Source organism: Priestia sp. JNUCC 25, from assembly GCF_053667915.1.
In genome coordinates this window covers 4,086,196-4,143,866 of sequence record NZ_CM132211.1, presented here as the reverse complement: position 1 = coordinate 4,143,866, position 57,671 = coordinate 4,086,196, and the positions used below count along the sequence as shown (strand labels likewise).

The following is a 57,671-nucleotide window of genomic DNA, read 5'->3' as shown; positions in this document are numbered from 1 at the left end:
TGAATTTTCATTCGTCTTTTTTATTGTGTTTATACATAGGTCCTAAGCTATTGATTGCGAATATCTCTCTACATAAACATTTTCACAATGTATTCCGATATATTAGTAAGAAGATAAGCGTATATAAAGGTTTTATTTCTTTATACGTCTAACATCAACGTATAGAAATGAGAAAGGAGAGTCAAAAATGATAGATGAATACGACGCGTTTGTGGAGAAAATAAAAATAAAAACAGGCATTGATTTATCACTATATAAGCAGTCTCAAATGAAACGCCGCCTTACCTCCCTATATGAAAAAAAAGGTTTTTCTAGTTTTTTTGAATATTATCGAGCAATGAACAGTAACAACGAACTGCTTGAGGAGTTTTTAGATCGGATGACGATTAACGTGTCAGAGTTTTATCGCAACTATCAGCGGTGGGATATATTGGAGCAAAAAATTTTACCGACTCTTGTAAAAGGAAAAACAGACCTGAAAGTGTGGAGCGCTGCCTGTTCAACAGGGGAAGAGCCATATACACTAGCGATGGTTTTATCGACATTTTTTCCTCTTTCGCGTATTTCTATATTGGCGACCGATTTGGATGAAAAAGTGATAGAAAAAGCAAAAATAGGCTTTTATGATGAACGTTCACTTCAGAAAATGCCTGTTTCGATGAAAAATAAGTACTTTCAACAAAGAGGAACCGGGTACTTATTAGATGAAAAAATCAAAAAAACAGTTGTTTTTCAAAAACATAACTTACTGTCACACTCTTTTCCAAAAAACGTTGACTTGATTGTTTGTCGCAATGTGCTTATTTATTTTACAGATGAAGCTAAGCATGCTTTATATGAAAAATTCAGCAGAGCTTTAGCACCTGGCGGCATCTTATTTGTAGGTAGCACAGAACAGGTTTTTACTCCGCAAAAGTATGGATTTGAAACGGCTGATACGTTTTTTTACAGAAAAGTAAAGATCATTTAATCGAGATAACCTGAAGCGGTTTCTTAAAAGCTAGGGTGAAACTTTTTGTACATTCTTATGTTATAGTATGGTATAGTCATATTTAAAAATGGAAAAATTCTGACGAATAATACATATTAAGCGGAGGTACGATTATGCGATATTTAACAGCAGGAGAATCACATGGTCCACAGTTGACTACTATTTTAGAGGGTGTTCCGGCAGGGCTTCCTTTAACAGCCGAAGACATCAATACAGATTTAGCGCGAAGACAAAAAGGTCATGGTCGCGGAAGACGTATGCAAATTGAAAAAGATCAAGCGGAAATTTTAAGTGGTGTCCGCCACGGCTATACGCTAGGATCTCCTATTACGTTAGCGGTAGAAAATAACGACTGGAAACACTGGACAAAAATTATGGGCATCGAGCCAATTTCTGAAGAAGAATCAGAAGAAGTAAAGCGTAAAATCTCAAGACCAAGACCAGGGCATGCCGATTTAAACGGCGCTATTAAATATGGTCATCGCGATATGAGAAATGTATTAGAACGTTCTTCAGCTCGCGAAACAACTGTAAGGGTAGCAGCAGGTGCTGTCGCTCGTCAAATCCTTGCTCAGTTCGGGATTTCTGTAGCTGGACATGTATTAGAAATTGGCGGCGTACAGGCAAATCCGCCTCAATACAAAAGCTTAGAGGAACTTCAAGAAGTCACTGAAGCTTCTCCAGTAAGATGTTTTGACTCAGCTGTTGAGAAAGACATGATGCAAGCAATCGATGATGCTAAGAAAAATGGCGATTCTATCGGAGGCGTAGTAGAAGTTATTATTGAAGGCGTGCCAGCAGGAGTAGGCAGCTATGTTCATTACGATCGTAAATTAGATGCGAAGATTGCTGCAGCTGTTATGAGCATTAATGCATTTAAAGGCGTTGAGTTTGGGATTGGATTTGAAGCGGCTCGCAGACCAGGAAGCGAAGTTCATGACGAAATTCTATGGGATGAAAAGAATGGGTATACCCGTAAAACAAACAACTTAGGCGGCTTTGAAGGCGGCATGACAACAGGTATGCCAATTGTAGTACGCGGTGTAATGAAGCCTATTCCAACGCTTTACAAGCCGTTAAAAAGTGTTGATATTGAAACAAAAGAAGCCTTCGAGGCAAGCATTGAACGTTCAGACAGCTGCGCTGTGCCGGCTGCAAGCGTTGTAGCAGAAGCTGTTGTAGCTTGGGAATTGGCTGATGCGCTAATCGAACAGTTTGGACAAGACCGAATTGATTTAATTGCTGAAAATATTGAGAAAATGCGTGCACATGCGAGGGAGTTTTAATGTTGCAAATTGATATTCAAACTTTATCTAAAACATATCCTCTTTATTTAGGCAATGGATTAATTGAAAAGCTGCCTTCTATTATCGAGAGTGTAAAATCTAATCTGTCGTCCGTGTTAATCATCACCGATTCAGCTGTAGATTCATATTATGGAGAAGCGGTTGTAAAAGCGATTGAGACAAAGTTTAAAGTGGCTAAATACGTAGTGCCAAGCGGTGAACATGCAAAGTCATTTCAACATTACTACGATTGTCAGACATTTGCGCTCGAACAGCAGCTTGACCGCAATGCACTCGTTATTGCTTTTGGCGGAGGGGTAGTAGGCGATTTAGCTGGATTTGTAGCCGCTACTTATATGAGAGGAATTTCTTTTATTCAAGTGCCAACGACGCTTCTTGCTCACGATAGTGCTGTAGGCGGTAAAGTAGCCATTAATCATGAGCTTGGAAAAAATATGATTGGTGCTTTTTATCAGCCTGAAGCGGTTGTTTATGATATTGATCTTCTTAAAACGCTTCCCGAAAGAGAATGGCGTTCCGGTTTTGCAGAAGTGATTAAACACGCTTTTATTCACGATGAAGCATTTTATGAATGGCTTCAGCAAAATATACAATCGCTGACTGATTTACAAGATGAAAAATTAATTTATGCTATTCAAAACGGTATTTTAGTCAAAGCATCTGTTGTAAAAGAAGATGAGACAGAAGCTGGCGTTCGCGCTCATCTGAACTTTGGACATACGCTAGGACATGCGATCGAAGCAGAGTGCGGCTATGGACAAATCAGCCACGGAGAAGGCGTAGCGATTGGTATGCTGTTTGCTATGAAAGTCAGCAATGTTCTTGGGAAAAGTCGGTTCTCTGTGGACGACATTGCGAAATGGTTTGAAAAATTTGGCTACAAGACGTCTGTCCCAAACCATCTTTCAGCTGAAAAACTGCTCGTAAGAATGAAAGCGGACAAGAAGTCTAAATCAAGCAATGTTCACATGGTATTGCTTGAAGGCATAGGCAAACCTTTTGTTCAACAAGTAGAAGATGAAGTGATTCTTAAACTGCTGAATGAAGAGCTTAAAGCTTAGTTTCGTCTAAAGCCAAGTAGATAGTAGTTGACAAATGAATTTGAAACGTACTACAATTGGTAACAAGTTAGTTTAGAGATTTTAGTTATGAGAAAACAATAGACAGTTTAGTTGAGATTAGGGTAGACGAGAATGAGACAGTTGAGCAGAGTTTAGTTGAGTGAATTTTACCATTCGTATACCCAAAGACCCATTTTTGATGTGTCTTTGGGTTTATTTATTATATCCTCTTTTATATAACCTCATCTATTCTCATTCTCCATGAAATGGAGGATTGAAAGATATGACGAACACGTATACTTCTTTTTTAGAAGACTCTACAGAGTATTTAACCATTCCAATTATCAAAAAAATATTTATCGATAGCATGACACCTGTTGATCTTTTTCAACAAGTAAAAGATGAAGCCGTATATTTGCTTGAAAGTAATGATGAATCATCACCATGGTCCAATTATTCTTTTATTGGCTTAAATCCATTTTTGTATGTTGAGGAAGAAAACGGAACCTATCTAGCAAAAAACAAGCAGCTTCAGCCTATGCTGCAAGGAGACAGCTTTAAAGAGGTGTTTTGTAAAATTCAGCAAGAGCTGAAAGTGAAAGTACCAGACCTTGCACTTCCTTTTAAAGGAGGAGCAGTAGGGTTTATCAGCTACGACGCAGTATCGCAAATTGAAAAAGTAAACGTACATGCCCAAAATGATTTGAACATGCCTACTTTTCACTTTATCTATTGTCAAACGATGCTTGCTTACAATCATCAAACAAAAGAGCTTATGGTGATTCACTACATTCAGCTTAATGAGCAAGACAAAGAGCAGCAGAAAAAAGAAAAATACGGTGAAGCTTTAGCAGAGATCAATAGATATGTTGAAAGAATAGCGCAGACGGTGAAAGAAAAGCCAATGATGTTTGAAAGCGAGCAGCGCGAAGTTAGCTTTGAAGGCGTGACATCGTCATACCAAAAAGATAAATTTGTGCAAGATGTGGAAAAAATTAAGGAATACATTAAAAGCGGAGATGTTTTTCAAGCCGTATTGTCGCAGAGATTTCAAATTGATACGACCGTAGCTGGATTTGATATTTACAGAGTATTGCGATTAGTTAATCCGTCTCCTTATTTATTTTACGTGAAAGTAAAAGGCGTGGAGTTAATTGGAAGTTCTCCTGAGCGGTTGATTCAAATTGAAAACGGCCATTTAGAAATTCATCCGATTGCAGGAACGAGAAGACGTGGCAGGGATTCAGAAGAAGATGCGCGATTATACGAAAACTTAATTAACGATGAAAAAGAGCGGGCAGAACACTATATGCTCGTGGACTTAGCAAGAAATGACATCGGCCGAGTTGCACAGTATGGAAGTGTCCAAACACCAGTATTGATGCAGCAGGTTAACTTTTCGCACGTCATGCACTTGATTTCTAAAGTGACAGGGCGCCTTGACGAAAAAGTACATCCCATTGATGCGCTGCTTTCTGCATTTCCAGCGGGTACCGTATCTGGCGCTCCAAAAGTGCGAGCGATGCAAATCTTAAATGAAATTGAACCAGTTGCGCGAAATGTATATGCAGGAACCGTAGCATATCTCGGATTTGATGGAAACATTGATTCGTGCATTGCGATTCGGACCATTCTTTTGAAAGACCAGACCGCTTATATCCAGGCCGGAGCAGGAGTGGTTGCTGACTCAAAACCGGAGCTTGAGTGGAAAGAAACCCGCAATAAAGCTAGCGCTTTAATCAAAACAATTCAATTAGCCCAAGACATCTACGATAAAAAGGAGGATGTATATGTTTAAAGAATTGTTAAAAAAGTGTTTGCGCGGTGAGTCACTTTCAGCGGAAGAAGCAGAAAAAATTATGAATGATATTATGAACGGCAAAGTCCCGGCAGCTCAAATTGCTAGCGTGCTAACCATCTTAACGTACCGAGGAGAAACCGTCGATGAAATTGTTGGTTTTGTCCGAGGTATGAAAAATAATATGAATGCTATTTCTCTAGAGGAATTAAACGTAGTAGATACATGCGGTACGGGAGGAGACGGGGCCTCTACGTTTAATATCTCGACGGCTAGTGCGATTGTGGCATCTGCTGCGGGAGTAAAGGTTGCGAAACACGGAAATCGCGCCGTATCTTCTAAAAGCGGAAGTGCAGACGTGTTAGAACATCTGGATATATGGATTCAAGGAAATGAAAAAGAAGTGAAAAATGCGGTGGCTGACCTCAACATGTCCTTTTTATTTGCGCCGCTTTATCACCCTGCTATGAAACACGTTGCTGCTACTCGAAAGGAATTAGGGTTTAGAACCGTTTTTAATGCATTAGGTCCATTAGCAAACCCTACTAACTGCACAAAGCAAGTAATTGGCGTTTATTCCATTGAGCTTGCACGAAAATTAGCAGAAGCGCTTGTTGTACTGGGAGCTAACCACGTCCTTCTGGTTGCAGGCAGGGACGGTTTAGATGAAATTAGTGCCACGGATGTAACGGATGTTGTAGAAGTACAGGGCAATGTCATTACAGAATATACGCTTGCACCAGAGGATGTACACTTACAGAGAGGGAAGCTTGAAGACTTAGTGGTAGAAGATGCGAAATCGAGTGCCGAGCTTATTGAATCGCTATTTTTAAATAAAAGTAATGTAACTGCTAAAAACGCAGTCGTATTAAACTCTGCTGCAGCTATTTACGTTAGCGGAAACGTTTCTACTTTTGAAGAAGGAGTAGCTGTAGCTTTAGAAACAATTGAATCAGGTGCTGCATACACGCAATTACAACGATTGAAATCGAAAAAGGTGGTTGAACATGCTCAATAAAATTATTGAAACAAAAAAAGAAGAAATTCAAAACCTACAGTTACCCGAACAGCAAAATGTTGCAAAACGATCGTTTTTAGACGCTTTATCAAATCCGAATCGAGAGCTGGCTCTTATTGCAGAAGTGAAAAAAGCCTCGCCTTCTAAAGGATTAATAAAAGAGAATTTTCAGCCTGTGGAAATTGCTAAAGCCTACGAGAAAGGGAAAGCAGATGCTTTGTCTGTGTTAACAGATCAGCACTATTTTCAAGGACATCGAACGTTTTTAAGTGACATTAAACAGCATGTCTCTGTCCCTGTGCTTCGCAAGGATTTCATCATTGATTCCATTCAAGTGGAAGAAAGTGCAAGAATCGGTGCTGATGCTATTTTACTCATTGGAGAAGCACTTGAACCATTAAAATTGCAAGAGCTTTATCTTCAAGCTGCTGAAAAAGAGTTAGATTGTTTAGTAGAAGTACATTCTCTAGAAACGCTTGAAAAGCTGCTAGCTGTATTTACCCCGAAGATTATTGGAATTAATAATCGAAATCTTCACACGTTTGAAACCAGCTTGCAGCAGACAAAAGAAATCGCCAAGCATGTTCCGAAAGATCAGCTGTTAGTGAGTGAAAGCGGAATTTACTTATACGATGATGTTTCCTACGTAAAAGAAGCGGGAGCAAAAGCTATTTTAGTAGGGGAGTCGCTTATGAGGCAGGATAATCAAACCAAAGCGATTGAAAAGCTGTTTGGGGAAAGTGAATATGCTCATTAAGTACTGTGGTATTCGATCAAAACAAGATATAGCTTTAATCGAAAAATCGGCTGCTACTCACATTGGCTTTATTTTCTATCCTAGAAGTAAACGATATGTAAAGCCTGAACGAGTAAATGAGTTTGTAACGGATGAAATAAAAAAACAAGTCTCGCTAGTAGGGGTATTTGTTAATACACCGGTAGATCAAATACTTGAAATTGCCTCCGTAACAAATTTAGATGTAATTCAGTGCCACGGGCAAGAAACAGCTGCGGACGTACGTCAGTTAAAGCAGCGTGGATATGAAGTGTGGAAAGCGCTCCCTCACAATAAAGAAACGCTGCAGCAAATGCATGTATATGAAGAGGCTGACGGGTATGTAATTGATAGCAAGGTTAAAGAACAATTTGGAGGAACAGGCGTCGCTTTTGATTGGAGCTTCGTTCCTCAGTATGAATCAGCTGCCCAAAGGTTAGGTAAAAAATGCTTTATTGCTGGAGGAATCAATGCTTGTAACATTGAGAACTTGTTACCCTACCAGCCTGGGGCGATTGATATTTCTGGCGGTATTGAAACAAATGGAACGAAGGACTATACAAAAATTATAGAGATTGAAAGGAAGATCATACTATGACATACAATCATCCTGATGAATTTGGCCGCTTTGGTGAATTTGGCGGAAAATACGTACCTGAAACATTAATGAAACCACTTGAAGAAGTAGAAGCAGCTTTGAATCAAGCAATGAAAGATCCGGCATTTAAAGATGAGTATCTATCCTTACTTGTTAACTACTCTGGGCGACCAACAGCTTTAACATATGCTGATAATATTACCGAAACGCTCGGCGGGGCAAAAATTTATTTAAAGCGTGAAGACTTAAATCATACGGGTGCTCACAAAATCAATAATGCCATTGGACAGATTTTACTTGCTAAACGGATGGGAAAAACAAAAATTATTGCTGAAACAGGAGCGGGTCAGCACGGGGTAGCCACAGCTACAGTAGCTGCAAAGTTCGGAATGGAATGTAAAGTATTCATGGGAGAAGAAGATATTGAACGTCAGGCGTTGAACGTTTTTCGCATGAAGCTTCTAGGAGCGGAAGTCATTCCCGCAACTTCTGGAACAAAAACGCTAAAAGATGCAACAAATGAAGCAATTCGCTACTGGGTTCAACATTGTGAAGATCATTTTTACTTAATTGGTTCGGCTATTGGACCGCACCCTTATCCTAAAATGGTTCGAGATTTCCAAAAAATTATTGGAGAAGAAGCAAAAGAACAGTTTACAGCGGTAGAAGGCAAACTTCCGAATGCTGTCGTGGCATGCGTCGGAGGGGGCAGTAATGCAATCGGAATGTTTTATGATTTTATTAAAGAAGAAAATGTACGCTTGATCGGCGTAGAAGCAGGAGGGAAAGGACTAAATACAGCCCTTCATGCTGCTAAAATGGCTAAAGGCACAAAAGGTGTTATTCACGGAACGCTCACGTATTTACTTCAAGATGAAAATGGTCAGATTACAGAGCCGTATTCTATTTCAGCAGGTTTGGATTATCCAGGTATCGGTCCAGAGCATTCTCACCTTTCATCTATTGGAAGAGTGGAATACGAAAGTGTAACGGATGATGAGTCAATCGAAGCTCTTCAGCTGCTGGCGAAAACAGAGGGAATCATCCCGGCTATTGAGTCCGCCCATGCGCTGGCAAAAGCATTTGAACTGGCTAAAAGCATGACGAAAGAAGAAACAATTTTAATTTGCTTGTCAGGTCGAGGAGATAAGGACGTTCATACATTAGTAAACTTGCTAGAAGGGAAGGAAGAAGAACATGAATACGTTTGAAGCGAGACTACCTAAACATGAAACATTGTTTATTCCATTTATTACAGCAGGAGATCCTCATGAAGATGCAACGGTGGATATTGCTTTGTCTTTGCAAAAGCAAGGTGCTTCTATTTTAGAGCTGGGCGTACCATATTCCGACCCTTTAGCAGATGGTCCAATTATTCAAGAGGCGTCCAAAAGAGCTTTATCTGGCGGTATGTCTATTTCAAAAGCCATTAAGCTTGTATCGGTGATGAGAAAAAAAGGTGTGAAAATACCGGTAATTCTCTTTACCTATTTTAATCCTGTGTTACAATTAGGTTTAGAATCCTTTTTCGCGTTAATGCGAGAAAATGAAATAGATGGAGTGCTAATTCCGGATTTACCGTACGAAGAGAGTGGCCGTATCCGGGAGCTTGCCGCTGAAAATGAAGTTGCGTACATTTCGATGGTTGCTCCTACATCTAAAGAGCGTATTCAAAAAATCGCTGCAGATGCAACGGGCTTCTTATACTGCGTGTCGTCTTTAGGCGTTACTGGGGTTCGCTCTACGTTGCCAGCTGATATTGGCACCTTTTTAGAAGATGTGAAAGCAGCAGCTTCTATACCGGTTGCCGTCGGTTTTGGGATTTCAACAAGTGAACAAGTAGAGGTGTTAAAAGAACATAGCGACGGCATTGTAATTGGAAGTGCAATTGTTAATAAAATTGGCCAGCTTGAACAAGTTCTTTTAAATAAGGATACACGCCGAGACGGATTAAATCAAATTGAGGAGTATGTTGCATCCATCGTTTCGCCTATACAAAAATGCGAGGTGTAACACGTTGAAGGTAAAAGAACAATTACTAACTTTATCTCCATATAAACCAGGTAAGCCAATTGAAGAAGTAAAGCGTGAATTTAATTTAGATCGCGTTGTAAAATTAGCGTCTAATGAAAATCCTTACGGCAGTTCTGCTTTAGTAAAAGAGGCGATTGCTGCAGAAATCGAAAATATGGCGCTTTATCCAGACGGCTATGCAGCTGAACTGCGTGCAGCAGTAGCAAAGCACGTAGGCGTAGAGCAAGATCAGCTGATTTTTGGAAATGGCTCTGATGAAGTCATTCAAATTATTTGCCGAGCTTTGCTATCGGCTGATACAAATACTGTCATGCCGACGCCGTCATTTCCTCAATATAAGCACAATGCCGTAATTGAAGGTGCAGAAATTCGTGAAGTACCGCTGCGCGGCGGAGATCATGATTTAGATGCTATGCTCCGTGCAATTGATGAAAATACGACAATTGTGTGGGTATGCAGTCCTAATAACCCAACGGGAACGTATGTGAAGGGCGATGAGTTAATTTCTTTTATGAAACAAGTTCCTAAGCATACATTAATCGTTATGGATGAAGCCTATTTTGAGTATGCAGCAGATCAAGCCGACTATCCGAATACGGTAGAGTTTTTGAATGAATACGAAAACTTAATTGTACTTCGCACATTTTCAAAAGCATACGGCTTAGCTTCTTTGCGCATTGGTTACGGTATTGCAAACGAATCATTGCTACAAAAAATTGAGCCGGCTCGTGAACCTTTTAATACAAGCCGCATGGCTCAAAAAGCAGCAATCGTTGCTCTTGAAGACCAAGCGTTCATTGAAGAGTGTAAAAAGAAAAATGAAGAAGGTTTGCAGCAATACTATGCTTTCTGTGATAAGAATGGCTTAAACTATTATCCGTCTTTCACTAATTTTGTTCTAATTGATTTTGGTCGTCAAGGCGATGAAGTGTTTCAATTTTTATTGCAACGCGGATTTATTGTTCGTTCAGGGAATGCATTAGGCTTCCCAACTTCCGTTCGTATTACAGTGGGAACAAAAGAACAAAATGAACAAATCATTGAATTGCTTCAGCAGTTTGTTAACCAAGCAGCAGCGAAAGCTTAATACCTAATATAGTAAAAGATGAGAGTGTGATTTCACACTCTCATCTTCATATGTACAATGAGGTGAAGGAAAGTGAAAGAAAATGTTTTTGTTATAGGTTTGGGGTTAATTGGAGGATCGCTGGCACTTAATATAAAAAAGACGCACCATCATCATCTTGATGTAATAGGTTTTGATATTAATCAAGAGCAGCTGGAGCTTGCCAAAACCCTAGGTGTAATTGACCAAGCGGCTTCTTCTTTACAACAAGGCGCGGAGCAAGCGGATTATATTGTTATTGCCATTCCGGTCACTCAAGCAGCTGAAGTGCTAAAACAGTTAGAACATTTTACGCTCAAACAGTCTGTTATCGTCACAGACGTAGGGAGTACAAAAGAAGAGGTAGTGAAGACAGCGGAAGCTCTTATCGCTAAAGGCATTGAGTTTATCGGCGGTCACCCAATGGCTGGGTCTCATAAAAGCGGAATAGCTGCTTCTAAAGCTCATTTATTTGAAAATGCAATGTATGTATTGACACCTTCATCTTCTACTTCTTCGGAGGCTTTAGACAGTTTAAAGGAATTGCTAAGTGGTACAAAAGCTAAAATTATTGTGATGTCACCAAAAGAACATGATAAATTAGCGGGTGTCATCAGCCATTTTCCTCATATTATTGCTGCAAGCCTTGTTCATCAAGCAGAATATTACCAACAAGACAACCAGCTAGTTTCGCAGCTTGCAGCTGGAGGTTTTCGTGATATTACACGTATTGCTTCAAGCAGTCCAGCGATGTGGAGAGATATTTTGCTGCATAACCAGGATGCGCTTCTTTCAATGTTTGACCACTGGCTTGAAGAAATGAATGACGTGCGAAATATGATCGAACGAAAAGACGCGAACGATATCTATACATATTTTTCACAAGCAAAACAATTTAGAGATCAGCTTCCTGTACGAACCAAAGGCGCGATTCCATCCTTTTATGATCTCTATGTGGATGTTCCTGACTATCCGGGGATTATTTCAGAAGTAACGGGTTATTTAGCAGAAGATGAAATCAGTATTACAAACATTCGAATTTTAGAAACACGAGAAGACATATACGGAGTATTACGTTTGAGCTTTCAAACAGAGGAAGATAGAAAGCGGGCAAGAGCGTGTCTCCATCAGCATCAATATCAGACGTTTATTTCTTAATGTACGAAAGGTGTGAATGAAATGAGTGGAAAACAATTAAAAACTAATCTTTCATCTCTCCAAGGAGAAATTTCTATTCCTGGAGATAAATCGATTTCTCACAGAGCTGTGATGTTCGGAGCGATGGCAGAAGGGAAAACAACGATTAATCATTTTTTAGCAGGGGAAGATTGCTTAAGTACGATTTCGTGTTTTGAAAAGATGGGCGTATCGATTAAAAAAGAAGGCGAGTATGTCGAAGTGGAAGGTAAAGGTATCGAAGGGTTAAGTGAACCTACTTCCATCCTAGATGTAGGAAATTCAGGAACGACTACTCGTTTAATGCTTGGGATTCTTGCAGGTGTGCCATTTCATACGTCTCTAATTGGAGATGAGTCGATTGCCAAGCGTCCTATGAGCCGCGTTACGGTGCCCCTGCGCTCTATGGGTGCAAAGATTGATGGGCGTGAGCACGGCCAATATACGCCTTTATCTACTCGAGGAGGAGCTTTAAAAGCAATTCATTACCATTCTCCTGTAGCAAGTGCACAAGTAAAATCAGCGATTTTACTAGCGGGACTTCATGCGGAAGGCACAACAAAAGTAACCGAGCCTTTTACATCACGGGACCATACAGAGCGTATGCTTCGCGCCTTTGGAGTAGACGTAGAGGTAGATGGAACGACTGTAAGCATTGAAGGAGGACAATCTCTGCGCGGAACGGATGTATACGTACCTGGTGACATTTCTTCAGCCGCGTTCTTTCTTGTTGCAGGAGCCATTGTTCCAAACAGCCGAATCGTTTTGAAAAACGTCGGACTCAATCCTACAAGAACAGGTATTATTGATGTGCTTCAGCAAATGGGTGCACGCCTTACAATTTCTAATGAACGTATTCAAAATGGAGAGCCTATTGGCGATTTGACGATTGAAACGTCTCAGTTGAAAGGGATTGAAATTGGGGGGGATTTAATTCCTCGTTTAATTGATGAAATTCCAGTGATCGCTCTTTTGGCGACTCAGGCGAATGGGAAAACAGTTATTAAAGATGCCGAAGAATTAAAAGTAAAAGAAACGAACCGTATCGATACGGTTGCAACGGAGTTAAGCAAGCTCGGTGCCTCTGTTACTCCAACAGCTGATGGCCTCATCATTGAAGGCAAGACAGCCCTACAAAGCGGTGAAGTAGACAGCTATGGAGATCATCGAATTGGAATGATGCTTGCGGTCGCAGCAGCCATTGCAACGGGAGAGGTAACACTAATGAGAAGTGAAGCTATTCACGTATCCTATCCTACTTTCTTTGAAGATCTTGATAAACTAAGCGAATAAGAAAGAGGCTGAAACAAACGCATTTTGGTTGAAGGAAAATCCGAACGATGAATTGATATTCTTGATAGAGAATCAAACTCGTTCGGATTTTTATTGTTAAGGTGAACGTAGGTCTCATGTATGTAGGTGCTTCTAGCTGTTGATTAATGTAGTCATGCCTCAATCTCGTTTTTATTCGAAAAATGTAAGCGTATTCAAATTGATTTGTTGAACAAACGCTCAAACTATTTTATCATGGTGTATAGAAGCATGAGTTCTTGCTTCGGTTTGGAAAAAATAGAAAATTAATTCGTTTTATTTGTATATAAAAAGTGAATGTAATAATAAAGGAGAATTGTGTGTGAAAGAATTAGACCGCGCGATAGGTTACGTAGAATCCAATGAAATTGAAAAAGGTCTTGCCCTTATTCATGAATTGAAAGATAAAGCTACAGACGAAGAAAAATTTTTAATGGCTGAACAGCTTCAGGAGTGGGGACTAGTAAATGATGCGCTGCCTTTAATAGACGAGCTCATCGCTAAATACCCAGAAGAAGGCGAGCTGTATTTATTAAAAGCTGAAATGCTTATCGATTTAGAAGAAGAAGAAGAAGCAATTCATATTTTAAATCAAATTAGTAGCGAAGATGATAACTACGTGCCAGCTCTGCTTCTTGTAGCTGACTTATATCAAATGCAAGGCCTTAGTGAAGTAAGTGAGAAAAAGTTAATGGAAGCGAAAAAAATGCTTCCAAATGAGCCGGTTATAGATTTTGGGCTCGGTGAATTTTACAGCAGTCAAGGAATTTATCAAAAGGCGATTCCTTTTTATCAAACGCTGCTAAAAACAGAAAAAGAATTTAACGGCACGGATCTTCGTCAGCGATTAGCTGAAAGTTTAGCGGGTATCGGCCAGTTCGAAGAAGCGCTTCCTTACTTTGATCAAGCGCTAAAAGATAAGCTTGAGATTAACACACTATTTGAATATGCGATTTCAGCGTATCAAGCAGGTCATTATCAGACCGCTATTGAAAAGTTCACAGAACTAAAAGAGCTAGACCGTGAGTACCATTCTCTTTATTTATATTTAGCAAAATCATATGAACATGAAGAGATGCTAGAAGAGGCTGCGGTGGCTGTCAACGAAGGTATTGCCCAGGATGAATTTCAAAAAGAACTTTACTTTTTTAAAGGGAAGATAGCATTAAAGCGCGGTCTAGAAGAAGAGGCTGAATCGGCATTTCAACAAGCGATTGCACTAGATCCAGGGTACATTGAAGCCATTTTAACTCTCTCTAAACTTTATATGAGTCAAGAGAGATATGAAGATGTAGTAGAGAATATCGAGCACGCCAAAGAATATAATGAGCATGACCCTCATTTTGAATGGGATTTAGCAAAAGCTCACCAGGAATTAGAAAATTATGAAGAAGCGCTAAAATACTACGAATCTGCATACACTGTTTTTAAAGAAGAGTATGCGTTTTTAGAAGAGTATGGCTACTTCTTATTAGAAGAAGGACAGCGCTCGAAAGCGAAGGGGATTTTCCAAGCCTTATTAGCAATGGATCCAACAGTAGATGAAATTCAAGACATATTATTTCAATTAGAAGAATAAATAATAGTTCAGAGGATTTTATTGCTGCCGTGTGGAATAAATAACTGTAAAAGGTGTTTTAACTGAGAGTTTAAACACAGAGGAGGGAAGTGAGAATATGACGACCCCTGTTACTGTCAACGAGAAAAAAGAATTTGTTCGCTGGTTTTTAACGAATTATCAGCTGAAGCGAAGAGAATGTGTATGGATTTTAAATTATTTGATGAGCCATGATCAATTGATGAAACGAGTTCACTTCGTTGAGCAAGCACAGTTTTGTCCTCGCGGGATGGTGATGTCTACGCACTGTGTGGAAGACCCTCCATTTCGTTTTTATAAAGAAAATATCATGACAACCGATGCAGAAAAATCATTTCATGATATTCGTTTGAATCGAGAAGAAGACATTTATATTCAATTAAACTTCCGATCGTTGTATTCATCGCCTCAATATGTGGCTGTACTGGAAGACAATCCGTATATGCCAAAAGCTAATCAAACAAATGAAAAAGACAGAGTATTAGCTGAGCAAATATTGGAAGAATCTATTCAGAAGTTTCAGCGATCAAAAATCATGGAACTAATTGATAAAGCATTAGATGAAAACGATAAAGAGGAATTTCAGCGCTTAAGCGAATATTTAAATAACCATTATGTACAGTAGATAAACGAGGGATTGGCTAGCTTCTTAGAAAAAGGTCAATCTCTTTTTTTATCTCCTTATTCATTTTGGAAAATAAATAAGACAAGCTTTAGCAGGCTTGCTGAGAGGAGAAGGAAGTTGAAGCTTCAGGCCAAGGAAATGGATGTGTATCTACAATCCAAAAGTTATGTTGATACCGTATTGGTTCCACTCATTCCGATTGATTTCGGAGAAGATTTAAAGCTTACTGCATCTATGAGTGAATATACGACTGCTCTTACTGAAGAGTTAGAGAGGCAATTTAAAGGAAGAGTGATTTTAACACCTAGTTTTACATACTTAAAAAAAGATGGAGTAGCTGCTGTTTATGAAACATTACTTCGTTGGAATGAGCATATAAATGACAATGAAGTCAAACATCTTTTTGTGCTTACTAGCGACCGAGACTGGCTGCAGTTTGAAAAAGAAATAGGGGCGTACTGCATTTGGATACCTGCTTTACCGCTTGAGCATATAGATGAGTCGCATAAGTATACGCTCATACATGAACAAGTTCAACAGCTCTTACCGATTTTTATAGAGAAATGGAGTGTTTAAAAAGACTGTAGAATAAGTAATGGAAGCGCAAACAAAATAATGACAAAAAATTTAGAAAAATAAAGATTATTTCCATGTTTTAGGTTTTTATTGTATTGACCTTCCAGAAATATTAATATATCATGATTATGTCCTAGTTTAATAGAATGGTCCATCATGTGTCCAAAATTCTCTGGACTGAACTTTTTTAAAGGGGGGAAAAGCATGGGTGATCGGGTATCAAGACGACAGTTTTTAAACTATACGCTCACTGGTGTAGGGGGATTCATGGCTGCTGGAATGTTAATGCCAATGGTGCGCTTTGCAGTAGATCCAATTTTGGAAAAAGAAGCGGGTCAGGATTTAGTAGCTGTAGCGCAGGTTAAAGACATTACAAAAGAGCCGAAACGTGTCGATTTTAAAATCAAGCAAGTGGATGCGTGGCATAAATCAGAAGAACCAAGATCAGCTTGGGTGTACAAAACTGATAAAGGTGAAATTGTCGCGCTGTCACCAATTTGTAAGCATTTAGGCTGTACGGTTAACTGGGCTGGTGACAAAAACTATCCACATCGTTTCTACTGCCCTTGTCATGGGGGAATGTATGAAAAAAGCGGTAAAAATGTACCGGGGACACCACCGATGGGACCGTTAGATGTATACGTTCAAAAAGTAAAAGGCGGTACGTTATATCTAGGAAAAGCCAAACCACAAGGAGGGGCATAGAAAATGTTGAATAAAATCTATGACTGGGTGGATGAACGGCTAGATATTACTCCTTTATGGCGAGATGTGGCCGATCATGAAGTGCCAGAGCATGTAAATCCTGCACATCACTTTTCAGCATTTGTGTATTGTTTTGGTGGATTGACGTTTTTTGTTACCGTTATTCAGATTTTATCAGGCATGTTTTTAACCATGTATTATGTACCAGATATAAAAAATGCATGGGAATCCGTTTATTATCTGCAAAATGAAGTCGCTTTCGGACAAATTGTTCGAGGTATGCATCACTGGGGAGCAAGTTTGGTTATCGTCATGATGTTTTTACATACACTTCGTGTTTTCTTCCAAGGAGCATACAAAAAACCCCGCGAGTTAAACTGGATTGTGGGTGTGTTAATTTTCTTTGTTATGTTAGGTTTAGGTTTTACAGGTTATTTGTTGCCGTGGGATATGAAAGCTCTATTTGCAACGAAAGTAGGTTTGCAAATTGCTGAATCCACACCAATTATAGGCCAGCAAGTGAAGACATTACTCTCAGGACATCCAGACATCGTTGGTGCTCAAACACTAACTCGCTTTTTTGCCATTCACGTATTCTTTTTACCCGGAGCCCTACTTGGCTTAATGGGTGCCCACTTCTTAATGATTCGTAAACAAGGAATTTCAGGACCACTATAAAAGTTTATACGCTTTATTCAATTAGTCAATCACATTAGTCATTATATGCATCAAGCACATACTCCGTTGTTAGTACTTTCACTAGAACAGTGAGAAAAAGGAGGGAGAACATGCATCGTGGTAAAGGGATGAAGTTTGTTGGAGATTCACGTGTTCCTGCAGAACGAAAACCCAATATTCCAAAAGATTACTCTGAATTTCCAGGGAAAACAGAAGCATTCTGGCCAAACTTTTTACTAAAAGAATGGATGGTAGGAGCAGTTTTTTTAATCGGTTATTTATGTTTAACTATCGCTCATCCATCTCCTCTTGAACGTATTGCCGATCCGACTGATACGGGGTACTTGCCTCTTCCCGACTGGTATTTTTTGTTCCTATATCAATTGCTTAAGTATTCATTTGCTTCTGGTCCATATAATATTATAGGTGCATTTATTATTCCTGGGATTGCATTTGGCGCATTAATGCTTGCTCCGTTCATTGATCGAGGACCAGAAAGAAGACCGGCTAAGAGGCCGTTTGCAACAGGATTCATGCTTTTGGCTATAGCAGCAGTTTATTTCCTAACGTGGCAATCAGCGACACAGGTGGATTGGAAAGCGCGTGAAGAGCAAGGGAAAATTAGAGAAGAAGTAGCGATTGACAAAAATTCAGAAGGCTACAAAATCATGCAAGAGCAAACGTGCTTAACCTGTCATGGTGATAACTTACAGGGAGGCCCTGCGGCTCCGGCTTTAACAGGAATTGATTTATCTCCTGAGGAAATCGCCAAGATCGCAAAAAATGGTAGAGGCAATATGCCAAAAGGTGTTTTCAAAGGTTCAGATAAAGAATTGAAAACGCTCTCGGAATTTGTCGGCAACTTAGGGAAAGAATAGTGGAAATCAGCCAAAGGGCTGGTTTTTTTTTTTGAATTTATTTAATGCTGTGTTTTACATCAATAAGATAGGTGCTTGCTATTGTTCAAAAACTGTACATAATAAAGAAGAGATTAAATGTAAAGGAGACTTTCTAAATGGCTTGGTTATGGTATACCTTAAAAGATAAGCGTTTTTTAGCGCTTTTGCTGATTGTGAATATACTAGGAACAATCTATGGATATATTTGGTATGGAAGTCAATTAGCGGAAACACCTAAGAAGTTTTTATTATTTGTGCCTGATAGTCCAACGGCAAGCTTGTTTTTTGTTATTGTACTTATCGGTCTTTTACTTGGAAAGCATTTTTCATTGTTTGAAGCTTTAGCAATGATCACGCTGTTTAAATACGGGATTTGGGCCGTCGTAATGAACGTATTGGTCTATGTGTTAACAGGATACATTGATTGGATGATGCTTATGTTAATGGCTTCTCATGCAGCAATGGCTTTTCAAGGGCTTTTATACGTGCCGTTTTACCGGATTAAATTATGGCATATAGCTGTTGCTGCTGTATGGGCCCTACATAATGATATCATTGATTACGTTTTTTCTATGATGCCAAGATACAGCATGCTCAATGCGTATATGTCTGAAATTGGCTATTTTACATTTTGGCTAAGCATTTTATCTATTTTCATTACATACTGGTTCACAGTTCGTGCTTCTTCAAAAAAACAGCTATAAAAAATTTTTGAAATAGGCGCACGAAACGAGCTCTCTTTTTCTAAGATATAGTAGGCTATATTTAAGTATGAGGTGAGTGACTGTGAAGGAAACCAAACGAGAGCTTCATCCGTCCGTTGTGGAATTTAAACAATTTGTAAAATCACATCCCAAATTAGTAGAACAGGTTCGAAAGCAGCAAAAAACGTGGAAAGAGCTTTATGAAGATTGGTATTTATTCGGTGCAGAAGATCCAATGTGGGAGGCATATCGTTCAGAAGAAAGTGCAAAGGCTGAACCAGCTGCTGCAACAGAGGAGAAAAAAGATATTATGGGTACAATTGTATCCTCGCTGAAAAACATGGACTTGAATCAAATGCAAAATCATATCACAAATGTAAATTCAGCTATTTCGAATATTCAACAAGTACTGCAGCAATTTCAGCCATCTAAGCCATCCGGTGGAGGAGCAGCTTCCGGGCCAGGGAATCCATTTGGCTTTAGGAAAGATTAAACGCAATGAGAAAAGATATATACGAGTATATGCAGTCTCGTCCTAAACTCAACGACTTTGTTCGTGAACAGCCAATGTGGTACCGGCGTTTATCTAGAAATCCTGAAGAACTGGAGAAATTTGAATTAGAATCCAAGCACTACTACAAACAAACGATTCCTCATAAAGTCGAGAAGTTTTCGAATTCGATTCAAATGGCAAACATGATGTTTCATATGTTTCAGTCCATGAAAAATCAATGATCTCTGCATACATAGCGATGCAGAGATTTTTGCACGTCATGAGTAAAAACAAAGAGTTTGTAAACACTATGGAGAAACGAATGATAAAGGAATGGTATTATGCGCTTACTATTAACGACGGCCTTATGTGTAGTTTCTCTGCTAGGATGCAACCATGATAAACCAAAACCTGAAACTAAAATTTCCTCTCAACTGGGGGCAGCTGAAACGTTTGGTGCAATGAATACAAAACCTTCACTGATGGTACACCAGCATGTGAAAGGACAAAACGTATACGTCGAATGTATTCTAAGCGGGTTTTCATTTTCAACAGAGAGTGGATTCCTTCAAATCAAAGTAGATGGAAAACCATTTAAAGAAATGAAGCAAGCAGCCTTTGTTTTAAGTGATCTTCCAAAAGGATCTCATACTGTTACGATTGAACTGATGAAATCTAAAGAAGAAAGTTATCAAGTGAGGAATACCTTTACGGTTGAAATTATATAGTTAAAAAGTAGAACTTGTAGTAAATCAGTGTAAGCTGTTTTAGCAAGTTCTTTTTCTTTAGATCCAAAACGTGATAAGATAAAAACGGAGGTGCACAGCCATGCTAACAACAATGAGAACTGTTGAATTACTCGATGAGTCTGATCACGTAGCGAACATGGTGTTACAATCAGACGTAGCCGAGAACTATCGTCAATGTTTATATAGATTAAATAAAGATTCACATGCACAGGCATTAATTGCTGAATTTGTGAAAATAAAGGAACAGTATGAGGATGTTCAGCGATTTGGAAAATATCATCCTGATTATAAAACCATTACGAGACAAGTACGTGATGTAAAGCGTGAAGTTGATTTACACGCGACAATCGCTGCGTTCAAAAAAGCAGAAAATGAATTACAAAAGCTGCTTGATGAAATTAGCGTTATCCTTGGTCAAGCTGTTTCAGAGCACGTGAAAGTACCGACGGGAAATCCGTTTTTTGATACGGGAAGCAGCTGCGGCGGTGGCTGCGGATCTGGTGGAAGCTGTGGGTGCAGCGCATAAGCCGTTCACTGTATAAATCGAACGCAATCAGCACAGGAATTTCCGCAGCAGGCCATTTTACGCTGTGGAACGTAAAACCTGTGCTGATAGACATAAGTAAGATGCTGACTTCTGACAAAAGTCGAGCGCCACGTAGCATTTGTATTGGATGTAGCAAAAATAGATGAAGCTTCTAGAAGCTCATCTATTTTTCTACGCTTAATTGATGTGTTTATATACAAAAAGGGTATATTTGTGATTTTTTTGAAAATGACTTGTTCAATAGCTCTCTGCTCGTTAAAATGAGTAAGAAAGAGCATCCAGATATCATCTAAATTCATACATAAAGCACCTACTTCATATAAAAGAATTTATGATAAAGAAAACCAATATAACGTATGCAAAAGGGGAACTAAATATGTTTGTTGAACGTCAAGGAATTGTGGCGTATGTGCATTCTGTTAAGCAAGCAAAAGCATTGCGAAAGTACGGAAATGTACATTACGTATCTAAAGAATTAAAGTATGTTGTCTTATATTGCAACCAAGATGGCATTGAAAAAACAATCCATAAACTTCAGTCTCTACCTTTTGTGAAGAAAGTAGATCCTTCTTATCGGCCGTTTTTAAAAACAGAATTCGAAAATTCAAAGCCGGATAAGGCGAAGGAATATGACTATAAGATAGGAATTTAAACAAAAAAGGAATGTTATTTACATTCCTTTTTTTATTTTACTTGCTCTTCGTAAACGAATAGGCAGGGATGAGATGAGATTATTGCATTGGCGGAATAAAGCGGTTCATTCGCAAAATGCCAATAAGGTGCTGATAGTAGAGTGCTGTTTCTGGAAATGTAGTAGATGGTTTGACATCGAGTACCACAATTTCTTTTCCCGCTTCCTCAGCAGCTCGTTTAAATAACTCAACGCGCTTGCTGTCGTTTTGTTTTAAAACAATTCCTTCTCGGCAAACGTAAAGCGGTTGGAAATTCCCTTCAGCTGTTGGATGCAAGACAGCGACAAAAGAAGCTACTTGTCGATCTTCTTTTACTGTTCGCAGCATAATAAGATGAGCAAGACGGTGTTTGTTGCTTTTGACAATCTCTAACAGCTCATAAATATCTGAATACCCTTCTCCGAGCTCAATAAAACGCTGAATCATATGTATTTCCCCCTTTATGTATTAAAAAAGCAAACTCACGTAGTTTAATGTATCACTGAATATTTTAAGAGTAAATAAAAAAATCCCTACAACTACTCATTGTAGGGCCCTTCAATAAAGGGGTGTAATCACCTCTGCGATTACAAGCACCTTGATGAAGGCAAAGGGAGAGGAGAAACCGGAGGAAGAACTTATGGGGAAACGTAAGTCTTCTCCGCGGTTGGCAACAACATCGGTTAGATGATGTTGTTACTAGTCAGTATGTCCGTTTTAAACGTTCATATACCTGTCTTGTGAAATTCACTTTTTAATACATAAAAGACTGATAACCTGACAGAGAAAAAGGGTAAATTTACGTTTGTTATGACATATTAAAGTAAAGGAATTCTTCTATGAACGAAATGCCGGATGATCTTCATAGGTGTATCTTTTAGAAAAGAATCAGTGTATCTAAGGACACGGCCGTAAAACTCCAGCATAAAAGCAAGCTGCTGGGTTATTGCACAGAATGTATACAGCATTGAATAAATTGAGGATTTTTGCTAGTCTTTGTAATTCAAAATATGTTAGGATAATGAAGAATAAGGAAGTAAAAGTAAGGTAGTGATAAGGATGAGAGTAGTAGCAGGTTTATATAAAGGCCATGCGTTAAAGGCGGTTCCAGGATACTCAACCCGCCCTACAACAGATAAGGTGAAAGAAGCTATTTTTAATATGATTGGACCGTTTTTTGAAGGTGGAACAGCTCTTGATTTGTTCGGTGGAAGCGGTGGCTTGGGAATTGAAGCTCTAAGCCGAGGAATAGATAAAGTCATTTTTGTGGATCGGGATGGCAAAGCGATTCAGACGATTAAAGCAAACTTAGCATCTTGCCGGTTAGAAGACCGCGCTGAAGTGTATCGAAATGATGCAGAACGTGCACTGAAAGCGATAAAGAAAAGGGAACTGACTGTCGATTTACTTTTGCTTGATCCACCGTATAAAGCACAAAAGTTGAAAGCGCTTATCGAAACGGTAAGTGAAGAAAACCTTCTAGCAAAAACAGGGATTATTGTAGCAGAGCATTCTCATGATGTACATTTGGATAATGAGATTGGTTTATTTGAAAAAATAAAAAGCGAAACGTACGGTATCATTGGTGTTTCTATTTATACATACAAAAAAGAAGAATCAGTTGAATAAATCAATGAGCTGTTAGATGTAGAAAGGGGATACGTATGGGCAGTATAGCTGTTTGTCCAGGAAGCTTTGATCCAGTTACAAATGGACATTTTGATATTATTAAACGAGGCGCAAATGTATTTGATACGATTTATGTGGTTGTTTTAAATAACTCTTCAAAAAGTCCTCTATTTACAGGGGAAGAGCGAGTAGCTTTGCTGAAAGAAGTAACAAAATCACTTCCTAATGTGGTAATAGAGTCGTACAGCGGATTATTAATGGAATATGCAAAAGAAAAGCAGGCAAAGACCATTTTGAGAGGTTTACGTGCAGTATCGGATTTTGAGTACGAAATGCAAATCACATCTGTAAATCGCGTATTAGATAAAGAAATCGAAACGTTATTTATGATGACAAATAATCAATACTCGTTTTTAAGTTCTAGTATTGTAAAAGAAGTAGCTAAATATGGCGGGAATATTTCTGAATTAGTTCCTCCCCCTGTTAGAGAAGCGCTTGCAGAAAAATTTGAACAGCTGTCTCAAAAATAAGATAAAAAAGAACGTGACGTTTTCTTTGCTGATAAGAAAACGTCGCGTTCTTTTTTTACTGGGAACGATGAAGAAACGTTCGTTTTGAATATATATAAATATAGCAGCACAGCGTAAAAATCGTTAAGAGCGGACCGTACACGTTTAGCCACTGCGATAGAATCGTAACGGACTCCAATTGAGAAAAAACCGGCAGTGCTCCTTGAGATGCTTGAAAAGTAGTAATGGATTCCCGAAGAGGACCCCATAGAAAAATAGTGAATACTACCGCAAAACAGCCGTGAAAAATGCGTGCAATAAAAAACGGAAAAAATCGAATATCTGTTTCGGCGAGTATACTAGCCACTTGTGCTTGAACGGAGAAACCGCTGAAGCCTAATACAAAGCTAACGATGATAATTTGATGAAACAGCAGCGTGTCTGGCGCTTCACTTGCTAGACGGCTTCCTAGCGTGATTTCAAAAAGCCCTGAAATAAAAGGAAGGCTCAGTTCAGTCCCTATATGACAAAGGGAAAATAAATAGGCTAGACCGCTGCTTAAAACGGCCGTGATATGAGTAACATATAAAAGTTTGTTTAATACAGAAAATAAAATGATAAAACCGCCAATCATTAAGAGAGATTGAACAGCAGAAGTAACCGCATCTCCTAGAAGCTTCCCGATAGGACGCTTATCTTTTAAACGCGTTTTATGCATTTCATGAAAAGCTAACGATAAAGAAGGTTTTTGAGTTACTTGTCCTTTCGGTTTTGCTGATCCATAAAAACGCATTACCAGCCCTACACAAATATTCCCTATGTAATGAGAGAGAGCTAATATGATACCGACAGCTGGATTGTGAAAAAAGCCAACTGCCACAGCTCCAAAAATAAAAATAGGGTTAGATGAGTTAGTAAATGATACGAGTCTTTCAGCTTCGATAGCTGTTAGCTGCTTTTCTTGACGCAGCCGGGAAGTGATTTTTGCCCCTGAAGGAAACCCAGAAGCCATGCCCATTGCTAAAGCAAAACCCCCTACTCCAGGTACTCGGAATAAAGGCCTCATAAACGGCTCTAATAAGATCCCAATGAACTTCACTACGCCAAACCCAATAAGCATTTCTGAAACAATAAAAAAAGGCAGCAGAGAAGGAAAGACGACCTTCCACCATGTGTTGAGACCTCTTACTGAACCTTCTAGCGCTTCTTTTGGATATACAATAAGCGCAATAGCGAGAAGCGTTACGCTCGTCCCGAGCAGAAGTGTTTTCACCATTGATTTATTCAACGAACGATTCATCTCCTTTTCTAAGCTCACGTCATCTTGATATGAATGAAATGAGGAGTTTTAGGCAAATGTACAAGTTCTTCTATATATCAATATACGAAGCTATGCATCGACTTTATGCCTATGAGTAAGGAGAAAATAAATTCATATTGAATAAAAAGGCGTCTTGTCACATTTGGAAATACAATTCATATACATAAATCAATGCACTTCTAGGATAGTCAAGGAGTAAAAAAACGTATACGCAGCAAGCGAAGAGTAAGAATTTCTTAAAACAACCTTCAGTATAGTATAATGCTTAATAACCACCGTGTATTGAGCAAAACATATCTTTAGCTTCATACTAAATGAACAAATAGAAAATGAAGAATAGTCCTACCGAATACAGGGCAACAATGATAGAGAAGCTCATCAAATGTTTTTACATTTTTAGAAGTCTATAAGGTAAAACGAGGGGGCAGGTAAAGTGGAAAGCCCAAAAATAGGAGTTGCGTTAGGCTCAGGTGGAGCTAGAGGTTTTGCACATTTAGGAGTAATCAAAACGCTAACAGAAAATAACATTCCTATTGATTTTCTAGCTGGCAGCAGCATGGGAGCTTTAGTTGGTGCACTATATGCGTCAGGTATTGAACTGGCAACTCTTTATAAAATGGCGCTAACGTTCAAACGAAAGTATTATTTGGATTTTACCGTGCCTAAAATGGGATTTATTACGGGCAACAGAGTAAAATCGCTGGTTCGCACCTTTACGCAAAATAGAACTATTGAACAGCTATCTATACCGTTTGCCATTGTAGCGACAGATTTAAAAACAGGAGAGAAAGTGGTGTTTAAAAAAGGACCTATCGCTGAAGCGGTCAGAGCAAGCATTTCAATTCCAGGAATCTTTGCTCCCGAAGTAATTGATGGACGATTGCTTGTAGACGGGGGGGTAGTGGACCGTATTCCTGTGTCAGTTGTAAAAGAAATGGGATCTGATATTGTCATTGGAGTCGATGTATCAAAAGCGAAAGTGAATGCAGAAATCAGCTCCATTTTTGATGTCATTATGCAAAGTTTAGATATTTTGCAAGATGAGCTAGTAGCTCATCGGACCATTGCTTCAGACATTATGATTCGTCCTAATCTCGATACTTTTAGTTCCAGAGCGTTTACAAACATTCAAGAAATGATTTCAATTGGTGAACAAGCAGCACATGAGCAGTTGCCTTCTATTCTACAAGCAATTGATCATTGGAAGGAGAACAAAAAAAGTGAAATCTAGAATTAGAATTTTGGTATATTTGGCTGTTATTGCAGTGGTGGCAATGCTTTGTTTTTATCCTTTGCCGTACTACATTACAAAGCCTGGAATGGCAGAAGAACTTGCGCCTATTATTAAGGTAGAAGATGGATACCATGAAAAAGGGACGTTTATGCTGACAACTGTAAGAATGGGCAGAGCAACTCCTCTTTCATATGGTCTTGCGAAAATACAGGACTTTCATGAAATTTTCCCTACAAAGCAAATTTTGCAGCAAGGTGAAAGCGATGAAGATTACTCGACAAGGCAATTACATATGATGGATACGTCAAAAAATGCCGCTATTTCAGTAGCATACGAAGCAGCTGGAAAGAGCGTTTCCTATCTCAATAAAGGCGTATATGTTACATATGTCGTAGAAAATATGCCTGCACATGGAAAACTTCATGTTGGAGATGTAGTGACGAAAGTAGACGAGAAAAGAATTCAAACTGCTGAGGACTTAATCAACTACGTATCGACTAAAAAAGCAGGAGATTCAGTATCAATTTATGTAAAAAGAGATGGCAAAGAAAGCAAACATACTCTAAAAGTTAAAGCATTCCCTGACGAGCCGAAACGAGTAGGCCTAGGAATTGCCTTAGAAACGAACCAAGAACTAAAAGTTAAGCCCGATATACATATTGATACTGAAAAAATAGGAGGGCCTTCAGCGGGACTGATGTTCTCGCTTGAAATTTATAATCAGCTTGTTAAAGAGGACATGACAAAAGGCCATCGCGTTGCAGGTACAGGGACTATCAATGATAAAGGAGAGGTAGGGCCAATCGGAGGTATTTCGCAAAAAATTGTAGCCGCAGATAAAGAAGGAGCAGAGATTTTCTTTGCACCAAATGAAAAAGGGGCTGCGGGCTCTAACTACCGAGAAGCAGTGAAGACAGCTAAAAAAATAGACAGTGATATGAAAATTGTACCCGTAGATTCATTTTCGGATGCCGTAACGTATTTAGAAAAGCTGAAACCATAAAAAAATCGTCTCTTGCAGACGATTTTTTTATGGCCAAATGATAGGAGGCTGCGTGTATTCTTGTTTCATAAATTGAGAGCGCAGAGGCTCTTGAAACGGCATACTATAAACATGTGTCGCTTTAATATCGGTATCAATTTCTTTTAGTTTACATTGCGATACAGTGGATACAATAGGAAGGGACAGCTTTTTCTTAATTGTTTTTAAATAGCCTTGTCCTGTCTTTGACATTCCCAATAAGCGAATGTAAGGATCAGCTTGTTGCATCTCACTTTTTGTTGTATTGGTTAAAAGGTGAACGCACATGCGCTGTAAACGGGTTCTCGTATATCGCTTCGTTTTAACATTTGTTAAAAAATCTTCAAATGAAGTAGCTGAAGAAATATAAGATAGGAGCCGATGTTCAATACCTTCTTCTATTTCATAAATACGCTGTAAGTCATAAAGCGGAGTAGTTAATAATTTGTATTTCAAAAATGGGAAATAATGCTCCCAATGATGAAACTGTCCGTGTGCTTGCTTGTAAGCTGTTAATTCATTTGCCGTACTAACTGGCATGTGCTTGCTCAGGTCCCCATGGCTGCTGCTGTCAAAAATAGCTTTACGTATGCTTGTAGCACTTGAAATAAAAGAGGAAGACAGGGAATCATCGTGATAATGTGATTGAATTCGAGTGATTGTATATGGTTTAATAGATGCATGCTGTTTTTTAATGGCAGCTACATAGCTCATTCCAAGCACATTATTTGGCTGAGATAGATCAATAGGAGCCTCCGTGAAAAGCTGTAAGAAAGCATTGGAAGCTGCTTTTGGATAACTGTTCCCTTTTTTCATCTCTTGTTGAATTAAAGCGGATAGTTCTGATTCATGAGCTTCGAGCAAATCAGCGGTGCGGGTAAATGAGTCAATATTGCCATTTTCGCTGCCAAAGCATACAAAGTCAGTGTGAAGGGATTCTAAAATAGAAATAGCGCCGCTTGCGAATGTTTCAGCTTTTTGAGTAGAAAAAGCATAGGGTAATTCAACGACTAAGTCTGCACCAGCGGCTAAAGCCATTCTTGTGCGGGACCATTTTGATACAAGAGCAGGCTCTCCGCGCTGCAAAAAGTGCCCGCTCATCACAGCAATCACACAATCTGCTCCGGTTTGTTGTTTCGCTTGCTGCAAATGATAAGCGTGTCCGTTATGAAAAGGATTATATTCGACAATTATTCCAACTGCTTGCATAATGTCTCCTTTTAATTTATTATTTTTAGTCTAGCTCTTTGTTTTAAAAACATTTTTTTATGAAAGTAAGAAATTTTTACAAAAAAGCATATTTAAGTACATTATAGTGTAAAGAAAAAATATTGACAAATAATCTTGTGAAAGCTATAATAACCTTTGTTGCCTTGAGGTGATTAACAATGAAATGGACAATACATCAATTGTATCAGTTGCAAAATAAAGGTCTAACATTTGATGAAGTGATTGACGGCAAAGAGTTTATGAATGCTGATCCTCAAATTCGTAGAATGTCAGATGTAAACGTGAAAGGAAGAGCCGACATTAGCTCTTCGAAAGTAACGTTTCACCTTAAAATTTCAGGAGAAATGACGTTGCCTTGTGCTCGTACATTAGTTGACGTTCCGTATCCGTTTGAAATTAACGCAACTGAAACGTTTTTATTGAATGTGAATGCTGATTATGAAGAAGATGCTGAAGTACGCATTGTAGAGGGAGAAACGGTTGATTTACAACCTTTGATTCAAGAGTTAATTATTGTTGAAATTCCTCTGCAGGTATTTAGTGAAAATCAGCAAGCGGCAGGAGCAGCTCCACAGTCAGGAAAAGACTGGGAAGTTGTTACCGAAGAAGAAAAGCAGGAAAAAGTAGATCCCCGCTTAGCCGTACTCGAAAATTTCTTTAAAGACAAAAAGAAATAAAAATGCGAAGATCCGGCTTTCGGGCCTTCATATGATTTTAAAATTCTTTTAAGGAGGTGGGAATAATGGCTGTACCTTTTAGAAGAACATCTAAAATGAAGAAAAGAACGCGTCGTACGCACTTTAAATTACAAGTTCCTGGTATGGTAGAGTGCCCAAATTGTGGTGAAATGAAACTATCACACCGCGTATGTAAAGCTTGTGGTACTTACAAAGGAAATGACGTAGTAAGCAAATAATTGCTTATTTAAATAAAAGACCCTCTTAAGGGTCTTTTATTTTTTTTTGCCTTTTTTCCTTCTCTGCCCTTTGGAAGAGAAGGATTTTTCTTATAGAACAAGAACTCTTTTTAAATAAACAATTACTGTTGTAAAAGGATTCATACCTTGTCTATAGGGAGGAAAAAGCATGAAAAAAAGCGAGCTGTTTACTACAAGCCAAGGCATTGCTACGTTTGTGATTAATCGTCCTGAAAAGCGTAATGCCATTGATTATGATGTTATGAATGAACTGCAGCAAGCTGTAGATTATGTGAAACATGATCAGTTAGTAAAAGCTTTTGTAATTACAGGTGCTGGTTCAGATGCATTTTGCAGTGGAGGAGATTTAAGCGTATTTCATGAGCTAAAGACTTCGAAAGAGGCGTCTCAAATGTTAACGAAAATGGGGAAAATTCTTTATGAGATTTTAACACTCCCAAAACCAACAGTTGCTCTTTTGAATGGAACATCGGTTGGAGGAGGATGTGAGCTTGCGATTGCATGTGACTTCCGTATAAGTGCAACACATAGCGAAATGGGCTTTATTCAAGGGAATTTAGGAATTACAACAGGCTGGGGAGGAGGAACCATTCTTCTTGAAAAGCTGCGTTATCAAGAAGCGATGGAAATGATCTACAGTGCTCAGCTGTATGGAGTAGAACGAGCAAAGCAAATTGGATTTCTTTCCTATGTCACGTCGTTTAAAGAGCTAACTATGAGGTGTGAGGAGTGGTTAGCGCCTATCACTCATAAACCGACCCAGGTATTGCAAGCTTACAAAGAAATCGCTATTGAGAAATGGGAGCAAAGCCGGGTTTGGAATCGGATGGAACAAGAAATTCACCGCTGTTCGATATTGTGGGAGTCGCCTGAGCATGAAGAAGCGGTTCAAAAGGTCATCGTTAAAAAAACATAGTTATGAACTGCATTTCCATAGCAATATAGTTAATAAGCGAAAGATGAAAGAATCACGGGTTTCCCATTTTGCTTCAAAGTATATGAAAGATTTTCTTGATTGAGAAGAGGAACAATAGTCTATCTTATCTAGTAGGTGCATATTCATTTAATAAGTACGGATAAGGAGGGATAGAAAAATGACTTCTTCTCGTCAAGATGCATGGACTCATGATGAAGATTTATTACTCGCAGAAATTGTACTGCGTCATATACGTGAAGGTGGCACTCAGCTAGCTGCATTTGAAGAAGTGGGGAAGAAACTTACACGAACATCAGCAGCTTGTGGCTTCCGCTGGAATTCTTTTGTGCGCAAACAATACAAGACTGGTATTGATCTTGCGAAAAAACAGAGAAAAGAATTAAAAGCAAGAACTGTTTCAAAAGATGACGAGCAGCCTGCACGCTTATCATATATGGAAGCAGAGAAACATATTTCGCTTAATGAGGTAATTAAATATTTAGAAAATGTAGATCAAGGGCAAAGACACTCGTCAGAGCTTCTCGAAGCTAATGAAGAACTGCAGCAAAAGATTGAACGTCTACAAGAGAAAGTAACGATTTTGGAAAAAGAAAAAAAAGCTTTGCAAAACAACTTGTTAATTGTGGAGGATGACTATAAAGCTCTTATTGAAATTATGGAGAGGGCTCGTAAAATGGTTGTATTAAAAGAGGATGAAAAAAGTAGAAAAGTGAAATTTCAAGTGGATAAAAATTTAAATTTAGAAAAAGTTCAAAAGTAAAGCGATAGTTTGAATGCTCCCTACTTCATGTTGATCATATATACCACATAGATATAAAATAAACAGCTGGAAATCAGCTGTTTATTTTTGTTCGCTTACACCATTTGGTAGCCAAATAAGAGGGTTTTCTCCCAAATCGCGATCGATATCATACGTTACAGGTACGAACCCCATTTTTGACCAAAAATCACTCGATTTTACTCGTGGGCTTGTTTTGATAGGTAATTGAAAGGATTTGGCATATTCAACGAGCGTTTGACCTAATCCTTTGCGCTGAAAATCACTGAGCACTTCAAGTTTCCACACTTCAATATACGTTTGAGGCGGCTCGAAATATTGATCGTACTGTTTGTTTCGCTTATAGAGACTCATACGAGCCACTAAGCTATTTCCAAAATAAATGCCGTAAAACGGAGAATTTATTTCATTATCGGAAATCTTAGCATGTAATTCTTCTAGCATTGAAAGTTCTTGAATGCCATATTCTTTGAATTTCTTGAACTCTTCTAGCGTTTTAAAATTAATTTTTAAATGCTTCACTTCGTAATTCATCCTATATCCCCCTTGTTATGTCTCCTTGCTAGGCGAACGAACTGGCTTGGTTCGTTCATCTAATATTATATAACAAAAATACAAAATATTCTGTTTTCGTGATTGGTGAACGAATGTTCAATGCGCATAAAGAAAAATGAATTCTTTCAGTTAAATACGAAGAATACATTACTATAAGCATCAATTTTTAGAAAGGAAGCAAAGGGAAAGGGAGATTCAAACAGAAAGCGTTTTCAAAAATTGTAGAGGAGTTTTAAAATTATTGTAGAATTATATGGGGGAAAGTAGAAATTTGAGGAAAGGGGAGAGAAAGGTGAAAAAAATACTGATTGCAAATCGAGGAGAAATTGCTCTTCGTATTATTCATACATGCAAACAAATGGGCATTGAAACGGTGGCTGTCTATTCCGATGCAGATGCAGAACTTCCTTATGTTCAAGCGGCTACAAAAGCACGTCGAATTGGAGAGCCTCCTGTGCAAAAGTCATATTTGAATGTAGAAGAATTGCTGCGAATTAGTCATGAAGAAAAGGTAGATGCCATTCATCCTGGATATGGATTTTTATCGGAAAATAGTGCATTTGCTAAAAGAGCGATTGATGAAGGTTTTTGTTTTATCGGTCCTTCTCCCGAAATCATTTCGATGATGGGCGACAAAATTGCTGCTCGTGCCGCGATGAAAGAAGCGGGTGTACCTGTTGTCCCCGGCAGCCAAGGCGATGTGACGTCAGTTGAAGAGGCTTGTAAAGTAGCGAGTCTAATTGGATATCCCGTTATGTTAAAAGCAAGCGGAGGCGGCGGAGGAATTGGGATGGTGCGCTGCGATAACGAAGAAGCAGTAAAACAAGTGTATGCCTCAACAAAAGCAAGAGCAAAAGCATATTTTGGTCAAGAAGGAATGTTTATTGAAAAGCTTATCACAAATGCAAAACATATCGAAGTACAGGTGTTTGGAGATCAGCATGGTAATGTCGTTCATCTTTTTGAACGCGATTGTTCCGTACAAAGAAGAAATCAGAAAGTGATTGAAGAAGCCCCTGCGCTTTCTTTAAAAGAAAGTACGCGACAAGCCATGCAAAACCAAGCCGTTCAAGCGGCTAAAGCAATCGGATATTATAATGCAGGTACGGTGGAGTTTATCGTGGATGAAGACGAAAATTTTTATTTTCTTGAAATGAACACGCGGCTGCAAGTTGAGCATCCGATCACCGAGCAAATTGCAGGGGTCGATTTAGTTAAGTGGCAGATCTTAGCTGCGCGCGGAGAAAAGCTTCCTCGTGTGCAAGAGGAAATAGCAGCAAATAACTATGCCATTGAATTTCGAATTTATGCAGAAGATCCGTTTACTTTTTTACCGGCTCCAGGAAAAATTACGGGTTATCACTTGCCGGAGCGAACCTATGCGCGCGTAGACAGCGGCTACAGTGATATGAATGCGGTTACACCTTTTTATGATCCAATGATTGCAAAAGTTATCATTACTGGTCGTACGCGTTCAAATGCAATTGAACTAGCTAAATCATATTTTACGGAAGCTGTTGTAGAGGGAATCAAAACGAATATTCCTCTATTTAAGCAGTTGTTAAATGAAGAGTTATATGAAAAAGGCACCTATAACACATCGTTATTATCAACAGTATTAAATAAAGGAGGAGCACCACAATGAGTGAAATCAAAGCGACAATGGCAGGCATGGTATTTAATGTGTTTGTTCAGCAAGGTGCAAGTGTAGCCAAAGGAGAAGTTGTTGTTGTATTAGAATCTATGAAAATGGAAATTCCTATTGAAAGCGATCAAGCTGGTATTGCAGAGACTGTTCATATAGCCGTGGGGGATTTTGTGAACGAAGGCGACGTTTTGGTGACTATTTCATAACTCATAAAGGAGAGATATCATGATACATACAGGTGAATCTCAGAAAAAATATGATGAAAATCGTCAAAAAGTAGAGCGTGGCAACGCGGAGAAGTACAAAGAGAAACTTGCAACACAACAGAAGCTTTTTGTAAGAGATCGTTTAGCGCTTTTATTTGATGACGGGAAATATGAAGAAGACGGCATGTTTGCAAATAATAAAGCCGAAGGGTTGCCGGCAGACGGTGTTGTAACTGCAATTGGAAAAGTAAACGGTGAAACGGTTTGTGTAATGGCTAATGACTCTACTGTAAAAGCAGGGTCTTGGGGGGCCAGAACAGTAGAGAAAATTATTCGGATTCAAGAAGTAGCAGAAAAACTGCATGTGCCTTTGCTGTACCTAGTGGATTCTGCAGGAGCACGTATTACGGATCAATTAGATATGTTTCCAAACCGCCGAGGCGCTGGACGGATCTTTCACAATCAAGTAAAACTTTCCGGCGTCATTCCTCAAATTTGTTTGCTTTTCGGTCCGTCAGCAGCTGGAGGGGCATATATCCCTGCATTTTGTGATATTGTTGTGATGGTAGATGGAAACGCTTCTATGTACTTAGGTTCGCCGCGTATGGCCGAAGCTGTTATTGGAGAAAAGGTTACGCTAGAGGAAATGGGAGGAGCACATATGCACTGCAGCATTAGCGGATGTGGAGATGTGTTAGCTTATTCTGAAGAAGAAGCTATTTCGTATGCCAAATCTTATTTAACCTACTTTCCACAAAACTATCAAGAGAAGCCTAAAGTACAAAAAGCTAAAGAGCCTAAGCAGACAAAGGATTTAGTAGAACTAATTCCGGAGAATCAAAATGTTCCATTTGATATCTATGAAGCAATTGATACCCTTATTGACGAAGGGAGCTTCTTTGAAGTGAAAAAACTGTTTGCCGCCGAATTGGTAACAGGGCTTGCACGAATAGATGGAAAAGTAGTAGGGATTATTGCCAATCAGCCGAAGGTCAAAGGAGGAGTGCTGTTTGTAGATTCAGCAGATAAAGGCGCAAAATTTATTCAACTGTGTGATGCCTTCCATATTCCTTTGCTATTTTTAGCGGATGTACCTGGATTTATGATTGGAACCAAAGTAGAAAGAGCAGGCATCATTAGACATGGAGCAAAATTGATTGCAGCGATGAGTTCAGCTACAGTTCCTAAAATTTCCGTAGTCATGCGCAAAGCTTATGGCGCAGGGCTTTACGCTATGGCTGGTCCAGCTTTTGAACCGGATTGCTGCCTTGCATTGCCTACTGCTCAAATTGCCGTAATGGGTCCTGAAGCTGCAGTAAATGCCGTCTATTCTAATAAAATTAATGAAATTGAAGATCCCAAAGAGCGGTTTATGTTTGTCAAACAGAAACAGCAGGAGTATAAAGAACACATCGATATCTATACGCTGGCTTCTGAACTTATTATTGACGACATCGTTCCTGCTAACGAACTGCGTCAAACTTTAATTGATCGCTTTCGATTATATGAAACAAAGAATGTGACCTTTAGCCGTCGTAAACATCCGGTGTATCCCGTATAATAGAAAAAAACGGGATCACTCTAAATAATTTACAACAAGCCCGGTGATTTTTAATCACACGGGCTATATGAATAGGTAAAATTTAAAGAATGCATTTAATTCAAAGCATTTTTTTGCTAAAATGAAACTCAATAATAGAAAGAGGAACAAAAAATACGATGAAAACTATAGGTATTATTGGAGGCGGATCATTAGGTCTGTTGTTTAGCGCGTATTTATCAGACTGTTATGATGTAACCTTGTACACCAAAACAAAAACTCAAGCAAAGTGTATTAACGAAAATGGAATTACCTTACATAGACAAGGGGAACATCACACTAAAAAAGTCAGTGCTATCCCTCTGGAAAAAAACATAAAAGAAGCAGATTTAATCATTATTACTGTAAAACAGTATCATTTAAAAGAGATAATTCCTTTTATCCAAACCCTTACTATACATACTCCCCTTTTGTTTATCCAAAACGGTATGAGCCATATTGAAATTCTCAAAAATCTCCCGCAGCGCACTCTCTATTTGGGTACAGTTGAACACGGGGCAATGCGTACAAATATGGATAGCGTCCATCATACAGGAATAGGAACAACCCGTATTGCTTCGTACAGAGGAGAAATGGAGTCTATCTTGCCAATTGTGAATTTTCCTTGGGTGATTGAAACAGATTGGTATGCGATGCTGGTGAAGAAATTAGTTGTAAATGCGCTCATCAATCCTCTTACGGCGCTGTATCGGGTAAAAAATGGGCAGCTGATTCACAACAGCTACTTTTATAAAACGATGCGTCTATTGTTTGAAGAGATTGCGTCTGTGTTAAAACTGGATTCAGCTTTTAATTATTGGGAAAATGCGCTGGGGGTTTGTTCACGCACGAGTACAAATCAATCTTCTATGCTAAAAGATATACAGGAGGGGCGGCAAACAGAAATTGATGCTATTTTAGGCTATATCCAAACACAAGCTGCTGAAAAAAGAACGTCGACGCCTATTGTTGACTTTTTATATGGGTCAATAAAAGGAATCGAAGAAGAAAAGGGTGATTAACATGGGAAGTTTTATTGCTGGAGTTTTTGCGACGTTTGTCACTCTGCCGCTCGTTGGTTTTTTTATTCTATACATGCTTTTACGCAAACTGACGAAAAATAAAAGGAAATCTGTCCACATAGCAACGTACATTACTACGGTTTTTCTTATTTTATCCGTGCATTATGCAGCTGTGGAAATTTTCGGGCACTCTTTTTTGTGGTTGATTGCGTTAGTCCTTTTAGTTGTAGCAATGATTATGATGTTTGTACATTGGAAAGTCAAACATGACTTAGAAATGAAGCTTATTGCGAAAGGGTTCTTTCGGATGAATTTTGTTTTGTTTCTTATTGCACATATTGTATTAAATATAGGTGGAATCGCTTTTCGTATTTCCTCTCTGTAAAGCATGTTACTAGACGTGAGCAGTTACATTATGGATAATGAAGCTATATGTAGAGAATATAAGTATTAGGAAAAGAAAGGAAGTTCTTTCATGGAGATTACAGACGTCTCTTTAAAGGCGGGAAACAAACTAACGAACGATTACATAAAAGGTGAAAAGCAAGCACTTTCCTTTTTTCATTATAATATACACGAAAAAGACGTATATGAAAAACGTTTAGCGGATGTTCAAAAGCAGTCTTATCCAAGAGAACAGCTTGCTGAGTATCTGCTTGATTTTAATAAGCGCTACGGAGCATCTTCTAAGACTATTGAAAATATTGAAAAGCTAAAAGATCCTAACAGCGTAGTGGTCGTTGGAGGTCAGCAAGCGGGGCTGCTTACGGGTCCTTTGTACACCATTCATAAAGTGATTTCAATTGTGCTCCTAGCTAAACAACAAGAGGAAGCTTTAAACGTGCCCGTGCTTCCGGTGTTTTGGATTGCTGGAGAAGATCATGATTTTGCTGAGATCAACCATGTATACACAGAGCATAAAAACCAGCTTTTAAAGAAAACGCTAAAGCATTCTTTAAAGAAAAAGCAAATGGTTTCTCAAATCGAACTAGACCATGAAGCCTGTAGAAGCTGGGTTCGTGATGTATTTCAAACGTTTAACGAAACGGCGCATACAAACCAGGTATTACACTTTGTTTTAGAGGCGTTAGATAAATCACGTACCTATGTCGATTTCTTTGCTCATTTGGTTACCACAATGTTCGCAGAGTCAGGTCTTATTTTAATGGATGCAGCCTCTAAAGAAGTGCGCAGCATTGAATCTTCTTTCTTTGTGACGTTAATTGAACAAAATGACAAATTATCGTCAGCGGTTATGGAACAGCAAACAGAGATTCAAAAACAATACGGACGAATGATTGAAGTGGGAGAAGAAACGGCTCATCTCTTTTATTCACACAACGAAAACAGAGTACTTTTAGAAAGAGATGCAGAACAAGAGCAGTTTGTTGGAAAGCAAAATGAACTCGCGCTGTCTAAAGAAGAGCTGGTTCAAATTGCTAAACAAACGCCTGAGCTTCTTAGTAACAACGTTGTGACTAGACCCCTTATGCAGGAGTACTTACTTCCTACCCTTGCGTTTATTGCAGGTCCCGGGGAAGTAGCGTATTGGGCAGAGCTTGAAAAAGCATTTTCTTTATTTAGCTTTAAAATGCCTCCCGTGGTCCCTAGGTTATCCTATGCAATCGTAGAAAGACATATCGAGAAGTATATGGATGAACTTCAGTTAGATCTTTCGAACGTAGTGAACGAAGGCGTAGATGCAGAGAGGGAGCACTGGCTTAAGACAGAAGTTCACAACCCATACGAAATGTATTTTGAAAAAGCGAAAGAAGATTTCGAAAAAATTCATAAAACTCTTCGTGAAAATATTCAAAAAGAAGACAAAACATTTGATGAAGTCATGCTTAAAAATCGAGCGATTATTCAAAAGCAGTTTGAAACCATTCAAAAGATTGTCGAATCCAAACAGCTAATTAAGCACGATGTGAAGCATTCAAAATATGCTCAAATTGAACTTGCTCTTCGTCCCTACAATGCTCCACAAGAACGCATGTGGAATATTATGTATTATTTAAACGGTTATGGTATGCAATTTGTGTCAGATTTACTAAGTGCTGAAGTCGAATTAAATCACCGGTTAAAAGTCTGTTATGTCTAATAAAATCCTGCTGAAAAGCAGGATTTTTATTTTGGAAAAGAGAAAAAGTCTACAAGGTGAATGTTAACCAATTGAATCCTTATAAGGTATTTATTTCTAATTGTGCAAAAAACCTTATATTCCTTACATTTTATTCTACGAATATGTCCTACTTTTAACAAAATGACACTATTTGTGACAAAAAGACAAAATTCTACTTAATTCTTATATAAATAGCTGAAATAATGTTGAACTTTGATATATAATATAAACGTGTATATATATCAAAGAAAAACACCGTTTTTTGCTTTTTGTATACATAACTAAGTAGTTTAGAAAGAAGTAGGTGTCATAATGTTTAATCACACAACTGTTTTGCTTAAAGAAGCAGCGGAAGGCTTAAATATTAAGCCGGATGGAGTATATGTCGACTGCACGCTTGGCGGAGCAGGTCATAGTGAATATATCGTAAAACAGCTATCAGAAAAAGGGAAATTAATTGCGTTTGATCAAGACGATGTCGCTCTTGCAAATGCAAAAGAGAAATTGGCCCCGTATCTAGACAGAGTTATTCTAATCAAAAGTAATTTTCGCTATTTAAAAGAGCAGCTAATGAAACACGGAATTGAAGAAGTAGACGGAGTATTGTTTGACCTCGGAGTCTCGTCTCCTCAGTTGGATACACCAGAGCGAGGGTTCAGCTTTCATTATGATGCCCCGCTTGATATGCGCATGGATCAAAACTCAATGTTTTCTGCGTACAACGTAGTAAATGAATGGCCTTATGAAAAACTTGTGAAAATCTTTTTCCAATACGGAGAAGAAAAGTTTTCGAAACAAATTGCCCGCAAAATTGAAGCATATCGAGAGTCTAAACCAATTGAAACAACGCTAGAGCTGGTTGATCTTATTAAAGATGGCATTCCAGCGCCAGCTAGACGAACGGGTGGACATCCGGCAAAACGAATTTTCCAGGCTATTCGAATTGCTGTAAATGATGAGCTTCAAGTATTTGAAGATGCAATTGAACAGGCTATGGATGTGATCAAAAAAGGTGGACGTGTAAGTGTTATTACCTTCCACTCACTTGAAGATCGAATTTGTAAAGTTGCGTTTAAAAATGCAAGCACGGTTCCGCAGCTTCCGCATGGACTGCCAATTATTCCAGAAGAATTTAAACCTAAAATGAAAGTTATTACAAGAAAACCTATTTTACCTTCAGAAGAAGAGATAGAAGAAAATAAGCGCGCGCGTTCGGCAAAGCTTCGAATTGTAGAGAAATTAGTGTAATTAAAGGGTTTTATCAAAGAGGAGGGGACGAGAATGAACAATGTAGCATACAAAGTAAGAGAGCAAGATCAGCAGCAGAAGCAGCAAAAGACGGTACGTCAAGTTGTTCGGAAGACAAAAAGAAAAATCACGGTTGGTGAAAAAATTGTGTATTCTGGATTTGTCGCACTCATGCTGTTTGGGTCTGTGCAAATCATTTCAAATCAATCTTCGCTTTATAGCATCAGTGAAGAAGTGCAATCACTCGATGGAAAGATTGACAAGCAAGAAGCAAAAAACAATGAGTTAAAATTACAGGTAACAGAGTTAAGTGCATACGATCGTATTTGGACAAAAGCAAAAGAACTTGGACTAAAATTGAATGAAAATAACGTAAAAGTCGTTAACGATTAATTGCGATGACTACGCCAAGAAAAAATAGCAATATTAGTACAGGAGCAGCAATATTAATTTTAATATTTGCATTGCTCTTTTTTGTATTAGCCATCAGGTTCTTTTACATCCAAGCGACGGGCAAAGCAGACGGAGAAGCTTTAGCCGAAATTGCACAAAAACAGCATACGCGAACGTCTAAAATTGAAGGACAGCGCGGTACGATTTACGATCGAAACGGAGAAGCAATCGCCCAAGACACGGGTGCTTATACGGTTGTGGCGATTTTGAAGGAATCGCAATCAGAAGATAAAGATCATCCACAGCACGTGGTAGACCCTGAAAAGACGGCTGAAAAATTAGCCCCATTATTAAAGATGGACGAATCAAAAATTGACAGCATGTTAACAAGAGGAATTAAAAGGGGAGCATTCCAAGTCGAACTTGGTCCCGGAGGCCGTGACATTGATAACGTGCTAAAGCAAAAAATTGAAAAACTAAATCTCCCAGGCATCACGTTTTTACGCGATTCGAAGCGCTTCTATCCAAACGGTGTATTCGCCTCAAGTATTTTAGGGTACGCACAAAAAGATGATACGGGTAAAATCGTAGGGAAAATGGGAATTGAAAAAGTATTTGATAAGCAGCTTTCTGAAGAAGATGGATATGTAAAATACGAAGCTGCTAAAAATGGAATTAAGCTTCCGGATCCAAAAGAGTCAATTGTAGCTCCAAAAAATGGAGATAGCGTCACGCTTACGATTGATGAAAAAATTCAAACGTTTTTAGAGGATGCAATGACAGCTGCTGCTAAAGAATATAAACCAGAAGAGCTAATGGCAACGGTAGTGAATCCGAAAACCGGTGAAATTTTGGCAATGTCAAACCGCCCTTCATTTGACCCAAATATTCGTGATATCACGTCTTATCGTAATCCGTTTGTCGAAAACAGCTATGAACTTGGTTCAACGATGAAAATCTTTACGCTAGCAGCCGCGATTGATGCAGGGGTCTATAACGGCGAAGACCGCTATCAGTCGGGATCTTATAAAGTAACGAAAAACAGCGTTCCGATTAACGATCACAACGGCGGAGTCGGCTGGGGAGCTATTACATTTAATGAAGGAATTCAAAGGTCTTCAAATGTAGCGGTTGCCATTTTAGCCAATGAAAAATTAGGTACCGACCGTTTGTATAAATACTTGGACAAGTTTGGCTTTATGGATAAAACGGGAATTGACTTGCCAAACGAAGCTTCTAGCAAGTTAGTGACGAAGTACCCGAGAGACCGCGTAACTACTGCGTTTGGACAGGCGTCTGCTTTTACGCCTATTCAAGAAATTCAAGCGGCTACTGCGATTGCAAATGACGGGAAAATGATGAAGCCTTACGTGATTAAACAAGTAGTCGACGAAACAAATAAAAAAACGATTAAGAAAACAAAACCTACCGTAGTAGGACAACCTATTTCTAAAAAAGCAGCGAACGAAACGCTAGATATTTTAGAAACCGTTGTTTCTTCTGATGACGGAACAGGGAAACCTTACGCGATTGAAGGGTACGATGTCGCTGGAAAGACGGGAACAGCTCAAATTCCTGGTCCTAACGGAGGCTACTTGCATGGACACGGGAAAAATTTCATTTCCTTTATGGGCTTTGCGCCTGCTAAAGATCCAAAGCTGCTTGTCTATGTAGCCGTTAAAAATCCAACTCTCACGCCTCAAGAGACGGGTACTGCACCGCTTACAGCCGTATTTAATCCGGTGATGAAAAACAGCCTGCAGTACTTAGGGGTGGAGCCTGAAAAAACAGACGAAGACGGAAAGAAAACAGAAGAGAAAAAGGTAGATTCAGAAATTACGCTTAAATCTTACGTTAACGAATCAGTTGACAGTGCCGTGAAAGACTTAAAACAAAAAGGACTTGTTCCTGTTGTAATAGGTAAAGGAGATACGGTAGAAAGCCAATCACCTACTTCTGATACCATTGTCACTGGTCAACGCGTGTTCATTAAGACAAATGGAAAAGCCACAATGCCTGATTTAACAGGTTTTTCACATCGTGATGTTATTCGCTTTAGTGAATTTGTCAACGTTCGACCTAGCGCACTTGAAAATGGTTATGTTGTAAGTCAAAGTATTAAAGCAGGCGATCCGCTAAAAGCAGGAACGTATCTGAAAGTGGAACTTGAAACGCCTAAAGAGTTTTCAAGCACGTTAAATAAGTTAAAAGAAACGGAAAAAAGTGATTCTGATAGTAAAAAAGACGATAAGCAACTTGACTAGAAAATAAGTTCTAGTGAATCCTGTACAAGCATATATTGGAACGAGCCGATTCAGAGGAGGTTCTAATATATGCGGGTATCAGGAGTCACAGTTCGTAAAAGGCTAGCCATTGTTTTGTTTGTCGGTTTTATTGTGTTTTTGATTATTGATACAAGGCTTGGATATGTACAGTTGCTGACTGGGGATACGCTAACTGAAAAAGCCAAAGACTTATGGAGTCGGAATATTCCTTTTGAACCTGAAAGAGGAAAGATACTAGATCGCAATGATGTGGCACTTGCTACAAATAAAAGTGCACCGACCGTTTTAGTTATGCCAAGACAAGTTGAAAATCCAGCTGTTACGGCTGAAAAGTTAGCAAAAGTGCTGGGAGCATCAAAAGAAAAAGTATATGAACAAATAACAAAAGCTTCTTCTAGCGTATATTTGCGTCCTGAAGGAAGAAAAATTTCACATGCGAAAGCAAATGAAGTGCGAAATTTAAATTTAAAAGGCGTATATATAGCTGAGGATTCGAAGCGGTACTATCCGTTTGGAAGTTATTTGTCGCATGTATTAGGCTTTGCGGGAGTAGATAATCAAGGGTTAACAGGCCTTGAATTATATTATGATAAAGAGCTAAAAGGACAAAAAGGTTCAGTTAAATTGTATTCGGATGCTAAAGGTAAAAAGATGCCCAATATAGCCGATGACTACACAGCACCTGTGGACGGGCTGGATTTGAGATTGACCATTGATTCACGTGTGCAAACGATCATGGAGCGTGAGTTGGATAATGCTCAGACAGCTTATAATCCAGATGGTATGATTGCCATTGCCATGAATCCTAAAAACGGTGAAATTTTAGGTATGTCAAGTCGTCCGGGCTTTGATCCTACGGATTTTAAAAATGTGAAGCCTGAGGTGTATAATCGCAATCTTCCAATCTGGAGCGTATATGAGCCCGGATCAACGTTTAAGATTATTACACTGGCAGCTGCTCTTGAAGAAAAGAAAGTGGATTTACTAAAAGATCAATTTTACGATGATGGAGCCGCGGAAGTTGGCGGAGCGAGACTTCGCTGCTGGAAAAAAGGCGGACATGGACAGCAGTCTTTTTTAGAAGTTGTACAGAACTCATGTAACCCTGGTTTTGTGGAGCTTGGGGAACGTTTAGGAAAAGAGAAATTGTTCAAATACATTAAAGAATTTGGCTTTGGTCAAAAAACAGGTATTGATTTACAAGGGGAAGCAAAAGGAATTTTGTTCCCGCTTGAGCGCGTAGGGCCGGTTGAACAAGCTACAACAGCTTTTGGGCAAGGGGTTGCTGTTACGCCTATTCAACAAGTAGCTGCTGTTTCCGCAGCCGTAAACGGTGGAACGCTTTATGAACCTTATATTGCAAAAGAGTGGGTGGATCCAACTACCGGAAAAGTTGTAAGCAGTCATAAGCCGGTTGCTAAGCGAAAAGTTATTTCCGAGGAAACGTCTAAGCAAGTGCGTTTTGCTCTTGAAAGTGTAGTAGCACAAGGAAGCGGAAAAGGAGCTTTTGTGGAAGGGTACCGCGTTGGAGGAAAGACGGGTACTGCGCAGAAAGCTCAAAATGGAAAGTATTTAAAAAATAATCACATCGTTTCTTTTATCGGTGTTGCACCAGCAGATAACCCTGAAATTGTCGTGTATGTTGCGGTTGATAATCCAAAAGGCACCATTCAGTTTGGTGGAGTTGTAGCAGCTCCGATTGTAGGTAAAATGATTGAAGACAGTTTGCGTGTGATGGACGTTAAACCGCGTAAAGGACAAATTGAAAAAGAGTTAACGTGGCTGGACACACCAATGATAAAAGTACCAAATGTCGTAGGAATGTCAAAAAAAGAGTTACAAGAACAGCTACTTAATTTAAAATTAGATGTGAGTGGCGAAGGAGATAAAGTGGTCAAGCAGTCTCCTGCAGCCGGAACGAAAGTTAAAGAAGGCGAAACGGTTAGAATTTATATGGGAAAATAAAAATCTCTATAAACCACTATTCTTCCTTGCATGATAATCAGCAGGTTACTCTGCGTGTGAACATGAAATCAACAAATAAGCCTTGGGGGTGTTCCCTCCGGGCTTCTTTTTCTGTAAAATGTAATAGGTTAGGTGCTAGAAAAAGAAGAATAGTTGCCATAGCGTCTTATAACAAACGTTTCACTTTACAAATAGAGAGGACATGGTAGGAATGGATTTACGAGAACTACTAACACATTTACATGATTTTGTTCAGCTTCCTGAACAGAATATTGATATTACGTCAATTGAAATGGATTCAAGAGAAGTTAAGCCCGGAGCATTGTTCATTTGTATAGACGGCTATACAGTTGATGGCCATAGCTTTGCACAGATGGCTGTGGAAAAAGGGGCAGTAGCAATCTTAGCGGAAAAGCCTGTGGATGTAGAAGTACCTGTTGTACGCGTAAAGAGTACAAAACGAGCAATGGCAGTGCTAGCGGATGCTTTCTACAATCAGCCCACACAAAAAATGCATTTAATTGGTGTAACAGGCACAAATGGTAAAACAACGATTACACATTTAATTGAGCATATCTTTAAATCACAACATAAAAAGACGGGTCTAATTGGAACGATTGAAATTCGTATTGGTGATACGTCTTATGATGTGAAAAACACAACGCCTGAATCGCTTACGCTCCAAAAAACATTTCACCAAATGGTGGAAGAGAATGTAGAAGTAGCGATGATGGAAGTATCATCTCATGCACTTGACTTAGGACGCGTACACGGGTGCGACTTTGACGTGGCAGTATTTAGTAACTTAACGCAAGATCACCTGGACTATCATCATACAATGGAAGATTATCGTCGTGCGAAAGGGTTGCTATTTGCACAGTTAGGAAACGCTTATAACCATAATCGTCCTAAATTTGCTGTTCTTAATGCTGATGATGCGGCAACCGAGGAATATATTAAAAACACGGCTGCTACAGTGATTACCTATGGCATTGACCGTGACAGTGATATTCGTGCAACAAATATTCAAATTACAAACAGCGGCACAACGTTCGACTTGACAACACCGACAGAAACGGTTCGTGTAGAAATGAAGCTTATTGGGAAATTCAGCGTCTACAACGTATTAGCGGCTACGGCTTCATGTTTAGTGTCAGGTATTCCTCTGTCAGTTATTGTCGAGGAAATAAAAGTGTTAGAAGGCGTGTCTGGGCGTTTTGAAGTGGTTGATGCGGAGCAAGATTTTACGGTTATCGTTGATTATGCCCACACGCCGGACAGCTTAGAGAACGTGTTAAAAACTGTAAAAGAATTCGCAAAACGCAATATATATGTTATTGTTGGTTGTGGCGGAGATCGAGATCGTACAAAACGACCAATCATGGCTCGGATTGCAGCTGAATACAGTACACAAGCTATTTTGACATCTGATAATCCACGAAGTGAAGATCCATTGGCTATTTTAAAAGATATGGAAGAAGGTTTGGATACAGGTAACTATGTGACGATTGCTGATCGTGCAGAAGCTATTCGCTATGCAGTGGAAGCAGCGCATGCAGATGATGTTGTTGTCATTGCTGGAAAAGGGCACGAGACCTATCAAATTATTGGTAAAAAAGTATTTGATTTTGACGATCGAGAAGTAGCACGCAAAATGATTGAGGAGCGAAAGTAGTAATGAAATGGGTAGAGAACAAAATGAGTCGGAATGAGTTGGAAGTTAAGGAGGGAACATCGTGCTAGAACAATCAATTTTATTGACAATCGGCGTAGCCTTTTTGATTACGGTTGTATTGTCGCCGATTTTTATTCCCTTCTTAAGAAGATTAAAGTTTGGTCAAAGTATTCGTGATGAAGGCCCGAAATCTCACCAGAAAAAATCAGGTACACCTACAATGGGCGGTATCATGATTTTATTATCTATTATTGTGGCAACTCTTATTATGGTCAATCAGTATGCAGAACTTACATATAAGACGTTTCTATTATTATTTGTCACAATCGGATTTGGTTTATTAGGATTTTTAGATGATTTTATAAAAGTAGTGTTAAAGCGTAACCTTGGATTAACATCTAAACAAAAGTTTTTAGGTCAGGTTGTCATTTCAATTATTTTTTACTTTATTGCAAGACAGTTTGAGTTTTCAACTGAAGTGACGATTCCTGGAATTAAAGACCCAATCGATTTAGGTTGGTTTTATGTTGTTTTCCTCATCATCTGGCTTGTTGGTTTTTCAAACGCGGTTAACTTAACGGATGGATTAGACGGACTTGTATCTGGTACAAGTGCGATTGCTTTTGGTGCATTTGCAGTTCTTGCCTGGAATGCAGAGCAGTTTGAGCTATCTATTTTCTCAGTTGCTGTAGTAGGAGCTGTGTTAGGATTTTTAGTTTTTAATGCCCATCCTGCAAAAGTATTTATGGGAGATACGGGTTCTTTAGCGCTAGGAGGAGCTATCGCTACGGTGGCTGTCTTAATGAAAATGGAATTCTTGCTTGTTATTATCGGTGGTGTGTTTGTTATTGAAACACTATCTGTTATTATTCAAGTCGCATCTTTCAAAACAACAGGAAAACGTGTGTTTAAAATGAGCCCGCTTCATCACCATTACGAGCTAAGCGGCTGGTCGGAATGGCGCGTAGTTATGACTTTTTGGGCTGTAGGACTATTATTTGCAATGCTTGGAATTTATATCGAGGTGTGGATTTAAATGAAATCAGTCAATACGTATCAAGGTAAACAAGTACTTATTTTAGGATTAGCCAAGAGCGGTTTAGCAGCCGCTCAGTTAGTTAAACAGCTTGGTGCTAAAGTAGTCGTTAATGATCAAAAACCGTACGAAGAGAACGTAGCAGCACAGGAATTAGAAAAAACGGGCATTGAAGTTGTCTGTGGACATCATCCGCTTGAGCTTTTAGACAAAGCGGATGTTATTGTAAAAAACCCTGGGATTCCGTATTCAAATGTTTTATTGCAAGAAGCATTAAAGCGAAATATTCCGATTTTAACAGAGGTAGAATTGGCTTATGAAATTAGCGAAGCTCCTTTTATTGGAATTACGGGAAGCAATGGGAAGACAACAACAACAACGCTAATTTATAAAATGTTAGAAGAAGATCAAAAGCAGCCGTTGATTGCTGGAAATATTGGAACAGTAGCTTGTGAAGTGGCGCAAAAAGCAACAAAGGACAATGTAATTGTAACGGAGCTTTCTTCTTTTCAGCTGATGGGAATTGAAAAATTCCGTCCGAAAATCTCTTTATTATTGAATTTGTTTGATGCTCACTTAGACTATCATGGCACAAAAGAGGAATATATCAAAGCGAAAGCAAATCTCTTTAACAATCAAACAAGTGAAGACTTTGCCGTTATTAATGCGGATGATGAGCTAGTGATGAAAGCTAGTGCAGATGTTAAAGCGACAAAAGTACCTTTTTCTGTTACAGCTCAAACGACAGAAGGAGCGTATATTAAAAACGAAACGATTTTCTTTAAAGATGAAGAAGTGATGTCGTTAAAAGATGTGGTGCTGCCAGGCAAACATAATCAAGAAAACATTTTAGCAGCTGTATCCGTTGTGAAGCTGTACGGCTGTTCAAATGAAGCTATCTACCGCGTGCTCACAACGTTTGCTGGTGTTAAACATCGCGTTCAATATGTCACGACAATCAACAAACGTAAGTTTTATAATGACTCTAAAGCTACGAATATGCTTGCTACAAAAGTAGCTCTTTCCGCTTTTTCGCAGCCGACGATTCTACTTGCAGGTGGACTCGATCGCGGCAATGAGTTTGATGATTTAAAAGAAGAGTTTAAAAATGTGAAAGCTGTGATTACGTTTGGTGAAACGGCTCCTAAAATTGAACGCGTAGCAAAAGAAGCGGGAATACAAATTGTAAAACGTGTCGATAATGTTAAACAAGCAGTTTCAGAAGCATATGCTTGTTCAGATGAAGAAGATGTTATTTTATTATCTCCTGCTTGTGCAAGCTGGGATCAATTTAAAACTTTTGAAGAACGTGGTGACATCTTTATTGAATCTGTGCATAAACTGAAATAAGGGCTTGTCTAAACACCTAGAAAATACACTAGCCCTAATCTATTTTTAGAGGTGTGTGACAGTGTCGACAAAAAGGTCTACCCCAGATTTTTTTCTCATAATCGTTACGCTTTCCTTGCTAACCATCGGCCTTATCATGGTATACAGCGCAAGTGCGGTATGGGCTACATACAAGTTTAATGATTCTTTTTTCTTTGCTAAACGCCAGCTCTTATTTGCAGGGCTTGGAGTATGCGCAATGTTTGTCATCATGAATATTGATTATTGGATGTGGCGTACTTGGGCGAAGCCAATTGTAATCATTTGCTTTGTTATGCTGGTACTTGTATTGATTCCGGGAGTAGGGCTAGTACGGAATGGGTCGCAAAGTTGGATAGGAGTTGGAGCGTTTTCGATTCAGCCTTCAGAATTTATGAAGTTTGCTATGATTATATTTTTAGCGAAATATTTATCGGAAAACCAGAAGAAAATTACATCTTTTAGAAAAGGAATGTTACCGGCGTTATTACTGGTTTTCTTACCGTTTGGCATTATTATGATGCAGCCGGATTTAGGAACGGGAACGGTGCTTGTTGGAACTTGTTTAGTCATGATTTTTGTTTCAGGAGCAAAAGTAAGTCACTTTGCAGGTCTTGGGTTGCTTGGCGTTGCTGGTTTTGTAGGGCTTGTTTTATCGGCTCCTTATCGGATTAAACGCATTACCTCATTTTTAAATCCTTGGGAAGATCCGCTTGGAAGCGGGTTTCAAATCATTCAATCTCTTTATGCAATTGGGCCGGGGGGATTGCTTGGATTAGGGTTAGGGCAAAGTAGACAAAAGTTCTTTTATCTGCCGGAGCCTCAAACTGATTTTATTTTTGCTATTCTAGCAGAAGAGCTCGGTTTCATCGGTGGAACGCTTGTTCTGCTGTTGTTTAGCTTATTGCTTTGGAGAGGAATTAAAGTAGCGCTCGGAGCTCCTGATCTTTACGGAACGTTTTTAGCCTTAGGAATTATTTCAATGGTTGCGATTCAAGTCATGATTAATATAGGCGTGGTAACAGGTCTTATGCCTGTTACGGGAATTACGCTTCCATTTTTAAGTTACGGCGGATCATCGCTGACGCTCATGCTGGCAGCAGTTGGAGTTTTGTTAAATGTTAGTAGATATTCTCGCTATTAATTGAAAAAAATTGTATAATGTCAAGTAGGCAATGGTCTACTGAAGTAAACCGTCATCTTAAATCCAAGTGCACGCCGGATTTTGTTGGCGGTTTATTTTCGATTTTTTACAGGTAGATGATATTTTTGTATGAAATGTTTTTAAAATGTAATGTTGTGATAACCAATTTTGAGTCCAACTATGGTATGATGTGTAAGGTTAAATGTTTTATCTTAGTGAGTAAGTGAACGTATGTGCACTTATGAGCGTAGCGTTTTTTTATGACTGTCAGCATGTGTTTAACTTCTAAATGAAAAACGATAAAAAAACAATCAAAATTACTTTATATAGCAGATGAACGTACATTCTATGGGTGAATGTCATACGATAAATAAAAATGATGAAATTGACAACAGAATAGAGTGCCTTCGTAGAAAAAAGGTATCTTACAAGGTGCTGCTGCTTAGTTACGAATCTGTTCTTATTATTCTTATGCATTAGAAGTAAGGGCGCATTGACATGAAAGTTTTATAACAGCAAAGAGGGTTTTAGGAGGTTCTTATGGAAGCGTTAGTAAAAGAGTTAGTCGAAGCGAATATTGGAAAGGTTCGTGAAAATGAACCGCTAGCAAAACATACAACAATGAAAATTGGTGGTCCAGCAGATGTGCTTGTAGAACCTGATTCTGTTGATCACTTAAAAGTTACAATGGATATTATTAAAAAACACGGCGTGAAATGGAGAGCGATTGGTCGAGGATCTAATCTTCTTGTTTCTGATAAGGGAATTGAAGGTGTGGTCATTAAGCTCGGAGCCGGATTAGATGATTTAACAGTAGATGGAGAGACGGTTACTGTAGGTGGGGGATACCCTAGCATCAAGCTTGCAACAGTTATTACAAAACAAGGTCTGTCTGGACTGGAGTTTTCAAGTGGAATTCCTGGATCCGTGGGAGGCGCTGTTTATATGAATGCAGGTGCCCATGGTTCTGATATGTCTCATGTAGTCGAAAAAGCGTTGATTTTATTTGAAGATGGCACTCTTGAGTGGCTGACAAATGAAGAGCTTCAATTTTCGTATCGTCATTCAATTCTACAAAAAGACCGTCCTGGAGTATGTGTAGAAGCTGTGCTGCGTTTGAAAAAGGGAACGAAAGATGATATTGTGGCGGTCATGCAGAAAAATAAAGACTATCGCCGCGAAACACAGCCTTGGAATTTCCCTTGTGCAGGAAGTATTTTTAGAAATCCACTTCCAAATTATGCAGGAGACTTAATTGAAAAGTCCAACTTAAAAGGTTTTTCAGTAGGCGGGGCGCAAATTAGTGAGCAGCATGCGAACTTCATTGTCAACACAGGAGATGCAACGGCTTCAGACGTGCTGAATTTAATTGCTCACGTTAAGAAAACAATTAAAGAGAAATTCGATATTGATATTCATACAGAAGTTGAGATTATCGGTCGCTAATTACCCAGCCCGTGGCTGTATGGTTATGCGTGAAAAGGTAGCTTTTATGTGTTTATTCTATGCTATAATGGGGATATTCTCATGAAGCAAAGATTGGAAATAAATGGATGGTAATTCCTCGTTTATTTTCTCAAATGGATAAGGGTGAAAAAAATGGAAAAAGGTAAGTTAATTGTTTTAGAAGATCGGGTACCGAAGCTGCAAGAACAGCGAAAGCAAAAAGCAAATAGACGGCTTATTTTGTATTTATCACTCTTTTTCATCCTTATTTTATTTATTGTATATTCTCAATCTTCTCTGAGTAATGTTTCTAACATTGAAGTACAAGGGAATAAACATGTAAGTGATAAGGATATTGTCAAAGCGAGTGGTCTGTCCAAAAAAACCAGCTACTGGAAAGCTGATGCTGATCAAATTCAAGAAAAAGTCGAAAAAAACCCTGAGGTAAAGGAAGCTGTCATTCACAAAACATTTCCTAATAAGGTCGTAATCGACGTAAAAGAGTACGCAAGAATTGCATATGTAACCTCGGGGAATAAATATTTCCCTGTGAATGAAAATGGAAAAGTTTTAAAAGAAGTAAGTGCTAAGAAAGTGTCATCCGAAGCTCCGTTGCTAATTGACTGGAAAGACGGAGAAGCTATACAAAGCATGGTTCAAGAATTAGCTAAAACGCCTAAGAGTATAAAAGGGGCTATTTCTGAGATTTACTATGCGCCGACAAAATCAGAACCTCTTCACATAGAGGTATTTATGAATGATACGCGTGAAGTAAGCGGGAAAATTAGCAACTTCTCTGATAAAATTGTTCATTACCCAGCTATTGCAAGTAAATTGAGTGATGATCAAAAAGGTATTATTGATTTAGAAGAAGGATATGCATTTAAACCTTATAAAAAGAGCAAGCAGTAATTATTTTTTATAAGTGTTAATTAAAGGAAATAGATGAGTTGAGACTGGCAAACTAGCCCTTGTACATTGTATAATCACATGCAAGTATTCTGCATACATATGATTTTCTTCTCCGGTGCTGTGAAATGGAAATGTAATATTTGTTCTAGGTAAGTTTCGCTTTTCTCAGTGTACATCTTAGTGTAGACTTGTAGTTAAATAGCTTTTTTTCAGTGAATTTTAGGCTTAAATCTAAAAAAAGTCAAAACAAGAACGTTTTGTTCTTTGAAAGAGATAAAGTCTGTGAAAAACTTGAAAAAAATTGATTTTACAAAAGGGAAACAGATGTATTTGTTGAATATTTTCATATAATAAAAAATTAATATTGTTGTTCTTCTTAATTTATTAAGATGACATGTGCAGAAAGAAAAAGGAGGTGCCAAAGAATGAACAGCAATGAAATATACGTTAGTTTAGACATCGGTACATCCAGTGTGAAAGTAATCATCGGAGAGATGAGTAACGATTCATTGAATATCATTGGTGTAGGGAATGTTAAATCACACGGACTAAAAAAAGGTTCTATCGTTGATATAGATGCAACAGTTCAATCTATTAGAAAAGCAGTAGAACAAGCTGAACGAATGGTAGGCATTACAATTAAAAAGGTTGTAGTGGGCATAAGCGGAAATCATGTATTTTTACAGGATTGTCACGGAGTAGTAGCCGTGTCAAGCGAGAATCGTGAAATTACAAACGAAGATATTCATCGAGTAATTGATGCTGCTCAAGTCATGTCTATCCCGCCAGATCGTGAAATCATTGATGTTATTCCAAAGCAATTTATTGTAGATGGCTTAGAAGGTATTAACGATCCTAGAGGTATGATTGGGGTACGTTTAGAAATGGAAGGCACAATCATAACAGGATCTAGAACGGTTTTACATAACTTATTACGCTGTGTAGAAAGAGCTGGTTTAGAAATCAGTGATATTTGTTTACAGCCTCTAGCCGCTGGTTCAATTGCATTATCTCGTGATGAAAAAAACTTAGGTGTCGCACTGGTAGATATCGGTGGAGGTTCAACAACGGTTGCGATCTTTGACCAAGGACATTTGAAAGTAACAAATGTACTAGCTGTTGGTGGAGAGCACATTACCAAGGATTTATCGATTGGCCTTCGCACATCGACTGAAGATGCGGAAAATATTAAGATAAAGCATGGACATGCTTTCTACGATCATGCTTCTGAAGAAGAAGTATTTAGTGTACCGATCATTGGAAGCGATCAGCATCAGCAGTTTAATCAGCTCGAAATCTCTGATATTATTGAAGCTAGATTAGAAGAGATTTTAGATATGATTACGCAAGAGGTAAATCGCCTAGGATACAAAGATATTCCAGGAGGATTTGTTTTAACAGGCGGAGTAGTAGCGATGCCTGGTATTCTTGAGCTAGCTCAAGTAATTTTAAAGAATAACGTGCGCATAGCAGTGCCTGATTATATTGGAGTACGTGAGCCGCATTATACAACAGGCGTAGGATTAATAAAATTTGCATACAAAAATGCTAAAATACAAGGCCGGGAAATTGGAGCGCCAGTTGTGGAAGAAGAGCCGATTGAGCAAGAAATGATCAAACCTAGCCCGAAACCACAGCAGCCGCAACAATCAGCTGAGCAGCCGAAAAAGAAAAATGACCAAAATTTAATGAAGAAGTTTTTTGGATACTTCTTTGATTAACGTTACGGATTGGTAATTTCGAAGAATTAGGAGGAACTATCATGTTGGAGTTTGATACAAGTGTAGACCAATTAGCGACGATTAAAGTAATCGGTGTCGGAGGCGGCGGTAACAACGCGGTTAACCGAATGATTGAACATGGCGTCCAAGGTGTAGAATTTATTGCAGTTAATACAGATGCACAAGCATTAAATTTATCAAAAGCTGAAACAAAAATGCAAATCGGCGCTAAATTAACAAGAGGATTAGGTGCAGGTGCTAATCCAGAAGTTGGTAAAAAAGCAGCTGAAGAAAGTAAGGAACAAATCCAAGAAGCACTAAAAGGTGCAGATATGGTTTTCGTAACAGCTGGTATGGGTGGAGGAACTGGAACTGGTGCAGCTCCAGTCATTGCCCAAATTGCTCGTGAGCTAGGAGCACTAACGGTAGGTGTTGTTACTCGTCCGTTTACATTTGAAGGCCGTAAGCGTTCTACTCAAGCGGCAGGCGGCATTGCGTCAATGAAAGAAGCAGTGGACACGCTGATTGTTATTCCAAATGATCGCTTATTGGAAATCGTTGATAAAAACACGCCAATGCTAGAAGCGTTCCGTGAAGCGGATAACGTATTGCGACAAGGTGTGCAAGGTATTTCAGATTTAATCGCAGTTCCTGGATTAATTAACTTAGACTTCGCTGACGTGAAAACAATTATGTCTAACAAAGGATCTGCACTTATGGGGATCGGTATTGCAACTGGTGAAAACCGCGCTGCTGAAGCGGCTAAAAAAGCTATTTCAAGTCCACTTCTTGAAACATCTATCGATGGAGCTCAAGGTGTATTAATGAACATCACAGGCGGTACAAACCTAAGTCTTTACGAAGTACAAGAAGCTGCAGATATCGTTGCTTCGGCTTCTGACCAAGAAGTGAACATGATCTTTGGATCTGTTATTAACGAAAACCTAAAAGACGAGATTGTTGTTACAGTTATTGCAACTGGCTTTAGTGACCAAGATTTATCACAGCCAAAACCAGGTCGTCCTTCGTTATCGGCGAATCGCATGCAGCAATCGACACAGCAGCCGGCCCCACAGCCGAAGCGTGAAGTAAAGCGTGAAGAACCTGTACAGCAAGAATATACGCGTCCATCTCAGCCACAGTCTGAAGATGCGCTAGATATTCCAACATTCTTACGAAACCGTAATCGTAGACGCTAAGAAAATAAAAAGCCAAGACCTCTGTTTTATACAGAGGTCTTTTTTTATGCCATGAAGCTAGAAAACTCCAAAAGAATATAAAAAACATTCGACATGGTCAATATGATGCCTTCAAAGGGTTTGTGTTTTCTTTCTAAAAGTGGTGTGACAAATATCGAATGATTTCCTCAAAAATACTGCTTGTTTCTCGGCATGAACTGACAGACTTTCTAATAGGATGTACTATATACTAATTTTTAACAGAAAAATTCAGAAAGAATGGAGAGGTTATAAACATTGCCAATCTATTTAGATTTAATATGGATGCTGAATTTTGGGTTAGATACGATTTTACTAATGTTATGTGCAGTTGTACTTAAACGGAATTACAAGTGGTGGCGGCTTTTGCTTGGGGGCTTTATCGGTTCATTGATTGTCCTTCTTATGTTTACGCCTTTTTCTCATCTTATGGTTCACCCTGCTATTAAAATTTTATTCTCTTTTTTTATGGTATTGATGACGTTTGGTTATAAACGACTGCGCTTTTTCTTTGAGAATTTATTAACGTTTTATTTTGCAACCTTTGTTGTGGGTGGAGGATTAATGGGCGTTCACTTTTTATTTCAAGATCAGTTCCTTGTTCTTAATCAAATGGTTGATACGAAATCTCCACAGTTTGGTGATCCTATTAGCTGGATATTTGTTCTTATCGGTTTTCCGCTATTATCTTATTTTTCAAAAACACGAGTTGATGATTTGCGAATGAAAAATATTACATTTGATCAGCTGGTAGATGTGGAAATTATTTTAAACGAACAGACGCTGTCGATGAAAGGACTTATTGATAGTGGAAACCAGCTTGTAGATCCGCTGACGAAAACCCCGGTTATGATTGTTACAGCAGATTCTTTAAAAGAAATATTGCCTGAAGGCTTAATGGAATTAAGCAAAAATGTCCAATCCTTTTCACACAGCGAAGATATTGATCAAGAGTGGTATTCAAAAGTCCGCTTTGTCCCTTATCGAAGCGTGGGCCAAGCCAATCAGCTGCTGCTTGCTCTAAAGCCAGATATGGTAAGGCTTGTGCATCAGTCCAATACGATTGAAGTCACTAAAGTATTAGTAGGTATTAGTCATACAACGCTTTCAGTGGAGAAGCAATATGAGTGTATTGTTCATCCGAAGCTTATTGTTATTGGAGAAGTAAGTTCCGCATCGTAAAAGGTGTGAACAAATAAAGGAGGATACAGAATGGCTACATATCGAATTCGATTTCAATTATGGTGGTACAAATTATTAATTAAACTTAAGCTAAAAACAGATGAAGTGTACTATATAGGAGGAAGTGAAGCTCTTCCACCCCCTTTAACAAAAGATGAAGAAGAAGTGCTCTTAAAAAAACTTCCATCAGGAGATGAAGCAGCACGTTCGCTGTTGATTGAGCGTAATTTGCGACTTGTTGTTTATATTGCCCGCAAGTTTGAAAATACGGGAATCAATATTGAGGATTTAATTAGCATCGGCACCATTGGTTTAATTAAAGCAGTAAACACGTTTAATCCTGAAAAGAAAATTAAGCTAGCGACGTACGCCTCTCGCTGTATTGAAAATGAAATTTTAATGTATTTGCGCCGCAACAATAAAATTCGATCTGAAGTTTCATTTGATGAGCCGTTAAATATTGATTGGGATGGAAACGAACTGTTATTGTCTGACGTGATGGGAACCGAAGAAGATATCATCACAAAAGACCTAGAAGCCAATGTAGATCGAAAACTCTTGTTGAAAGCACTGCACCAATTAAATGATCGTGAAAAGCAAATTATGGAGCTGCGTTTTGGGCTAGCCGGCGGGGAAGAAAAAACGCAAAAAGATGTAGCTGATATGCTAGGCATTTCTCAGTCTTATATTTCAAGGCTTGAAAAACGAATTATTAAACGGCTGCGAAAAGAATTTAATAAAATGGTTTAAGTAAAAAAGCTGATTGTATAAGGGCTGAGAAGCATCTTATACAATCAGCTTTTTTAGTGGAGAATTGTCAGAATTGTAAAAGTGCATATTTTTTCCTTCTGAGGAGATACTGAATTCAGAACATCATCTCCTGTTAGGAGGGAAAGAGTTGACAAGAAATAAAGTAGAAATTTGTGGAGTAGATACTTCGAAACTTCCCGTATTAAAAAATGAAGAAATGCGAAAGTTGTTTAAACAAATGCAGGCTGGAGATGGAACAGCAAGAGAAAAGCTAGTAAGCGGAAATTTACGTCTCGTACTCAGCGTGATCCAACGTTTTAACAATCGTGGAGAATTTGTTGATGACTTATTTCAGGTTGGATGTATTGGATTAATGAAATCCATTGACAATTTTGATTTAAGTCAAAACGTGAAGTTTTCTACATATGCTGTCCCAATGATTATAGGGGAAATTCGCCGCTATTTACGTGACAATAATCCAATCCGTGTTTCTCGTTCCCTTCGTGATATTGCTTATAAAGCTCTTCAAGTTCGTGAAAGACTTATGAGTGAAACATCCAAGGAACCTACAGCTGAGGAAATTTCAAAAGTCCTAGAAGTACCGCATGAAGAAATTGTGTTTGCTTTAGATGCTATCCAAGATCCGGTTTCTCTATTTGAACCTATTTACAATGATGGTGGAGACCCAATCTATGTCATGGATCAGCTAAGCGATGAACGCAACCGTGATTCAACTTGGATTGAAGAAATTGCTTTGCAAGAAGGTATGAGAAGATTGAACGAGCGAGAAAAACTAATTTTACGAAAGCGCTTCTTTCAAGGTAAAACACAGATGGAAGTGGCTGAAGAAATTGGTATTTCTCAAGCGCAAGTTTCTCGTTTAGAAAAAGCTGCTATTAAACAGATGAATAAAAATATTCAAAGTTAACAAAAGCTATCTAAACTGGCAGCTGCTCGCGTTCATACAATTAATACCATCCACTTTATTTGATGTTCAACTTAATAAGCATCGTGTCTATAAAAACAGACACGGTGCTTATTTTGTATGTATCGATGTATAATACATGACCAAAAGATATTCATATCAGATTTCCTATTGCTGTGAGGACTTCTAGCTACTCATTGAGAATGTCTCTTGCTAAAAAGCTGTGTAATTAGTAAACAAAATGCCTATAGAAAGAGA

57 protein-coding genes are annotated in these 57,671 nt (G+C 38.7%); 53 read left to right on the top strand and 4 right to left on the bottom strand.

The features are described 5' to 3' along the window. Positions 1 to 187 precede the first annotated feature (187 nt). The 24 genes from JNUCC25_RS21720 (at position 188) to JNUCC25_RS21605 (ending at position 21,399) form a co-directional block, all read left to right on the top strand. Positions 188 to 970, top strand: coding sequence for a CheR family methyltransferase (locus tag JNUCC25_RS21720; protein WP_454222457.1), 783 nt, complete (start codon positions 188 to 190; stop codon positions 968 to 970). 134 nt (positions 971 to 1,104) lie between these two features. Then, on the top strand, positions 1,105 to 2,277 hold the full coding sequence (gene aroC, locus JNUCC25_RS21715) for a chorismate synthase (RefSeq protein ID WP_013059008.1): 1,173 nt from the start codon (positions 1,105 to 1,107) through the stop codon (positions 2,275 to 2,277). Continuing rightward, a complete protein-coding gene (gene aroB / locus JNUCC25_RS21710; protein ID WP_029320434.1) occupies positions 2,277 to 3,359 on the top strand; it encodes a 3-dehydroquinate synthase in 1,083 nt (360 codons plus the stop codon). The genes aroC and aroB overlap by 1 nt, the downstream gene beginning before the upstream one ends. Before the next feature lie 283 nt (positions 3,360 to 3,642). Beyond that, the gene (trpE, locus tag JNUCC25_RS21705; protein ID WP_140457042.1) at positions 3,643 to 5,157 is read left to right on the top strand and encodes an anthranilate synthase component I; all 1,515 of its coding nucleotides are present in this window, start codon (positions 3,643 to 3,645) and stop codon (positions 5,155 to 5,157) included. Beyond that, positions 5,150 to 6,175, top strand: a complete 1,026-nt coding sequence (trpD, locus tag JNUCC25_RS21700) for an anthranilate phosphoribosyltransferase (RefSeq protein ID WP_013059005.1) — start codon at positions 5,150 to 5,152, stop codon at positions 6,173 to 6,175. Before trpE ends, trpD begins: the two co-directional genes overlap by 8 nt. Beyond that, on the top strand, positions 6,165 to 6,932 hold the full coding sequence (trpC, locus tag JNUCC25_RS21695) for an indole-3-glycerol phosphate synthase TrpC (RefSeq protein ID WP_013059004.1): 768 nt from the start codon (positions 6,165 to 6,167) through the stop codon (positions 6,930 to 6,932). Before trpD ends, trpC begins: the two co-directional genes overlap by 11 nt. Beyond that, on the top strand, positions 6,922 to 7,548 hold the full coding sequence (locus JNUCC25_RS21690) for a phosphoribosylanthranilate isomerase (RefSeq protein ID WP_013059003.1): 627 nt from the start codon (positions 6,922 to 6,924) through the stop codon (positions 7,546 to 7,548). Before trpC ends, JNUCC25_RS21690 begins: the two co-directional genes overlap by 11 nt. Further along, on the top strand, positions 7,545 to 8,759 hold the full coding sequence (gene trpB, locus JNUCC25_RS21685) for a tryptophan synthase subunit beta (RefSeq protein WP_013059002.1): 1,215 nt from the start codon (positions 7,545 to 7,547) through the stop codon (positions 8,757 to 8,759). The genes JNUCC25_RS21690 and trpB overlap by 4 nt, the downstream gene beginning before the upstream one ends. Further along, positions 8,746 to 9,561 carry a tryptophan synthase subunit alpha gene (trpA, locus tag JNUCC25_RS21680; RefSeq protein ID WP_013059001.1) on the top strand — a complete coding sequence of 272 codons (816 nt, stop codon included), beginning with the start codon at positions 8,746 to 8,748 and terminating at the stop codon, positions 9,559 to 9,561. Before trpB ends, trpA begins: the two co-directional genes overlap by 14 nt. A gap of 4 nt (positions 9,562 to 9,565) precedes the next feature. Further along, on the top strand, positions 9,566 to 10,669 hold the full coding sequence (gene hisC / locus JNUCC25_RS21675) for a histidinol-phosphate transaminase (protein ID WP_013059000.1): 1,104 nt from the start codon (positions 9,566 to 9,568) through the stop codon (positions 10,667 to 10,669). A gap of 72 nt (positions 10,670 to 10,741) precedes the next feature. Continuing rightward, positions 10,742 to 11,845, top strand: coding sequence for a prephenate dehydrogenase (locus JNUCC25_RS21670; RefSeq protein WP_140457041.1), 1,104 nt, complete (start codon positions 10,742 to 10,744; stop codon positions 11,843 to 11,845). 21 nt (positions 11,846 to 11,866) lie between these two features. Beyond that, complete coding sequence (aroA, locus tag JNUCC25_RS21665; RefSeq protein WP_140457040.1) at positions 11,867 to 13,156, top strand: 3-phosphoshikimate 1-carboxyvinyltransferase; 1,290 nt, start codon at positions 11,867 to 11,869, stop codon at positions 13,154 to 13,156. A 334-nt stretch (positions 13,157 to 13,490) separates the two neighbouring features. Continuing rightward, positions 13,491 to 14,753 carry a tetratricopeptide repeat protein gene (locus tag JNUCC25_RS21660; protein ID WP_199866381.1) on the top strand — a complete coding sequence of 421 codons (1,263 nt, stop codon included), beginning with the start codon at positions 13,491 to 13,493 and terminating at the stop codon, positions 14,751 to 14,753. Positions 14,754 to 14,850: 97 nt separating this feature from the next. Then, a complete protein-coding gene (locus JNUCC25_RS21655; RefSeq protein WP_013058996.1) occupies positions 14,851 to 15,396 on the top strand; it encodes a ReoY family proteolytic degradation factor in 546 nt (181 codons plus the stop codon). Between the two features lie 117 nt (positions 15,397 to 15,513). Next, positions 15,514 to 15,972 carry a YpiF family protein gene (locus JNUCC25_RS21650; protein ID WP_223268969.1) on the top strand — a complete coding sequence of 153 codons (459 nt, stop codon included), beginning with the start codon at positions 15,514 to 15,516 and terminating at the stop codon, positions 15,970 to 15,972. Between the two features lie 204 nt (positions 15,973 to 16,176). Continuing rightward, positions 16,177 to 16,677 carry a QcrA and Rieske domain-containing protein gene (locus tag JNUCC25_RS21645; RefSeq protein WP_013058993.1) on the top strand — a complete coding sequence of 167 codons (501 nt, stop codon included), beginning with the start codon at positions 16,177 to 16,179 and terminating at the stop codon, positions 16,675 to 16,677. Positions 16,678 to 16,680: 3 nt separating this feature from the next. Further along, the gene (gene qcrB / locus JNUCC25_RS21640; protein WP_013058992.1) at positions 16,681 to 17,355 is read left to right on the top strand and encodes a menaquinol-cytochrome c reductase cytochrome b subunit; all 675 of its coding nucleotides are present in this window, start codon (positions 16,681 to 16,683) and stop codon (positions 17,353 to 17,355) included. Positions 17,356 to 17,465: 110 nt separating this feature from the next. Continuing rightward, positions 17,466 to 18,233, top strand: a complete 768-nt coding sequence (locus JNUCC25_RS21635; RefSeq protein WP_013084877.1) for a menaquinol-cytochrome c reductase cytochrome b/c subunit — start codon at positions 17,466 to 17,468, stop codon at positions 18,231 to 18,233. 137 nt (positions 18,234 to 18,370) lie between these two features. Continuing rightward, the gene (locus JNUCC25_RS21630) at positions 18,371 to 18,958 is read left to right on the top strand and encodes a DUF1405 domain-containing protein (RefSeq protein ID WP_029320457.1); all 588 of its coding nucleotides are present in this window, start codon (positions 18,371 to 18,373) and stop codon (positions 18,956 to 18,958) included. Between the two features lie 82 nt (positions 18,959 to 19,040). Then, positions 19,041 to 19,451 carry a YlbD family protein gene (gene ylbD / locus JNUCC25_RS21625; RefSeq protein WP_013058989.1) on the top strand — a complete coding sequence of 137 codons (411 nt, stop codon included), beginning with the start codon at positions 19,041 to 19,043 and terminating at the stop codon, positions 19,449 to 19,451. 5 nt (positions 19,452 to 19,456) lie between these two features. Beyond that, complete coding sequence (locus JNUCC25_RS21620; protein ID WP_013058988.1) at positions 19,457 to 19,693, top strand: YlbE-like family protein; 237 nt, start codon at positions 19,457 to 19,459, stop codon at positions 19,691 to 19,693. A gap of 99 nt (positions 19,694 to 19,792) precedes the next feature. Then, positions 19,793 to 20,179 carry a carbohydrate-binding protein gene (locus JNUCC25_RS21615; protein WP_078082152.1) on the top strand — a complete coding sequence of 129 codons (387 nt, stop codon included), beginning with the start codon at positions 19,793 to 19,795 and terminating at the stop codon, positions 20,177 to 20,179. Between the two features lie 100 nt (positions 20,180 to 20,279). Then, on the top strand, positions 20,280 to 20,726 hold the full coding sequence (locus JNUCC25_RS21610; RefSeq protein ID WP_013058986.1) for a YlbF family regulator: 447 nt from the start codon (positions 20,280 to 20,282) through the stop codon (positions 20,724 to 20,726). A gap of 397 nt (positions 20,727 to 21,123) precedes the next feature. Continuing rightward, on the top strand, positions 21,124 to 21,399 hold the full coding sequence (locus JNUCC25_RS21605; protein ID WP_013058985.1) for a YlbG family protein: 276 nt from the start codon (positions 21,124 to 21,126) through the stop codon (positions 21,397 to 21,399). A 79-nt stretch (positions 21,400 to 21,478) separates the two neighbouring features. On the opposite strand, the gene JNUCC25_RS21600 is transcribed toward JNUCC25_RS21605, so the two are convergent. Further along, entirely contained in the window at positions 21,479 to 21,865 is a 387-nt protein-coding gene (locus JNUCC25_RS21600; protein ID WP_013084871.1) for a DUF7147 family protein, read from the bottom strand. A gap of 612 nt (positions 21,866 to 22,477) precedes the next feature. Between JNUCC25_RS21600 and rsmD the strand changes: the two genes are divergently transcribed. Both rsmD and coaD read left to right on the top strand, forming a co-directional pair. After that, positions 22,478 to 23,047: a 16S rRNA (guanine(966)-N(2))-methyltransferase RsmD gene (gene rsmD, locus JNUCC25_RS21595; protein ID WP_013084870.1), complete on the top strand. Its 570-nt coding sequence runs from the start codon at positions 22,478 to 22,480 to the stop codon at positions 23,045 to 23,047. Positions 23,048 to 23,082: 35 nt separating this feature from the next. Continuing rightward, complete coding sequence (gene coaD, locus JNUCC25_RS21590; RefSeq protein ID WP_029320467.1) at positions 23,083 to 23,577, top strand: pantetheine-phosphate adenylyltransferase; 495 nt, start codon at positions 23,083 to 23,085, stop codon at positions 23,575 to 23,577. Positions 23,578 to 23,632: 55 nt separating this feature from the next. On the opposite strand, the gene ylbJ is transcribed toward coaD, so the two are convergent. Beyond that, complete coding sequence (gene ylbJ / locus JNUCC25_RS21585; protein WP_029320469.1) at positions 23,633 to 24,844, bottom strand: sporulation integral membrane protein YlbJ; 1,212 nt, start codon at positions 24,842 to 24,844, stop codon at positions 23,633 to 23,635. Positions 24,845 to 25,310: 466 nt separating this feature from the next. On the opposite strand from ylbJ, the gene JNUCC25_RS21580 reads away from it, so the two are divergent. After that, positions 25,311 to 26,108, top strand: coding sequence for a patatin-like phospholipase family protein (locus JNUCC25_RS21580; RefSeq protein ID WP_013058980.1), 798 nt, complete (start codon positions 25,311 to 25,313; stop codon positions 26,106 to 26,108). Next, entirely contained in the window at positions 26,098 to 27,114 is a 1,017-nt protein-coding gene (locus tag JNUCC25_RS21575; protein WP_029320471.1) for a SepM family pheromone-processing serine protease, read from the top strand. The genes JNUCC25_RS21580 and JNUCC25_RS21575 overlap by 11 nt, the downstream gene beginning before the upstream one ends. 27 nt (positions 27,115 to 27,141) lie before the next feature. On the opposite strand, the gene JNUCC25_RS21570 is transcribed toward JNUCC25_RS21575, so the two are convergent. Continuing rightward, a complete protein-coding gene (locus JNUCC25_RS21570; protein WP_013058978.1) occupies positions 27,142 to 28,341 on the bottom strand; it encodes a nucleotidyltransferase in 1,200 nt (399 codons plus the stop codon). Between the two features lie 179 nt (positions 28,342 to 28,520). Between JNUCC25_RS21570 and JNUCC25_RS21565 the strand changes: the two genes are divergently transcribed. The 4 genes from JNUCC25_RS21565 (at position 28,521) to JNUCC25_RS21550 (ending at position 30,996) form a co-directional block, all read left to right on the top strand. Next, on the top strand, positions 28,521 to 29,039 hold the full coding sequence (locus tag JNUCC25_RS21565; protein ID WP_013058977.1) for a YceD family protein: 519 nt from the start codon (positions 28,521 to 28,523) through the stop codon (positions 29,037 to 29,039). A gap of 65 nt (positions 29,040 to 29,104) precedes the next feature. Further along, a complete protein-coding gene (gene rpmF, locus JNUCC25_RS21560; RefSeq protein ID WP_013058976.1) occupies positions 29,105 to 29,278 on the top strand; it encodes a 50S ribosomal protein L32 in 174 nt (57 codons plus the stop codon). Positions 29,279 to 29,447: 169 nt separating this feature from the next. Beyond that, positions 29,448 to 30,215 carry an enoyl-CoA hydratase/isomerase family protein gene (locus JNUCC25_RS21555; RefSeq protein WP_013084864.1) on the top strand — a complete coding sequence of 256 codons (768 nt, stop codon included), beginning with the start codon at positions 29,448 to 29,450 and terminating at the stop codon, positions 30,213 to 30,215. A 178-nt stretch (positions 30,216 to 30,393) separates the two neighbouring features. After that, the gene (locus tag JNUCC25_RS21550; RefSeq protein WP_013058974.1) at positions 30,394 to 30,996 is read left to right on the top strand and encodes an RsfA family transcriptional regulator; all 603 of its coding nucleotides are present in this window, start codon (positions 30,394 to 30,396) and stop codon (positions 30,994 to 30,996) included. A gap of 81 nt (positions 30,997 to 31,077) precedes the next feature. On the opposite strand, the gene JNUCC25_RS21545 is transcribed toward JNUCC25_RS21550, so the two are convergent. After that, positions 31,078 to 31,548: an N-acetyltransferase gene (locus tag JNUCC25_RS21545; RefSeq protein ID WP_013058973.1), complete on the bottom strand. Its 471-nt coding sequence runs from the start codon at positions 31,546 to 31,548 to the stop codon at positions 31,078 to 31,080. Positions 31,549 to 31,861: 313 nt separating this feature from the next. Here JNUCC25_RS21545 and JNUCC25_RS21540 point away from each other — a divergent pair, with 313 nt between their 5' ends. The 21 genes from JNUCC25_RS21540 (at position 31,862) to sigG (ending at position 57,416) form a co-directional block, all read left to right on the top strand. Continuing rightward, positions 31,862 to 33,214 (top strand): acetyl-CoA carboxylase biotin carboxylase subunit, encoded by a 1,353-nt coding sequence (locus JNUCC25_RS21540; protein ID WP_013058972.1) that lies wholly within the window; start codon positions 31,862 to 31,864, stop codon positions 33,212 to 33,214. After that, entirely contained in the window at positions 33,211 to 33,423 is a 213-nt protein-coding gene (locus JNUCC25_RS21535) for a biotin/lipoyl-containing protein (RefSeq protein ID WP_013058971.1), read from the top strand. Before JNUCC25_RS21540 ends, JNUCC25_RS21535 begins: the two co-directional genes overlap by 4 nt. 19 nt (positions 33,424 to 33,442) lie before the next feature. Then, positions 33,443 to 34,984, top strand: coding sequence for an acyl-CoA carboxylase subunit beta (locus tag JNUCC25_RS21530; RefSeq protein ID WP_078082151.1), 1,542 nt, complete (start codon positions 33,443 to 33,445; stop codon positions 34,982 to 34,984). A gap of 158 nt (positions 34,985 to 35,142) precedes the next feature. Continuing rightward, positions 35,143 to 36,024: a 2-dehydropantoate 2-reductase gene (locus JNUCC25_RS21525; RefSeq protein WP_013058969.1), complete on the top strand. Its 882-nt coding sequence runs from the start codon at positions 35,143 to 35,145 to the stop codon at positions 36,022 to 36,024. Between the two features lies 1 nt (position 36,025). Beyond that, positions 36,026 to 36,409 carry a DUF3397 domain-containing protein gene (locus JNUCC25_RS21520; RefSeq protein WP_013058968.1) on the top strand — a complete coding sequence of 128 codons (384 nt, stop codon included), beginning with the start codon at positions 36,026 to 36,028 and terminating at the stop codon, positions 36,407 to 36,409. 90 nt (positions 36,410 to 36,499) lie between these two features. Further along, entirely contained in the window at positions 36,500 to 38,125 is a 1,626-nt protein-coding gene (gene bshC, locus JNUCC25_RS21515; protein WP_029320486.1) for a bacillithiol biosynthesis cysteine-adding enzyme BshC, read from the top strand. A 333-nt stretch (positions 38,126 to 38,458) separates the two neighbouring features. Then, a complete protein-coding gene (gene rsmH / locus JNUCC25_RS21510; protein ID WP_078082149.1) occupies positions 38,459 to 39,394 on the top strand; it encodes a 16S rRNA (cytosine(1402)-N(4))-methyltransferase RsmH in 936 nt (311 codons plus the stop codon). A 33-nt stretch (positions 39,395 to 39,427) separates the two neighbouring features. After that, positions 39,428 to 39,787, top strand: a complete 360-nt coding sequence (gene ftsL, locus JNUCC25_RS21505) for a cell division protein FtsL (RefSeq protein ID WP_013058965.1) — start codon at positions 39,428 to 39,430, stop codon at positions 39,785 to 39,787. A gap of 5 nt (positions 39,788 to 39,792) precedes the next feature. Continuing rightward, positions 39,793 to 42,051 carry a penicillin-binding protein gene (locus JNUCC25_RS21500; protein ID WP_013058964.1) on the top strand — a complete coding sequence of 753 codons (2,259 nt, stop codon included), beginning with the start codon at positions 39,793 to 39,795 and terminating at the stop codon, positions 42,049 to 42,051. A gap of 69 nt (positions 42,052 to 42,120) precedes the next feature. Further along, on the top strand, positions 42,121 to 44,037 hold the full coding sequence (locus tag JNUCC25_RS21495; RefSeq protein WP_013084856.1) for a stage V sporulation protein D: 1,917 nt from the start codon (positions 42,121 to 42,123) through the stop codon (positions 44,035 to 44,037). A 211-nt stretch (positions 44,038 to 44,248) separates the two neighbouring features. After that, positions 44,249 to 45,712 (top strand): UDP-N-acetylmuramoyl-L-alanyl-D-glutamate--2,6-diaminopimelate ligase, encoded by a 1,464-nt coding sequence (locus tag JNUCC25_RS21490; RefSeq protein ID WP_064472099.1) that lies wholly within the window; start codon positions 44,249 to 44,251, stop codon positions 45,710 to 45,712. Between the two features lie 61 nt (positions 45,713 to 45,773). Further along, positions 45,774 to 46,748, top strand: a complete 975-nt coding sequence (gene mraY, locus JNUCC25_RS21485) for a phospho-N-acetylmuramoyl-pentapeptide-transferase (RefSeq protein WP_013058961.1) — start codon at positions 45,774 to 45,776, stop codon at positions 46,746 to 46,748. Continuing rightward, positions 46,749 to 48,098 (top strand): UDP-N-acetylmuramoyl-L-alanine--D-glutamate ligase, encoded by a 1,350-nt coding sequence (murD, locus tag JNUCC25_RS21480; RefSeq protein WP_013058960.1) that lies wholly within the window; start codon positions 46,749 to 46,751, stop codon positions 48,096 to 48,098. 61 nt (positions 48,099 to 48,159) lie between these two features. Then, entirely contained in the window at positions 48,160 to 49,260 is a 1,101-nt protein-coding gene (spoVE, locus tag JNUCC25_RS21475; protein WP_013058959.1) for a stage V sporulation protein E, read from the top strand. Positions 49,261 to 49,800: 540 nt separating this feature from the next. Then, positions 49,801 to 50,706, top strand: a complete 906-nt coding sequence (gene murB, locus JNUCC25_RS21470; RefSeq protein WP_013058958.1) for a UDP-N-acetylmuramate dehydrogenase — start codon at positions 49,801 to 49,803, stop codon at positions 50,704 to 50,706. A gap of 153 nt (positions 50,707 to 50,859) precedes the next feature. Beyond that, a complete protein-coding gene (locus JNUCC25_RS21465; protein ID WP_013058957.1) occupies positions 50,860 to 51,618 on the top strand; it encodes a cell division protein FtsQ/DivIB in 759 nt (252 codons plus the stop codon). 425 nt (positions 51,619 to 52,043) lie between these two features. After that, on the top strand, positions 52,044 to 53,339 hold the full coding sequence (ftsA, locus tag JNUCC25_RS21460; RefSeq protein WP_013058956.1) for a cell division protein FtsA: 1,296 nt from the start codon (positions 52,044 to 52,046) through the stop codon (positions 53,337 to 53,339). 41 nt (positions 53,340 to 53,380) lie between these two features. Then, positions 53,381 to 54,538, top strand: a complete 1,158-nt coding sequence (gene ftsZ / locus JNUCC25_RS21455; protein ID WP_013058955.1) for a cell division protein FtsZ — start codon at positions 53,381 to 53,383, stop codon at positions 54,536 to 54,538. A gap of 276 nt (positions 54,539 to 54,814) precedes the next feature. Next, positions 54,815 to 55,738: a sigma-E processing peptidase SpoIIGA gene (spoIIGA, locus tag JNUCC25_RS21450; RefSeq protein ID WP_053487710.1), complete on the top strand. Its 924-nt coding sequence runs from the start codon at positions 54,815 to 54,817 to the stop codon at positions 55,736 to 55,738. 30 nt (positions 55,739 to 55,768) lie between these two features. Beyond that, entirely contained in the window at positions 55,769 to 56,488 is a 720-nt protein-coding gene (gene sigE / locus JNUCC25_RS21445; RefSeq protein ID WP_013058953.1) for an RNA polymerase sporulation sigma factor SigE, read from the top strand. Between the two features lie 148 nt (positions 56,489 to 56,636). Further along, positions 56,637 to 57,416 (top strand): RNA polymerase sporulation sigma factor SigG, encoded by a 780-nt coding sequence (sigG, locus tag JNUCC25_RS21440; RefSeq protein ID WP_013058952.1) that lies wholly within the window; start codon positions 56,637 to 56,639, stop codon positions 57,414 to 57,416. The last annotated feature ends 255 nt before the right edge of the window (positions 57,417 to 57,671 follow it).

Coding starts and splice junctions, on each gene's coding strand:
- JNUCC25_RS21555 (WP_013084864.1), top strand. CDS start 29,448: ATGAAAAAAAGCGAGCTGTTTACTACAAGCCAAGGCATTGCTACGTTT.
- murB (WP_013058958.1), top strand. CDS start 49,801: ATGGAAGCGTTAGTAAAAGAGTTAGTCGAAGCGAATATTGGAAAGGTT.
- JNUCC25_RS21500 (WP_013058964.1), top strand. CDS start 39,793: ATGACTACGCCAAGAAAAAATAGCAATATTAGTACAGGAGCAGCAATA.
- trpC (WP_013059004.1), top strand. CDS start 6,165: ATGCTCAATAAAATTATTGAAACAAAAAAAGAAGAAATTCAAAACCTA.
- JNUCC25_RS21525 (WP_013058969.1), top strand. CDS start 35,143: ATGAAAACTATAGGTATTATTGGAGGCGGATCATTAGGTCTGTTGTTT.
- ftsA (WP_013058956.1), top strand. CDS start 52,044: ATGAACAGCAATGAAATATACGTTAGTTTAGACATCGGTACATCCAGT.
- JNUCC25_RS21490 (WP_064472099.1), top strand. CDS start 44,249: ATGGATTTACGAGAACTACTAACACATTTACATGATTTTGTTCAGCTT.
- trpA (WP_013059001.1), top strand. CDS start 8,746: ATGAATACGTTTGAAGCGAGACTACCTAAACATGAAACATTGTTTATT.
- JNUCC25_RS21635 (WP_013084877.1), top strand. CDS start 17,466: ATGCATCGTGGTAAAGGGATGAAGTTTGTTGGAGATTCACGTGTTCCT.
- JNUCC25_RS21550 (WP_013058974.1), top strand. CDS start 30,394: ATGACTTCTTCTCGTCAAGATGCATGGACTCATGATGAAGATTTATTA.
- ftsL (WP_013058965.1), top strand. CDS start 39,428: ATGAACAATGTAGCATACAAAGTAAGAGAGCAAGATCAGCAGCAGAAG.
- JNUCC25_RS21495 (WP_013084856.1), top strand. CDS start 42,121: ATGCGGGTATCAGGAGTCACAGTTCGTAAAAGGCTAGCCATTGTTTTG.
- qcrB (WP_013058992.1), top strand. CDS start 16,681: ATGTTGAATAAAATCTATGACTGGGTGGATGAACGGCTAGATATTACT.
- rpmF (WP_013058976.1), top strand. CDS start 29,105: ATGGCTGTACCTTTTAGAAGAACATCTAAAATGAAGAAAAGAACGCGT.
- rsmH (WP_078082149.1), top strand. CDS start 38,459: ATGTTTAATCACACAACTGTTTTGCTTAAAGAAGCAGCGGAAGGCTTA.
- rsmD (WP_013084870.1), top strand. CDS start 22,478: ATGAGAGTAGTAGCAGGTTTATATAAAGGCCATGCGTTAAAGGCGGTT.
- murD (WP_013058960.1), top strand. CDS start 46,749: ATGAAATCAGTCAATACGTATCAAGGTAAACAAGTACTTATTTTAGGA.
- JNUCC25_RS21530 (WP_078082151.1), top strand. CDS start 33,443: ATGATACATACAGGTGAATCTCAGAAAAAATATGATGAAAATCGTCAA.
- ftsZ (WP_013058955.1), top strand. CDS start 53,381: ATGTTGGAGTTTGATACAAGTGTAGACCAATTAGCGACGATTAAAGTA.
- sigE (WP_013058953.1), top strand. CDS start 55,769: ATGGCTACATATCGAATTCGATTTCAATTATGGTGGTACAAATTATTA.
- JNUCC25_RS21565 (WP_013058977.1), top strand. CDS start 28,521: ATGAAATGGACAATACATCAATTGTATCAGTTGCAAAATAAAGGTCTA.
- JNUCC25_RS21720 (WP_454222457.1), top strand. CDS start 188: ATGATAGATGAATACGACGCGTTTGTGGAGAAAATAAAAATAAAAACA.
- JNUCC25_RS21645 (WP_013058993.1), top strand. CDS start 16,177: ATGGGTGATCGGGTATCAAGACGACAGTTTTTAAACTATACGCTCACT.
- aroC (WP_013059008.1), top strand. CDS start 1,105: ATGCGATATTTAACAGCAGGAGAATCACATGGTCCACAGTTGACTACT.
- JNUCC25_RS21535 (WP_013058971.1), top strand. CDS start 33,211: ATGAGTGAAATCAAAGCGACAATGGCAGGCATGGTATTTAATGTGTTT.
- JNUCC25_RS21520 (WP_013058968.1), top strand. CDS start 36,026: ATGGGAAGTTTTATTGCTGGAGTTTTTGCGACGTTTGTCACTCTGCCG.
- trpE (WP_140457042.1), top strand. CDS start 3,643: ATGACGAACACGTATACTTCTTTTTTAGAAGACTCTACAGAGTATTTA.
- JNUCC25_RS21570 (WP_013058978.1), bottom strand. CDS start 28,341: ATGCAAGCAGTTGGAATAATTGTCGAATATAATCCTTTTCATAACGGA.
- JNUCC25_RS21620 (WP_013058988.1), top strand. CDS start 19,457: ATGAGAAAAGATATATACGAGTATATGCAGTCTCGTCCTAAACTCAAC.
- coaD (WP_029320467.1), top strand. CDS start 23,083: ATGGGCAGTATAGCTGTTTGTCCAGGAAGCTTTGATCCAGTTACAAAT.
- JNUCC25_RS21655 (WP_013058996.1), top strand. CDS start 14,851: ATGACGACCCCTGTTACTGTCAACGAGAAAAAAGAATTTGTTCGCTGG.
- aroA (WP_140457040.1), top strand. CDS start 11,867: ATGAGTGGAAAACAATTAAAAACTAATCTTTCATCTCTCCAAGGAGAA.
- JNUCC25_RS21545 (WP_013058973.1), bottom strand. CDS start 31,548: ATGAATTACGAAGTGAAGCATTTAAAAATTAATTTTAAAACGCTAGAA.
- JNUCC25_RS21600 (WP_013084871.1), bottom strand. CDS start 21,865: ATGATTCAGCGTTTTATTGAGCTCGGAGAAGGGTATTCAGATATTTAT.
- trpB (WP_013059002.1), top strand. CDS start 7,545: ATGACATACAATCATCCTGATGAATTTGGCCGCTTTGGTGAATTTGGC.
- JNUCC25_RS21615 (WP_078082152.1), top strand. CDS start 19,793: ATGCGCTTACTATTAACGACGGCCTTATGTGTAGTTTCTCTGCTAGGA.
- JNUCC25_RS21690 (WP_013059003.1), top strand. CDS start 6,922: ATGCTCATTAAGTACTGTGGTATTCGATCAAAACAAGATATAGCTTTA.
- JNUCC25_RS21605 (WP_013058985.1), top strand. CDS start 21,124: ATGTTTGTTGAACGTCAAGGAATTGTGGCGTATGTGCATTCTGTTAAG.
- bshC (WP_029320486.1), top strand. CDS start 36,500: ATGGAGATTACAGACGTCTCTTTAAAGGCGGGAAACAAACTAACGAAC.
- aroB (WP_029320434.1), top strand. CDS start 2,277: ATGTTGCAAATTGATATTCAAACTTTATCTAAAACATATCCTCTTTAT.
- JNUCC25_RS21465 (WP_013058957.1), top strand. CDS start 50,860: ATGGAAAAAGGTAAGTTAATTGTTTTAGAAGATCGGGTACCGAAGCTG.
- trpD (WP_013059005.1), top strand. CDS start 5,150: ATGTTTAAAGAATTGTTAAAAAAGTGTTTGCGCGGTGAGTCACTTTCA.
- JNUCC25_RS21610 (WP_013058986.1), top strand. CDS start 20,280: ATGCTAACAACAATGAGAACTGTTGAATTACTCGATGAGTCTGATCAC.
- JNUCC25_RS21630 (WP_029320457.1), top strand. CDS start 18,371: ATGGCTTGGTTATGGTATACCTTAAAAGATAAGCGTTTTTTAGCGCTT.